Annotated in this window: 50 protein-coding genes, 1 tRNA gene and 1 pseudogene (1 of these 52 running past the window's edge); 36 read left to right on the top strand and 16 right to left on the bottom strand. The window is 65.3% G+C overall.

All coding sequences use genetic code 11. The features are described from left to right. Position 1: a 1-nt sliver of a fatty acid desaturase gene (locus BMZ48_RS09525; RefSeq protein ID WP_091534348.1), read on the top strand. It extends 926 nt beyond the left edge of the window; just 1 of its 927 coding nucleotides falls inside the window; its start codon lies beyond the left edge, outside the window; its stop codon straddles the left edge of the window (only 1 of its three bases is visible, at position 1). A gap of 190 nt (positions 2–191) precedes the next feature. Next, positions 192–1,970, top strand: coding sequence for a patatin-like phospholipase family protein (locus BMZ48_RS09520; protein WP_091534346.1), 1,779 nt, complete (start codon positions 192–194; stop codon positions 1,968–1,970). Between the two features lie 47 nt (positions 1,971–2,017). On the opposite strand, the gene BMZ48_RS09510 is transcribed toward BMZ48_RS09520, so the two are convergent. Continuing rightward, positions 2,018–3,157, bottom strand: coding sequence for an OmpA family protein (locus tag BMZ48_RS09510; RefSeq protein ID WP_159431151.1), 1,140 nt, complete (start codon positions 3,155–3,157; stop codon positions 2,018–2,020). Positions 3,158–3,394: 237 nt separating this feature from the next. Here BMZ48_RS09510 and BMZ48_RS09505 point away from each other — a divergent pair, with 237 nt between their 5' ends. The 4 genes from BMZ48_RS09505 (at position 3,395) to BMZ48_RS09490 (ending at position 10,907) form a co-directional block, all read left to right on the top strand. Beyond that, positions 3,395–5,557 carry a prolyl oligopeptidase family serine peptidase gene (locus BMZ48_RS09505; protein ID WP_091534343.1) on the top strand — a complete coding sequence of 721 codons (2,163 nt, stop codon included), beginning with the start codon at positions 3,395–3,397 and terminating at the stop codon, positions 5,555–5,557. Positions 5,558–5,689: 132 nt separating this feature from the next. Beyond that, a complete protein-coding gene (locus tag BMZ48_RS09500; RefSeq protein ID WP_091534340.1) occupies positions 5,690–7,453 on the top strand; it encodes an alkaline phosphatase D family protein in 1,764 nt (587 codons plus the stop codon). A 283-nt stretch (positions 7,454–7,736) separates the two neighbouring features. Further along, on the top strand, positions 7,737–8,402 hold the full coding sequence (locus tag BMZ48_RS09495) for a TetR/AcrR family transcriptional regulator (protein ID WP_091534337.1): 666 nt from the start codon (positions 7,737–7,739) through the stop codon (positions 8,400–8,402). A 27-nt stretch (positions 8,403–8,429) separates the two neighbouring features. Further along, entirely contained in the window at positions 8,430–10,907 is a 2,478-nt protein-coding gene (locus tag BMZ48_RS09490; RefSeq protein WP_091534334.1) for an acyl-CoA dehydrogenase, read from the top strand. A gap of 99 nt (positions 10,908–11,006) precedes the next feature. Here the strand turns inward: BMZ48_RS09490 and BMZ48_RS09485 are convergent, their stop codons facing one another. Both BMZ48_RS09485 and BMZ48_RS09480 read right to left on the bottom strand, forming a co-directional pair. Further along, positions 11,007–12,185: an acetyl-CoA C-acyltransferase gene (locus BMZ48_RS09485; RefSeq protein ID WP_091534332.1), complete on the bottom strand. Its 1,179-nt coding sequence runs from the start codon at positions 12,183–12,185 to the stop codon at positions 11,007–11,009. Between the two features lie 18 nt (positions 12,186–12,203). After that, entirely contained in the window at positions 12,204–14,297 is a 2,094-nt protein-coding gene (locus tag BMZ48_RS09480; RefSeq protein ID WP_091534329.1) for a 3-hydroxyacyl-CoA dehydrogenase NAD-binding domain-containing protein, read from the bottom strand. A 214-nt stretch (positions 14,298–14,511) separates the two neighbouring features. Here BMZ48_RS09480 and BMZ48_RS09475 point away from each other — a divergent pair, with 214 nt between their 5' ends. The 6 genes from BMZ48_RS09475 (at position 14,512) to BMZ48_RS09450 (ending at position 21,305) form a co-directional block, all read left to right on the top strand. Then, a complete protein-coding gene (locus tag BMZ48_RS09475) occupies positions 14,512–15,711 on the top strand; it encodes an acyl-CoA dehydrogenase family protein (RefSeq protein WP_091534327.1) in 1,200 nt (399 codons plus the stop codon). Between the two features lie 78 nt (positions 15,712–15,789). After that, positions 15,790–16,926: an acyl-CoA dehydrogenase family protein gene (locus BMZ48_RS09470; protein WP_091534325.1), complete on the top strand. Its 1,137-nt coding sequence runs from the start codon at positions 15,790–15,792 to the stop codon at positions 16,924–16,926. A gap of 51 nt (positions 16,927–16,977) precedes the next feature. After that, entirely contained in the window at positions 16,978–17,769 is a 792-nt protein-coding gene (locus tag BMZ48_RS09465) for an MOSC domain-containing protein (RefSeq protein ID WP_091534322.1), read from the top strand. A gap of 56 nt (positions 17,770–17,825) precedes the next feature. Next, positions 17,826–19,196, top strand: a complete 1,371-nt coding sequence (gene ppnN / locus BMZ48_RS09460) for a nucleotide 5'-monophosphate nucleosidase PpnN (protein ID WP_091534319.1) — start codon at positions 17,826–17,828, stop codon at positions 19,194–19,196. A gap of 12 nt (positions 19,197–19,208) precedes the next feature. Beyond that, a complete protein-coding gene (locus BMZ48_RS09455) occupies positions 19,209–19,859 on the top strand; it encodes a DUF305 domain-containing protein (RefSeq protein WP_091534318.1) in 651 nt (216 codons plus the stop codon). Positions 19,860–19,901: 42 nt separating this feature from the next. After that, complete coding sequence (locus BMZ48_RS09450; protein WP_143383671.1) at positions 19,902–21,305, top strand: LVIVD repeat-containing protein; 1,404 nt, start codon at positions 19,902–19,904, stop codon at positions 21,303–21,305. A gap of 4 nt (positions 21,306–21,309) precedes the next feature. On the opposite strand, the pseudogene BMZ48_RS09445 reads toward BMZ48_RS09450, so the two are convergent. The 8 genes and pseudogenes from BMZ48_RS09445 to BMZ48_RS09410 form a co-directional block, all read right to left on the bottom strand. Further along, a pseudogene (locus BMZ48_RS09445) lies at positions 21,310–22,634 on the bottom strand (spinster family MFS transporter). A gap of 98 nt (positions 22,635–22,732) precedes the next feature. Beyond that, on the bottom strand, positions 22,733–23,758 hold the full coding sequence (locus BMZ48_RS09440; protein WP_091534315.1) for a sensor domain-containing diguanylate cyclase: 1,026 nt from the start codon (positions 23,756–23,758) through the stop codon (positions 22,733–22,735). Positions 23,759–23,854: 96 nt separating this feature from the next. Next, complete coding sequence (locus tag BMZ48_RS09435) at positions 23,855–24,853, bottom strand: NADP-dependent oxidoreductase (RefSeq protein WP_091534312.1); 999 nt, start codon at positions 24,851–24,853, stop codon at positions 23,855–23,857. Further along, on the bottom strand, positions 24,850–26,106 hold the full coding sequence (locus BMZ48_RS09430) for an acyl-CoA dehydrogenase family protein (protein ID WP_091534310.1): 1,257 nt from the start codon (positions 26,104–26,106) through the stop codon (positions 24,850–24,852). The genes BMZ48_RS09435 and BMZ48_RS09430 overlap by 4 nt, the downstream gene beginning before the upstream one ends. A gap of 19 nt (positions 26,107–26,125) precedes the next feature. Next, entirely contained in the window at positions 26,126–27,181 is a 1,056-nt protein-coding gene (locus BMZ48_RS09425) for a phosphotransferase (protein ID WP_091534308.1), read from the bottom strand. 3 nt (positions 27,182–27,184) lie between these two features. Continuing rightward, entirely contained in the window at positions 27,185–28,168 is a 984-nt protein-coding gene (locus tag BMZ48_RS09420) for an NADPH:quinone oxidoreductase family protein (protein ID WP_091534306.1), read from the bottom strand. A gap of 12 nt (positions 28,169–28,180) precedes the next feature. Further along, entirely contained in the window at positions 28,181–29,011 is an 831-nt protein-coding gene (locus BMZ48_RS09415) for an SDR family NAD(P)-dependent oxidoreductase (protein WP_091534303.1), read from the bottom strand. A 10-nt stretch (positions 29,012–29,021) separates the two neighbouring features. After that, on the bottom strand, positions 29,022–29,810 hold the full coding sequence (locus BMZ48_RS09410; protein WP_234981588.1) for an SDR family oxidoreductase: 789 nt from the start codon (positions 29,808–29,810) through the stop codon (positions 29,022–29,024). A 91-nt stretch (positions 29,811–29,901) separates the two neighbouring features. Here BMZ48_RS09410 and BMZ48_RS09405 point away from each other — a divergent pair, with 91 nt between their 5' ends. The 18 genes from BMZ48_RS09405 to BMZ48_RS09320 all read left to right on the top strand — a co-directional run bounded on the left by BMZ48_RS09405 (position 29,902) and on the right by BMZ48_RS09320 (position 47,572). Next, positions 29,902–30,819 (top strand): LysR family transcriptional regulator, encoded by a 918-nt coding sequence (locus BMZ48_RS09405; RefSeq protein ID WP_091534300.1) that lies wholly within the window; start codon positions 29,902–29,904, stop codon positions 30,817–30,819. A 56-nt stretch (positions 30,820–30,875) separates the two neighbouring features. Continuing rightward, on the top strand, positions 30,876–32,360 hold the full coding sequence (locus BMZ48_RS09400; RefSeq protein ID WP_091534298.1) for a helicase HerA-like domain-containing protein: 1,485 nt from the start codon (positions 30,876–30,878) through the stop codon (positions 32,358–32,360). A gap of 68 nt (positions 32,361–32,428) precedes the next feature. Next, positions 32,429–33,094, top strand: a complete 666-nt coding sequence (gene rsmG / locus BMZ48_RS09395; protein WP_091534296.1) for a 16S rRNA (guanine(527)-N(7))-methyltransferase RsmG — start codon at positions 32,429–32,431, stop codon at positions 33,092–33,094. Continuing rightward, positions 33,091–33,879, top strand: coding sequence for a ParA family protein (locus BMZ48_RS09390; protein ID WP_091534293.1), 789 nt, complete (start codon positions 33,091–33,093; stop codon positions 33,877–33,879). Before rsmG ends, BMZ48_RS09390 begins: the two co-directional genes overlap by 4 nt. A 100-nt stretch (positions 33,880–33,979) precedes the next feature. Beyond that, positions 33,980–34,825 carry a ParB/RepB/Spo0J family partition protein gene (locus tag BMZ48_RS09385; RefSeq protein ID WP_091534290.1) on the top strand — a complete coding sequence of 282 codons (846 nt, stop codon included), beginning with the start codon at positions 33,980–33,982 and terminating at the stop codon, positions 34,823–34,825. Between the two features lie 105 nt (positions 34,826–34,930). Continuing rightward, positions 34,931–35,287 (top strand): ATP synthase subunit I, encoded by a 357-nt coding sequence (locus BMZ48_RS09380; protein ID WP_091534288.1) that lies wholly within the window; start codon positions 34,931–34,933, stop codon positions 35,285–35,287. Further along, positions 35,280–36,065 carry a F0F1 ATP synthase subunit A gene (gene atpB / locus BMZ48_RS09375; RefSeq protein WP_091534285.1) on the top strand — a complete coding sequence of 262 codons (786 nt, stop codon included), beginning with the start codon at positions 35,280–35,282 and terminating at the stop codon, positions 36,063–36,065. The genes BMZ48_RS09380 and atpB overlap by 8 nt, the downstream gene beginning before the upstream one ends. 53 nt (positions 36,066–36,118) lie before the next feature. Next, entirely contained in the window at positions 36,119–36,394 is a 276-nt protein-coding gene (atpE, locus tag BMZ48_RS09370; protein ID WP_091534282.1) for a F0F1 ATP synthase subunit C, read from the top strand. A gap of 48 nt (positions 36,395–36,442) precedes the next feature. Then, positions 36,443–36,916 carry a F0F1 ATP synthase subunit B gene (locus BMZ48_RS09365; RefSeq protein ID WP_091534280.1) on the top strand — a complete coding sequence of 158 codons (474 nt, stop codon included), beginning with the start codon at positions 36,443–36,445 and terminating at the stop codon, positions 36,914–36,916. A 19-nt stretch (positions 36,917–36,935) separates the two neighbouring features. Continuing rightward, a complete protein-coding gene (locus BMZ48_RS09360) occupies positions 36,936–37,472 on the top strand; it encodes a F0F1 ATP synthase subunit delta (protein WP_091534278.1) in 537 nt (178 codons plus the stop codon). A gap of 33 nt (positions 37,473–37,505) precedes the next feature. After that, entirely contained in the window at positions 37,506–39,044 is a 1,539-nt protein-coding gene (atpA, locus tag BMZ48_RS09355) for a F0F1 ATP synthase subunit alpha (RefSeq protein WP_091534275.1), read from the top strand. A gap of 21 nt (positions 39,045–39,065) precedes the next feature. Beyond that, the gene (gene atpG, locus BMZ48_RS09350) at positions 39,066–39,929 is read left to right on the top strand and encodes a F0F1 ATP synthase subunit gamma (RefSeq protein ID WP_091534271.1); all 864 of its coding nucleotides are present in this window, start codon (positions 39,066–39,068) and stop codon (positions 39,927–39,929) included. A gap of 30 nt (positions 39,930–39,959) precedes the next feature. Further along, on the top strand, positions 39,960–41,336 hold the full coding sequence (gene atpD / locus BMZ48_RS09345; RefSeq protein WP_091534268.1) for a F0F1 ATP synthase subunit beta: 1,377 nt from the start codon (positions 39,960–39,962) through the stop codon (positions 41,334–41,336). A 63-nt stretch (positions 41,337–41,399) separates the two neighbouring features. Beyond that, positions 41,400–41,825: a F0F1 ATP synthase subunit epsilon gene (locus tag BMZ48_RS09340; RefSeq protein ID WP_091534265.1), complete on the top strand. Its 426-nt coding sequence runs from the start codon at positions 41,400–41,402 to the stop codon at positions 41,823–41,825. Positions 41,826–41,921: 96 nt separating this feature from the next. Further along, positions 41,922–43,307, top strand: a complete 1,386-nt coding sequence (gene glmU / locus BMZ48_RS09335) for a bifunctional UDP-N-acetylglucosamine diphosphorylase/glucosamine-1-phosphate N-acetyltransferase GlmU (protein ID WP_200769583.1) — start codon at positions 41,922–41,924, stop codon at positions 43,305–43,307. Positions 43,308–43,378: 71 nt separating this feature from the next. Further along, the gene (glmS, locus tag BMZ48_RS09330; RefSeq protein WP_091534263.1) at positions 43,379–45,214 is read left to right on the top strand and encodes a glutamine--fructose-6-phosphate transaminase (isomerizing); all 1,836 of its coding nucleotides are present in this window, start codon (positions 43,379–43,381) and stop codon (positions 45,212–45,214) included. 10 nt (positions 45,215–45,224) lie between these two features. Then, entirely contained in the window at positions 45,225–46,124 is a 900-nt protein-coding gene (locus tag BMZ48_RS09325) for an AEC family transporter (protein ID WP_200769582.1), read from the top strand. A gap of 59 nt (positions 46,125–46,183) precedes the next feature. Next, positions 46,184–47,572: a nucleotide sugar dehydrogenase gene (locus tag BMZ48_RS09320; RefSeq protein WP_091534260.1), complete on the top strand. Its 1,389-nt coding sequence runs from the start codon at positions 46,184–46,186 to the stop codon at positions 47,570–47,572. A gap of 14 nt (positions 47,573–47,586) precedes the next feature. Here the strand turns inward: BMZ48_RS09320 and rimO are convergent, their stop codons facing one another. After that, positions 47,587–48,948, bottom strand: coding sequence for a 30S ribosomal protein S12 methylthiotransferase RimO (rimO, locus tag BMZ48_RS09315; protein ID WP_091534258.1), 1,362 nt, complete (start codon positions 48,946–48,948; stop codon positions 47,587–47,589). 183 nt (positions 48,949–49,131) lie between these two features. On the opposite strand from rimO, the gene BMZ48_RS09310 reads away from it, so the two are divergent. The 3 genes from BMZ48_RS09310 (at position 49,132) to BMZ48_RS09300 (ending at position 50,744) form a co-directional block, all read left to right on the top strand. Next, on the top strand, positions 49,132–49,467 hold the full coding sequence (locus tag BMZ48_RS09310; protein ID WP_091534256.1) for an arsenosugar biosynthesis-associated peroxidase-like protein: 336 nt from the start codon (positions 49,132–49,134) through the stop codon (positions 49,465–49,467). Between the two features lie 17 nt (positions 49,468–49,484). Then, positions 49,485–50,486 carry an arsenosugar biosynthesis radical SAM (seleno)protein ArsS gene (gene arsS, locus BMZ48_RS09305; protein WP_091534252.1) on the top strand — a complete coding sequence of 334 codons (1,002 nt, stop codon included), beginning with the start codon at positions 49,485–49,487 and terminating at the stop codon, positions 50,484–50,486. A gap of 182 nt (positions 50,487–50,668) precedes the next feature. Then, positions 50,669–50,744: transfer RNA gene (locus BMZ48_RS09300), tRNA-Phe, on the top strand. 526 nt (positions 50,745–51,270) lie between these two features. Here BMZ48_RS09300 and BMZ48_RS09295 read toward each other — a convergent pair. Next, the gene (locus tag BMZ48_RS09295) at positions 51,271–51,573 is read right to left on the bottom strand and encodes a putative quinol monooxygenase (RefSeq protein WP_007182542.1); all 303 of its coding nucleotides are present in this window, start codon (positions 51,571–51,573) and stop codon (positions 51,271–51,273) included. A gap of 63 nt (positions 51,574–51,636) precedes the next feature. Between BMZ48_RS09295 and BMZ48_RS09290 the strand changes: the two genes are divergently transcribed. Further along, the gene (locus BMZ48_RS09290) at positions 51,637–52,650 is read left to right on the top strand and encodes a GlxA family transcriptional regulator (RefSeq protein WP_091534250.1); all 1,014 of its coding nucleotides are present in this window, start codon (positions 51,637–51,639) and stop codon (positions 52,648–52,650) included. A gap of 160 nt (positions 52,651–52,810) precedes the next feature. Here the strand turns inward: BMZ48_RS09290 and BMZ48_RS09285 are convergent, their stop codons facing one another. Together BMZ48_RS09285 and BMZ48_RS09280 are read right to left on the bottom strand one after the other, a co-directional pair. Continuing rightward, complete coding sequence (locus BMZ48_RS09285) at positions 52,811–53,773, bottom strand: hypothetical protein (protein WP_091534247.1); 963 nt, start codon at positions 53,771–53,773, stop codon at positions 52,811–52,813. A 3-nt stretch (positions 53,774–53,776) separates the two neighbouring features. After that, the gene (locus BMZ48_RS09280; RefSeq protein ID WP_091534245.1) at positions 53,777–55,018 is read right to left on the bottom strand and encodes a hypothetical protein; all 1,242 of its coding nucleotides are present in this window, start codon (positions 55,016–55,018) and stop codon (positions 53,777–53,779) included. A gap of 243 nt (positions 55,019–55,261) precedes the next feature. On the opposite strand from BMZ48_RS09280, the gene BMZ48_RS09275 reads away from it, so the two are divergent. Then, on the top strand, positions 55,262–55,609 hold the full coding sequence (locus BMZ48_RS09275) for a helix-turn-helix domain-containing protein (RefSeq protein WP_091534243.1): 348 nt from the start codon (positions 55,262–55,264) through the stop codon (positions 55,607–55,609). Continuing rightward, a complete protein-coding gene (locus tag BMZ48_RS09270; RefSeq protein WP_200769581.1) occupies positions 55,606–56,511 on the top strand; it encodes an ImmA/IrrE family metallo-endopeptidase in 906 nt (301 codons plus the stop codon). Before BMZ48_RS09275 ends, BMZ48_RS09270 begins: the two co-directional genes overlap by 4 nt. A 108-nt stretch (positions 56,512–56,619) precedes the next feature. Here BMZ48_RS09270 and BMZ48_RS09265 read toward each other — a convergent pair. Further along, positions 56,620–56,921: integrase core domain-containing protein (locus BMZ48_RS09265; protein ID WP_143383670.1), on the bottom strand; the 302-nt coding region annotated here is incomplete at its 5' end.

Below are 56,921 nucleotides of genomic sequence, written 5' to 3'. Positions count from 1 at the left end.
AGCCTGAGTGATTGTCTCCGCGGAAGATACAGCCGCGATCACCCGATTGCGGATCGCAAGCCGTGCAGACGGCGATGCGCCAGATGCGGTGGGGTGTCCATGCCGCACAGGAACGGGGTGGACGGCGCAACCGGGACGCTGACGTCATGTGTCATGCCGCGACGCGCTCGGAGTAGACTGCGCCCAGCCTTATGAATCCACGCAGCGTTCTCGCCGAATGCCCATTGTTCGCGCGCCTGACGGCAGCGGCGCTCGATGCACTCGCCGCGCAGGCCGAGCTGGTCGAAATCGCCAGCGGGCGCGTCTTGTTCGAACGCGGATCACCGTCGGATAGCATTTACATCGTCGCGACGGGCCGTTTGTGCGCCGTACTGCCCGAGGGTATCGTCGCGGGCACGATCGGCCGGCTCGAACCGATCGGCGAAATCGGCGCACTGTCCGGCGAACCGCGCGCCGCCACGGTACACGCCGTGCGCGACAGCCTGCTGATCCGCATCCCTGCGGCGCATTTGTACGCCGTCGTTGGCCGCCACCCCGATGCGCTGATCGAGATCACGCGCGTGATCATCCGGCGGATGCGCCAGAACCAGCGCGCACGCACCCTCGAGCGACAGCGCAAGGAAGCGCACAGTTTCGCCATCGTCCCGGCCACGCCGGAGGTCGATGCCCACGCCATCGCGCGGCAACTCGCCGATGCGATGCACCGCTACTGTGCGCCCACGTTGATCGATGCACACGCCGTCGACGAAGCGCTCGGCGCCGGCGCGGCGCAGGCGCGCATCGACAGTGGTGCTGCCAATCAGCGACTGGTCGAGCACCTCAACCGGCTCGAACGCGAGCGTGAATCTCTCATCTACGTCGCCAATGCGACGCCCGATCCATGGGCGCGGCGCTGCATGCGCCAGGCTGACCGCATTCTTTTCGTCGTCGATGCGCGCACGCCATCCACCGCCAGTGCGATGAGCGATGAGCTGCGGCGCTGTGGGACGCGCGCGCCGGTGGATTTGCTCTTGCTGTGGCCGGAGGGCGTGGATGCACCTGCGGTGATGGCCTGGCGCGAGCGTCTGGGTGCGCAATCGCACTATTTCGTACGCCACCAGCATCGCGATGACTTTGCCAGTCTCGCGCGTCAGCTCACCGGCCGTGGTATCGGCCTGGTTCTCGGCGGCGGTGGCGCGCGCGGCTTTGCTCACATCGGCCTGGTGCGGGCGCTGCGCGAACTCCAGATTCCGGTCGATGTCGTCGGCGGATCGAGCATGGGCGCTTTTTTTTCCGCACTTATCGCCTGCGGTTACGACCATACCGAGATGATCCACATCGCGCGCGAGACCTTCGTCGTCAACAACTACCTCAACGATTATCTCTTCCCGACGGTCGCGCTGATCCGCGGCCGCAAATTCGTGCATCGTCTGCACGAGATCTTCGATGACCGGCGCATCGAACATCTGCGCAAGAGTTTTTTCTGCGTATCGACCAATCTCACGCGCGGCTGCGCGGTGGTGCACGACAGCGGGCCGCTGTATCTGTGGGTGGCTGCGAGCATGGCGGTACCCGGGGTCGCGCCGCCCGTGGTTTGGAAAGGCGAGCTGCTCGCCGACGGCGGTGTCATCAACAACCTGCCGACCGATGTCATGCAGTCCTTGGGACGCGGACCGATCGTCGCCTCCGACGTCAGCACCGAGGGCGGTATCGCTGCGCCTGGCATCGAAGGTCCGGACCCGGAAGGCCTGTTCAAGCTCAAGGGTGACGACGAGCAGCGGCCGCGGCTGTTCTCGATCATTTTCCGGACCGCGACGCTGACCAGCGAAAGCGGCACTGCACAGCGCGCCGCACGCGCCGATGTCTATCTGCGTATGCCGGTTGGCGGTGTCGCTTTGTTCGACTGGAAGCGACTCGACGAGCTCGTCGAGCGCGGCTACCGCCATGCGCTGGAGCAGCTACAGCCGCAGCGTGACCGATTGTTCGGCTGAGAGGCCAACCCAACCCCGGCGCCCCGTGCGCCGGGATTGCCCATCCCTCATTGACTGAGGATGTGGAACTCGACGCGTCGGTTGCGCGCGCGACCCTCCTCGGTTTCGTTGTCGGCGATCGGTTGCCGCTCGCCGCGGCCAACGACTTCGAGGCGGTCCCGAGCGACGCCGCGGTAGACCAAGAATTCGCGCACCGAAGCGGCGCGTGCCAGCGACAATTTGTCGTTGTACGCATCGGAGCCGATGGCGTCGGTATGGCCGATGATCTCCACGCGCATGCTGGGCTGGGCATTCAGCCCATCGGCGATCCGGTCCAGACGCATCCGCGCTTCCCGGGTGAGCTTGGCTGAATCGAATTCGAAGTGGACCGATTCGAGTATGACGATCGTTTGCTCGGCGCGGACGCAACCGGTTTCATCGACGGCGAAGCCCGGCGGGGTGCGCGGGCAGGCATCCACGGTGTTGAGTACACCGTCTTCGTCTTCGTCCAGCGGGCAGCCGTCGGTACCGACGGCGGTACCTGCGGGCGTGCCGGGGCATTGGTCCTGGCTGTCGGCGACGCCGTCCGCATCGGAATCGGACGCGATGGGGATTTGTGTCGGAGGATTCGGTGCCGGAATCAGCGGCGGGGGTGATGGTGGCGGTCTGACCGTTTCGGTGGCGCCCAACGCATACATCAGCCCGGCGTTGAAGCGCGCATCAAAAATTGCGCGCTCATCGGGGTAGAGATCGTTGTCGAGGGTGGCGTAATAACGGCCTTCTAGACGGAGTTGCAACGCCTCTCTGCCGAGCAGCAAACCCACTCCCAAGTCGAAATAAGGGGATATTTCCTGCGAGTTTCCGAGATCCTCCCAGGCGCCGCCCACTCCACCGAGGATGAAGGCGCCGAATCGACGGGAGCCATACAGGTAGCTCAGGTCGAGACCGCCACCGACGACATTGTCACGGGCATTGTCCAACGTGTGATCGGCGCGGTGGCCGAAGAGGTTGAGCTCGAGCGACAGCCATTCGTTGATCGGGCTGCCATGCAGTACGTGCCAACCCACTCCTTCGTCGGTGCCGCGCGCATCGTCGGTGACGACATAGCTGCCCATGACGCTGACGTAATTCGGAGGCGCATCTGCTGACGCTTCATGGGCGACCACGCACAGCATCAACCCCAGTACTGCGTTGACTACATGCTTCATAGGATCCCCCGCGGCTTGTACGCGTATTATCAATCCGACGCCCAGAAACCGCATCATTGGAGTTGCATTGGCCATCCGTGCCAAGCGATGCCGGCATGCGTAGTTTTTCGAGGTCCGAAGGGTCGGCTTCAGAGCGGCTTGCTGAGGGGCGTTCCGACTGTTCAAGGGCTTGTGCGATCCGCAATATAGCGCAACGTCCATCCCGGATGCGCTCGCAGGCGCGAACTTTGACCATCCATGATCCGAGCCTTTGTTTGTTTTCTCGTCGCTGTGACCGCCGCACCGACCGCCCATGCGCTCGACTACCCCGACACCCCCCGCGGGCCGGTGGTCGATGACTATTTCGGCACGCCGGTGCCGGACCCCTACCGCTGGCTCGAGGACGTGGATTCGCCGCAGACCCGCGCCTGGGTCGAGGCTCAGAATGCGCTGAGCTTGCCGTTTCTCGCCCGCTTGCCCGAGCGTGAGGCGCTGCGCCGGCGCCTGACCGAGCTGTGGAATTTCGAGCGCTACGAGGTCGTGGAAAAGCGCGCCGGCCGTTATTTCTTTCGGCGCAACGATGGCTTGCAGAACCAGTCCGTGCTGTATGTCCAGGACGGCCGTAAGGCCAGGCCGCGGGCTCTGCTCGACCCCAATTTACTGGCGGCCGACGGCAGCGTGGCGCTGACCGATTACGAAGTTTCGCCGGATGGACGTTGGCTCGCCTATGCGACGGCGACCTCGGGTTCTGACTGGAACGAGATCCGGGTGCGCGACATCGCCACCGGCAAGGATGGTCCTGATCATCTGGTACGCATCAAGTTTTCGAGCATCGCCTGGACCCGGGATGCCAAGGGCTTTTTCTATTCGCGCTATCCCGATCCGCCCGAGGGCGCGGCTGCCGGCACCTTCGACGATCTGGCTCACCAAAAGCTCTACTACCACCGCGTTGGGACGCCGCAGTCCGAAGACTTGCTCATCTTCGAAACGCCGCAGGAGCCGAAATGGGGATTCGTCCCCGAGGTCACCGACGATGGCCGCTGGCTCGTGATCACGATCTGGCGGGGATCGGAGAATGCCTACCGGGTTTATGTCAAGGATCTCGGCGATCCGCAGCGCCCCAGGCTCGATGCCCCGGTGATCAAGCTCGTCGATGACTTCGAGGCCGAGTACGCGCTGATCGGCAATGTCGGCAGCGTGCTGTATTTCCGCACCAGCCAGGGTGTCGAGCGTGGCCGCATCGCGGCCGTCGATCTTGCCGACCCCGACCGCACCTGGCGCTCGATCGTCCCCGAACAGGCCGATACGCTACGGCACGCACTGTTCGCCGGTGATGGCATCGTCGCCCTGTACATGCGTGATGCCACCTCGCGTCTGCGCCGTTTTGCGCTCGATGGCACACCGCGCGGCGAGATTGCCCTGCCGGGGCTGGGCAGCGTGCCGGATCTGAACTTCGGCGGCGTGCAGATCCGGGGCCAGTTCGGGGATCCAGAACTGTTCTACGCCTTTGCATCATTCAACCGTCCGGCGACGAACTATGTATATGACCTCAGCAAGAACCGCGGCGCGGTGTTCCATCCGCTCAAGCTGCGGTTCAATCCGGACGATTACGTGACCGAGCAGGTCTTCTATCCGTCCAAGGACGGCACGAAGATTCCGATGTTCATCTCGTACAAACGCGGACTCAAGCGCGATGGCCAAAATCCCACGCATCTGTATGGCTATGGCGGCTTCGATATTCCGCTGACGCCGACGTTCTCGGTGCCTAATCTCGTGTGGATGGAGCGCGGCGGAATATTCGCGCAGGCCAACCTACGCGGCGGCGGCGAGTATGGCCGTGCCTGGCATGAGGCTGGCACGCGCGAGCGCAAGCAAAACGTCTTTGACGACTTCGCAGCGGCGGCCCAATACCTGATCGCCCAGCAATACACCTCGCCCCGGCATCTGGCGATCAGCGGCCGTTCCAATGGCGGGCTGCTCGTCGGTGCGACCTTGAACCAGCATCCCGAGCTGTTCGCCGCAGCACTACCGGCAGTGGGCGTGATGGACATGCTGCGTTATCACCGCTTCACGATCGGCTGGGCCTGGGCCAGCGACTATGGCACCGCCGAGACCGAAGAAGGCTTCAAGTATCTGTACGCTTATTCGCCGCTGCATACGATCAAGCCCGGCACGCGCTATCCGGCCGTACTCGTCACCACGGCCGATCACGACGACCGCGTCGTGCCCGGCCATTCGTACAAGTACACGGCCGCATTGCAACATGCCCAGGCCGGTGATGCGCCGATCCTGATCCGCATCGATATCAAAGCAGGACACGGCGCAGGCAAGCCGATTGGCAAACTGATCGAGGAAGAGGCGGACAAGCTCGCATTCATGCGCTACTACACGGGGGGACACTCCGCTCCGGCCCGGCACTGAGGGTGTGAACTGGGTGGCGGTCGCCGAGGCAGAGTGTGCAGATCGAATTGATTTCCGAAGGCCGCCGGCTTTCGCTGAACTGTCATGGCTGGGAGGTAAGCTCCGAGCGTCGTCGAACTGAAATGTCGAGCCATGGGTGCCCGTCATCGCCGTCGATTCCTGGCAATGCCTCGCCCGCCGCTCAGCCGGCGGCGGTTTCTCAAACAGCTCGCCGCGCTGGGGGCGGTTTCCGCCGCAGCGCCGCTGTCCGGTTGCGGGAATAGCGATCCGCTCGCGCAAAGGGTGGGGAATCCGGGGGTGCCGGCACCGCCGCCGGTGGGGCTTTCTTTCCTTCATGGTGTGGCCAGCGGCGACCCGCGGGAGGACCGGGTGATTCTCTGGACCCGCGTGACGCCCGCTGAGCCGGTGGCCGCGATCGCGGTGGACTGGGTGCTGAGTCTCACGCCCGATCTCGCCAACCCCGTGCGCAGCGGCCGCTTCGTCACCGGGCCGGAGCGGGACTACACCGTGAAGGTGGACCCCACGGGTTTGCGCAGCTATACCACGTACTACTATCAATTCAGCGTGACACGGGCCGACGGCAGCGTGGTGCGTTCGCCGATCGGGCGCACCAAGACCGCGCCTGCCATCACCGATGCGGTGGATCGGATCCGGGTCGCCGTCGCTTCGTGCAGCAACTATGGGTTCGGCTTCTTCAGCGCCTACCGGCACATTGGCGTGCGCGCCGATCTGGATCTGGTGATTCACCTCGGGGACTACCTTTACGAAACTGGCGGCGGCGAGATCCGTCAGCACCAGCCGGATCGGGAGATTCTCACGCTGGCCGACTACCGCGAGCGGCACGCGCAGTACAAGTCCGACCCCGATCTACAGGAAGCGCATCGCCAGCATCCCTGGATCACCACCTGGGACGATCACGAAACCACCGACAACAGCTACCGCACCGGCGCCAACAACCACACCGAGGGCGCCGAGGGCTGCTGGGAAGAACGCATGGGCTGGGCGCTTCGCGCCTACTTCGAGTGGATGCCTATCCGCGACAACGGCTTGGGCTTCGATGCCCCCAAGGAAGGCCCTGGGGCCACCTGCCCGTCCACCGGCGAGCGGGGGCTGTTGCCCGAGGGGTTGGGGCGGATCTACCGCACGATCCCTTACGGCAGCCTGATCGATTTCATCCTGCTGGATACCCGACTGGCGGGTCGGGCGCCGCAGAATGGCGTGGACATCGTCTCTGAAGAACAGACCATCCTCGGCGCCGAGCAGCGCGAATGGTTTCTGCAAGAACTGCCCCGTCGCACTGCGCTTTGGAAAGTGGTCGCCAACGGTGTGGGCTTTGCCCCGTTGCGCTTGCCGGCGAATCCAGTGGAGGGCTGCACCAGCCCGCTCTCGCCGGTGGGGATGAACGAGAGCTGCTTTCTCAACGAGGATTCCTGGGACGGCTACCGCTTCGACCGCAACGCGGTGTTCGACTGCATCGAGCAGAACAACATCCAGAACGTGGTGATGATCTTCGGTGACATCCACGCGGTGATCGCCTGCGATCTGCCGCGCAACGGCAACGATCCACAACATTACAATCCGGCGACCGGGGAAGGGTCACTGGGTGTCGAGCTGTGCTGCGGTGCCATCGCCAACGTTCCGCTGCCGATCTGGAACGCCATCCGGCCCTTCAACCCGCATATGAAGCACGCCAACGAGGGGCCGAACGGGTATCTGCTCATGGATATCTCCGCAGAACGCGTGCAGGCCGAGTGGTACTACGCCAATCCTCAGATCCAAAACGCGCCCGAGACCCCGGATCCGGTGATGCTGCAAACGCTGGTGAACAGCCAGCGGCTCACGCCCGCTGCGGTGCGCACCACGGCCAAGCCCAACCCGCCGCCGCTGGTGCCGTGATCGGCTGAACGGGTCGGTAGCTACATAGGTTTTACCCGCTCGAACCCGCGGTGGGGGTCGGCTTGGCCGATGTGCGGAAAGATATCCCCCGTACCCCTCGTGCTGGCAGAGAGTCCGACATCCCGTTTCCGTGACTTTCGCAAGCCGGAAATCCGCTGAAAAAGCTGTGTGTTCATGGCAAGCAGTTGGCCGTAGCGCCAGAGAGGGGCGACGGCTCTGCCTTGTGCCATACGCATGCGTATGGATAGACTGCCGATACCGATCCGGTGTCCGGGTACTGCGCATGAAAACCACGACTGCAGCCGATGCCAAGCCCAGTCTGACCGCCGAGGATTGGGCGCGCGCTGCGCTCGACGCCATGGCCGCCGGCGGGCTGGATGCGGTGGCGGTGGAGCCGCTGGCGCGCCGGCTCGGTGTCACCAAGGGGAGCTTCTACTGGCATTTCCCCAACCGCGAGGCGCTGCTGCGCGCCGCTCTGGAGCTGTGGGAGCGCCGCGAGACCGAGGAGGTGCTCGCGCGTGTCGGTGACGAGCCCGATCCGTATGCGCGCATCGTCAAGGTCTTCAAGGAGGCCAATGCCGGCTATCGTTCGGGCCGTCTGTATCTGGCGATTGCCGCGGCCGAGGATCATCCGCTGGTCCGCGAGTTCGTGCAGCGCGTGTCGGAGAAGCGCATGAACTATCTGGTGCAGTGCTACACGGCGCTCGGGTTCGATCCGGTCCGGGCCCAGCACTGGGCGCGGTTCGCCTACGCGACCTTCATGGGCAATCTGCAGATCCGCCGGGACACGCCCGAGCTGATGCCGACCGGGGCGCAGTTCAACGAATACCTAAAGCTGATGATCAAGACGCTGATTCCGCGCGATGGCGCGGACAAGGGCGAACACAAGGGTGCGCAGGAGGACCACCCGCACGTGGTGCCGCTGCAGCGGCCCGGCGGGGGGGCTTGAACTGGGGTCTTTTCACCGGAGAGTCGCATGTCTATCCAGATCTTCGCGCTGATCGCACTCCTCGCCGTCTGGGGCTTGGCCTACGTCGGCGCGCCGCTGATCGTCTGGACTCTCGCTGCGGGCTTGCTGTTGATCGCGCTCAAGCTGCTGGGTGTGCTGGGTGCGGGTGGGCTGGCCATTGCCGGTGGGGTGTATGCCGCGCTTGCGCTGCTGCTGAACCTGCGCCCGCTGCGCCGCATGCTCGTGACCCGGCCGATCTTCGCTGCGTTCAAGAAGGTTTTGCCGGAGATGTCCGCAACCGAGCGCGAGGCGCTGGAGGCCGGCGATACCTGGTGGGAGGCCGAGATGTTCCGCGGTCGCCCCGACTGGAGCAAGCTGCTCGATTTTAAGTACACGCCGCTGACACCCGAGGAGCAGTCCTTCCTCGACAATGAGTGCGAGGCGCTGTGCAAGCTCTGCGACGACTGGAAGGTCGAATTCGAGCAGAAAGATCTGCCGGAGGCGGTGTGGAACTTCATCCGCGAGAGGAAATTTCTCGCGATGCTGATCAAAAAGGAATATGGCGGCCTCGGGTTTTCCGCGAACGCGCAGTCGGCGGTCGTGACCAAGCTTGCGACCAAGTCGATCACGCTGGCGGTGACGGTCATGGTGCCCAATTCGCTGGGGCCGGGCGAGCTGTTGATGCACTACGGGACGCCGGCGCAAAGACAGCGCTGGTTGCCGGGTCTGGTCTCGGGCAAGGAGATACCCTGCTTCGGCCTCACCGGTCCGGAGGTCGGTTCCGATGCCACGGCGATGCCCGATCTCGGCATCGTTTGCTACGGCGAGCACGAGGGGCAGCGGGTACTCGGCATCCGGCTCAATTTCTCCAAGCGCTACATCACACTGGCCCCGGTGGCGACGGTCATCGGCCTGGCGTTCAAGCTGCGCGATCCCGACGGCTTGCTCGGCGATCCGTCGAAGACCGACTACGGTATCACCTGCGCGCTGATTCCGGCCAAGCACCCGGGCGTGCAGATCGGCCGCCGCCACTATCCGGGCGCGGCGTTCATGAACGGCACGATCCACGGGCGCGACGTGTTCATCCCGGTGGATTGGATCATCGGCGGGCCGGCAATGGCCGGCAAGGGCTGGCGCATGCTGGTGGAATGCCTGTCGGCTGGCCGCGGCATCTCGTTGCCGGCGCTCGCCGCCGCGGCAGGCCAGACCGCCTACCGCATGACCGGTGTCTATGGCCGCTTCCGCCGGCAGTTCAAGGTGCCGATCGGCAAGTTCGAAGGCGTCCAGGAAGCCACCGGTCGCATCGCCGGCTTCGCATATATCCTGGAAGCGATGCGGGTGATGACGGCTTCCGCCGTCGATCATTGCGCGCCGTCGGTGGTGACGGCGATCGCCAAATACCACATGACCGAGATGATGCGCAAAACCATCAACGACGGCATGGACGTGATGGCGGGCAGGGCGATCCAGCAGGGGCCGCGCAATTTCATGGCGACGGCCTACAAGGCGACGCCGGTGGCGATCACGGTCGAGGGCGCGAACATTCTCACGCGCAATCTGATGATCTTCGGCCAGGGGGCGATTCGCTGCCACGCCTACGTGTTTCCGGAGATGGAAGCCGCACGCGAGAACGATCTTGCCGCCTTCGACAGGCTACTGTTCGGGCACATCGGCTTTTCGATCAACCGCGCGGTGCGCGCCTTCACCCTGGGCTTGACCGGTGCGCGGCTGGCCCGCGCGCCGGTGGATGGCGAGCTTGCACCCTATTTCCGGCGGATGGAGCGCTTCTCTGCGGCGCTTGCGTTCTGCGCCGATCTGACGATGGGTGTACTCGGCGGCAAGCTCAAGTTCATGGAGCGCCTGTCCGCCCGTCTGGGCGATGTGCTGAGCCAGCTCTACATCGCTTCCTGTGTCGCCAAGTTTTACCTCGAAGGGCCGAAAACGCAGGCGGAGCTCGCCCATGCACGCTGGGCGCTGGACCATTGCCAATATGAAATCGCCCACGCCTTCGACGGTTTTCTCCGCAACTTCCCGGTGGCCTGGGCACGCTGGGTCATGCGCACCGTCGTGTTCCCGCTCGGCAATCACGTCAAACCCGTCTCGGACGCACGCAATGCGCAGGTTGCCGATCTGATTCTCGAAGACACCGACGTGCGCGAGCGCCTGTCCTGGCTGGTGTTCAAGAACGGCGGGGTGAACGATCCGATCGGCCGCATGGAGCACGCCTGGGCGGTGGGACGCAAAACCGAGGCGGCGTACCAGAAGTTCTACCGACTCGCGGCCAAAGGTGAGCTCGAGGGCGATACCGTCGCCGAACGCCTGCGCAACGCCGTCGCGCGCGGCCTGATGACGCCGGCGGAGGCTGAGCAAGCCCAGGCATACGACACCGTGCGCTACGACGTCATCCTCACCGACGACTTCAGTCCGGCCTACATTGCCGGCGACTATGCCGCCGAACGAGGTGAGGACATCAATCAGGCCGCGCTTCGCGCGCGCGTGGCGTGAGCGTCGCGTCGGTCTTCGGCCGACTGGCGGACCCACGACCATGAGCCGGACGGCAGCGCCGTCCGGCTTTCTTGTGTCCGGTATGTATGGCGGGCGCGCTTACACCACCTCGAACAGCCCGGCGGCGCCCATGCCGCCCCCGATGCACATGGTGACGACGACGTATTTCACGCCCCGGCGCTTGCCTTCGATCAAGGCGTGAGCGACCAGGCGTGTGCCGGAAACACCATACGGGTGTCCTAAGGCGATTGCGCCGCCGTCAACATTGAGCCGGTCGTCCGGGATGCCAAGCCGGTCCTGGCAGTAAATCACCTGTACGGCGAAGGCCTCGTTCAATTCCCACAGGCCGATGTCGTCCATCTTCACGCCGGTGCGTGCGAGCAGGCGCGGTACCGCGTACACCGGGCCGATGCCCATCTCGTCCGGCTCGCAGCCGGCGACGGCAAAGCCGCGAAAGATCCCGAGCGGCGTGAGTCCACGTTTCTCCGCAAGCCGCGCATCCATGACCACGCAGGCGGCTGCGCCATCCGAGAACTGGCTGGCATTGCCGGCGGCGATGACGCCGCCGGGCAGCGCCGGTTTGATCTTCGCAATGGCCTCGTAGGTCGTGCCGGGGCGGATGCCCTCGTCCTCGCTGACCGTCACCTCGCGGGTGAGCAGCATGCCGGTTTGCGGATCGACGATTCCGGACCTGACCGTGATCGGCACGATTTCTTCCTTGAACCGGCCGGCGGCGCGTGCGGCCTCGGCGCGCTGCTGGCTGCGGGCGCCATAGGCATCCTGCCGTTCGCGCGCAATGGCGTAGCGCCGCGCCACGATTTCCGCGGTCTGCAGCATCGGCAGATACAGATCGGGTTTGTGTTCGGCGAGCCAGCCCTCGCGCGTCATGTGCGTGTTGCGTTCGTTCTGCACGCAGGAAATCGATTCCACGCCGCCGGCGACGTAGATGCTACCTTCGCCAGCGAGCACGCGTTGCGCAGCGATCGCGATGGTCTGCAATCCGGACGAGCAGAAACGGTTGACCGTCATGCCCGGCACCGTCACCGGGCAGCCGGCGCGGATCGCGGCCTGGCGCGCGATGTTGTTGCCGGTGGCACCTTCCGGATAAGCGCACCCGAGGATCACGTCTTCGACTTCGCCGGGTTCGAGTCCGGCACGGGCGATCGCGTGGCGCACCACATGGCCGCCGAGCGTGGCGCCATGGGTCATGTTGAAGGCCCCGCGCCAGGATTTGGCAAACGGCGTGCGGGCCACGGAGACGATGACGGCGTCGGTCATGTTCGATTCCCGGCGTGATCAGTTGAACGTCTTGCCTTCGGCAGCGAGTCTTTCCAGCAGTGGTGCCGGCGTCCAGAAGGCCGCATCCGCGCCAGGCTGGCGCGCAAACGCACGCATGCGCCGGGCGACGGTGTACAACCCGACGGTGTCGGCGTAGAACATCGGGCCGCCGCGGTGCAGCGGAAAGCCGTAGCCGTTGAGATAGACCATGTCGATGTCGGATGCGCGCAGTGCGATGCCTTCCTCGAGAATGCGCGCGCCCTCGTTGACCAGCGCGTAGATCAGGCGTTCGACGATCTCGCCATCGTCGATCCGGCGCGGCGCGATGCCGGCTTCCCGGCGGGCATCGACGATGAGTTGCTCGACTTCCGGATCCGGGTACGCGGTGCGGTCGCCGGTCCGGTAGGCATACCAGCCCTTGCCGGTTTTTTGGCCAAAGCGACCGCGCTCACACAGACGGTCGGCGATCACGGCGCGCGGCATCTGCGGGCGTTCGGCGTAATGGCGCTTGCGGATCAGCCAGCCGACATCGTTGCCAGCGAGATCCGACATGCGAAACGGCCCCATCGCCATCCCCCAGCGTTCGATTGCCTGGTCGATCTGCTGGGGCAGCGCACCCTCAAGGAGCATGCGCATCGCCTCGGCGCTGTAGCGGTGGATCATGCGGTTGCCGATGAAGCCATCGCACACGCCCGCGACCACCGGCAGCTTCTTGAGCGTCTTCGCCAGCTTCATCACCGTGGCGAGCACGTCTTTCGCGGTTTTTTCGCCGCGCACGATCTCGAGCAGACGCATCACGTTCGCCGGCGAAAAGAAATGCGTGCCGACGACGTCCTCAGGGCGTGTCGTGAACGCCGCGATGCGGTTGACGTCCAGCGTCGAAGTGTTGGTTGCGAGAATCGCGCCGGGTTTCATCACCGCGTCGAGTTTCTCGAACACGGCTTTTTTCACGTCCATGTCTTCGAAGACCGCCTCGATGACGATGTCCGCGTCGCGGATGTGGGCGTAATCCAGCGTCGGCTGGATCAGCGCCATGCGGGCGGCGAGCGCGTCTGCGCCGAGCTTGCCTTTCTTGACCTGGGATTCGTAGTTCTTGCGGATGGTGGCCAGGCCGCGCTCCAGCGCCTCGGCTTTGATTTCCAGCACGCTGACCGGGATGCCGGCATTGGCGAAGGTCATCGCGATGCCGCCGCCCATCGTGCCGGCGCCGATCACGGCGGCGGTCTTGATCGGTCGGGTCGGTGTGTCCTCCGGTACGTCCGGAATCTTGGTGACGGCGCGTTCGGCAAAAAAGACATGGCGCAGGGCCTTGGACTCCGGCGTCTGCACGAGATACGCAAACGCCTCGCGCTCGGCGGCGAGGCCGGCGTCGAAGGTCGGGCTGGTTACTGCCGCGGCCACGGCGTCGATGCATTTGAGCGGCGCCGGAAACGCCCCGGCGCTGCTGCGCACATGGTGGCGCGCGAACTGGAAGTACGCCTCGGCGTCCGGATGCGTGCACGGCAGATCGCGGATGCGCTTGAGCGCTATGCCTTCGGCCAGGATTTTCTCTGCAAAGGCAAGAGCACCGCTTGCCAGATCGTCGGCAACCAGGGCGTCGAACAGCGCTGTCTGCGAAAGCTGCTGCGCCGGCACCGTGGCGCCGGAGACGATCAGATTGAGCGCGGTTTCGACGCCGACGGCACGCGGCAGGCGTTGCGTGCCGCCGGCGCCGGGCAGAAGGCCGAGCTTGACCTCCGGCAGCGCGATCTGTGCATCGGCGCGCGCGATGCGGAAATGACAGCCCAGCGCCAGCTCCAGCCCGCCGCCCATGCAGGCCCCGGCAATCGCCGCGATCACCGGCTTTGTGCCGCGTTCGATCGCATCGATGAGCGTGTGCAGGGTGGGTTCTGCCCGCATCAGCGGCGAGTTGAATTCGTGGATGTCGGCACCGGCGCTGAAGACCTTGTCGGTTCCGATCAGGACGATGGCACGGACCGCAGGGTCGGCCTCGGCGCGGTCGAGACCGTCGAGGAGCGCGCGCCGCAGCGCAAGTCCAAGACCATTGACCGGCGGATGGTTCATCGCGATCACGGCGATCTGGCCGTGCACCCGATAGTGGCTGACGCTCATCGCATGACCTCGTCGCAACGGGGGAGGCCACGAGCGTAGGCGTGGCATGGCATCCGCACAAATGAAAAGTCCGCATTGCTTTCCATAAGGCATAGGAATGCGCAGGGGGCTGGGGGCATGCGCAAGACTTATCGGCTTCGATGCGCGCGTTTCATTTGCCGGTGATGCGCATCCTCCCTAAGCTGCCGGCAAAGCGATTCGATCGGAGTGCGGCATGGATCTGAATTTCACGCCCGAGGAGCAAAGCTTCCGCGCCGAGGTGCGCGCCTTCATCGATGCGCACTTGCCGGCCGATCTGCGCGCCAAGGTGCTCGAAGGCCGGCGGATGACCAAGGAGGATTATCTGCGCTGGCATCGCATCCTCTACCGGCAGGGTTGGGTGGCGCCGCACTGGCCCAAGGCCTTCGGCGGCGCGGGCTGGAATGCCGTGCAGCAGCACATCTTCCACGAAGAATGCGCCGATGCCGGGGCGCCGGCGCTGATGCCCTTCGGCCTGGTCATGGTCGGCCCGGTGATCATGGCCTTTGGCACGCCGGCGCAGCAGGCGTATTTTCTGCCGCGCATCCTCTCCGGCGAGCATTGGTGGTGCCAGGGCTATTCCGAGCCGGGTTCGGGTTCGGATCTGGCATCGCTGAAAACGCGCGCCGAACGCCGCGGCGATGTGTACATCGTCAACGGCCAGAAAACCTGGACCACGCTGGCCCAGTATGCGGACTGGATGTTCTGCCTCGTGCGCACCGATCCGCAGGCGCGCAAGCAGGAGGGAATCTCGTTCCTGCTGATCGATATGAAATCGCCTGGCATCAGCGTGCGCCCGATCATCATGCTCGACGGTGAGCACGAAGTGAACGAGGTGTTCTTCGACAACGTCGAAGTACCGGTGGCCAACCGCATCGGCGAGGAAAACAAGGGTTGGACCTATGCCAAGTTCCTGCTCGCGCACGAGCGTACCGGGATCGCCGAGGTCGGTCGCTCCAAGCGCTGGCTCAAGCGCCTGAAAGCGATTGCGGCCCGCGAGCGGGCCTGCGGCGGCGGCCGGCTGATCGACGATCCGCGCTTTCGTGACCGCATCGCCCAGGTCGAGATCGAATTGATGGCGCTGGAGGTCACGACGCTGCGCGTGATCGCCGCGGAAATGGAGAAAAAGGCACCGGGGCCGGAGGCCTCGCTGCTGAAGATCCGCGGCTCGGAAATCCAGCAGACGCTCTCCGAGCTGCTGATGCTGGCGCTCGGGCCCTATGCGGCGCCGTACCAGCCCGCTGCGCTCGACGCGGGCTACGACGGGCCCATCGTCGGACCCGAGTACGGTGTGGCGCATACCGGGCTTTACTTCAACATGCGCAAGACCACGATCTACGGCGGCTCCAACGAGATCCAGCGCAACATCATCGCCAAGATGATGCTCGGCTTCTGAACGGTTGCGCCTGCATGCGCCGGCGCATGCGGGCATGACCCGGCGCGCCGGGGGACGACCTCAACGGAAACATCGGCCATGGACTTCAATTTCAGCGACGAGCAGCAACAATTCCGCGACAGTCTCATGCGCTACCTGCGCGAGGCGTACGACTTCGACGCGCGTTGCGCGATCGTGCGCACCGAATCCGGCTGGAGCCGCGCGGTGTGGCAGCAGTTGGCCGAGCTCGGTGCGCTCGGCATCGCATTGCCGGATGCGTATGACGGATTCGGCGGCGATGCCTTCGACACGCTGCTGGTGATGGAGGCGTTCGGGCACGCCCTGGTCGTCGAACCCTATCTCGCCACCGTCGTACTCGGCGCCGGTGTGATCGCCGATGCCGGATCTGATGCGCAGCGTGCCCAGGTGCTGCCGGCGGTGGCGCGCGGCGAGCGGCTGCTCGCACTCGCCTACGGCGAGCCGGCTGCCCGCTATGCGCCGAACCACGTCTCGACGACGGCGAAAAAGCAAGGCGATGGCTGGGTGCTCGACGGGCACAAGGCCGTGGTCTGGCATGGCGACGCTGCCGATCAACTGATCGTCTCGGCACGCACCGCCGGTGCCGTGGCCGATGCGCACGGCATCTCGCTGTTTCTCGTCGATGCGCGCGCGCCCGGGGTTGTCCGGCACGGCTATCCGACGCAGGATGGTTTGCGCGCCGCCGAGATCACGCTCAGCGGCGTGCGCGTCGATGCCGAGGCCTTGATCGGGGTGCAGGACGAGGGCCTGGCGCCGCTGGAAAAAGCGATCGATCGCGGGATTGCCGCGGTCTGCGCGGAAGCCGTCGGTGCGATGCAGGCGGCCATCGAGCAGACCACCGCCTATCTGAAGACGCGCAAGCAGTTCGGCGTGCCGATCGGCAGCTTTCAGGTTTTGCAGCACCGCGCCGTGGACATGTATGTGCATGCCGAGCAGGCGCGGTCGATGGCGTATCTGGCCGCCGCCAAGCTCGATGCGCCGCGCAATGAGCGCCGGCGCGTCCTATCCGCCGCCAAGGTGCTGGTCGGCCAGGCTGCCCGCTATGTCGGACAACAGGCGGTGCAACTGCACGGCGGCATCGGCGTCACCAACGAACTCGCCATCAGCCATTACTTCAAGCGCCTGACGATGCTGGCGCTCGCCTTCGGCGATGTCGATCATCACCTCGGGCGTTTTGGTGAATACCTGGAAGCATGATGCGGTGCGCACGGCATCAGATCTGATGCGGGCCGATGCGGTGCAGATCCGATGTGGCTGTCGGCGATTTACGTTTTTCCGCTGAAGTCCGGCGCGCCGCTCGCCGTCGAGCGTGTGCAGGTGACTGCGCGTGGGCTTGCCGGCGATCGCCGCTGGATGGTCGTCGATGAATCGGGCGCGTTCATCACCGGGCGCACGGAGCCTTATCTGGTGCGGGTGCGTGCCGAACCGCAGGGTGAAGCGCTGCGGCTCGATGCGCCGGGAATGCCGCCGGTGCTCGCCTATCCGGTGTCGCGGCGCGAGACGGTCACGATCTGGCGCGACCTTGTCGAGGCGCGCGCGGCCTGTGCCGAGGCCAATGCGTGGATCCGCGAAGTGCTCGGTCGTCCGTGCCGCCTCGTGTACATGGACGAGGCCGCGCGCAGGCCGGTCGATCCGGCTCATGGCAGGCCCGGCGACGAGGTGAGCTTTGCCGATGCATTCCCGTTACTGCTGATCAGCACGGCTTCACTCGATGCGCTCAACGCGCGGCTTGACGTGCCGGTACCGATGCTGCGATTCCGGCCCAATCTCGTCGTTTCCGGAACCGAGGCGCATGCCGAGGACCACTGGACCCGTATCCGCATCGGTGCCCTCGAGTTCGAGGTCGTCAAGCCGTGCGTGCGCTGTGGATTCACGACGGTGATGCCCGAGACCGGGACGCTCGATCCGCGCGGCGAGCCTTTGCGCACACTGGCGACGTACCGGCGCGGGCCTACGGGTGGGGTCACGTTCGGGCAGAACCTGATCGCGCGCGGCGGCGGATGGCTGCAGACCGGCGATGCCGTAACCGTACTGGCGTGATTCCGGCTGCGCGGCACGCGCATAGAATCACGCCTTCTTGCGAATCCGGAAAGCCCATGCGTCCTGCCGTCGTCGATGCCGTCATTTCTCCCAAGGGCAGCCTGTCCGTGTTGTCGCGCGCCGAGGTCGGCAAGCTGCTCGACGCCAGCCAGGGCGAGCTGTACCGGCTGTTCCGCAGTTGCACGCTCGCCGTGCTCAACAGCGGCACCGACCTCGACGATGGCAAAGAGCTGCTCGAGCGCTATCCCGATTTCGACATCCGCGTGGTGCCGGTACAGCGCGGGGTACAGCTTGCGCTGCGCAATGCTCCGGCAGAGGCTTTCGTCGATGGCGAGATGATCCAGGGCATCCGCGAACATGTGTTTGCAGTGCTGCGCGACATTCTCTACGTCAGCGAGAGAATCATCGGCAATCCGGCCTTCGATCTGGACACGTCCGAAGGTACGACCGATGCGGTGTTCCACATCCTGCGCAACGCCGGCGTGCTGCGGCCGACGACGCAGCCGCGCCTGGTGGTCTGCTGGGGTGGGCACTCGATTCCGCGCGAAGAATACGACTACAGCAAGGAAGTCGGCTATCAGCTCGGCCTGCGCGGCATGGACATCGGCACCGGCTGCGGACCCGGTGCGATGAAAGGACCGATGAAAGGTGCAACCATCGGTCACGCCAAGCAGCGCATCGTCGGCGGGCAGTATCTGGGGATCACCGAGCCGGGCATCATCGCCGCCGAGGCGCCCAACCCGATCGTCAACGCCCTGGTGATCATGCCGGACATCGAAAAGCGGCTCGAAGCCTTCGTGCGCCTGGCGCATGGCATCGTCGTGTTCCCGGGCGGAGTGGGCACGATGGAGGAAATCCTGTATCTGCTCGGCATCCTGCTGCACCCCGACAACGCCGAGATTCCTTTTCCGTTGATCCTGACCGGACCTACGTCGGCGCGCGATTATTTTGCGCGCATCGACGCGTTCATCGCCGACACGCTGGGCGCATCGGCACAGCGCCGCTACCGCATCATCATCGATGACCCGCCGCAGGTCGCGCGCGAGATGCGCGCCGGCATCGAGCGTGTGCGGGCGTTTCGCGCACGGCGCAACGATGCCTATCACTTCAACTGGATGCTCAAGATCGATCGCGATTTCCAGCAGCCGTTCGTGCCGACCCACGAGAGCATGGCGACGCTCGACCTGCACAAAGACCAGCCGCCTGATCGCCTGGCGGCGCATTTGCGCCGCGCTTTCTCCGGCGTGGTCGCTGGCAACGTCAAGGAAGACGGCATCCGCGCGGTCGAGACGCACGGCCCCTTCGAGATCCGCGGCGACGGTGAGATTCTCGCGGCGATGGATATGCTGCTTGCGGATTTCGTCGCGCAGCAGCGCATGAAGCTGCCGGGCAAGCGCTACGAACCCTGCTACCGTCTCGTGCGCTGAAGGCCGCGTGCGATGAAGCCTGCGCACATCGTCGTTGGTGCGATCGTCGGCGGTGCGCTGCTCGCCGCTGCCGCGCTGGTTCTGCGGTCATGGCTTCCCCCATCGGCAGGCATGCCTCAGCCCAGTGCCATCGACATCGGGTTTGCACAGTCGATGGCGCTGCACCACCAGCAGGCCATCGGCATGGCGCAGATGCTGCTCGATGGGCGGCCGACCTCGCTTGCGAGACTCGCACAGAGCATCGCCTATACGCAGTTGCTCGAGCTGGGTCAGATGCGCGGCTGGCTCGAGTTGTGGCAGCAGCCGTTGCTGCCGGACAAGCCGGGCATGGACTGGATGCTGCTCGCCGATGCCCCCCTGGATCCGGCGCTCACCCAGTACCTGCTCGATTGTCGCAATGCACCAGCGGGGATGGTCGGGCTGGCCACCGAGGCCGAGCTCGCCGAGCTGCGCCGCCTGGAGGGGCAGGCCCGCGATGCGCTGTTCCTGCGCCTGATGCGCGCGCATCACGAAGGCGGTCTGCCAATGGCGATGTTCGCCGCGCAGCACGCACGCGTTCCCGCCGTGCGTGCGCTGGCAAACCGCGTCGTCATCGAGCAGTCGCACGAGCTGCGGCTGATCGCCTCGATGCTCGCCGCGCTCGAGGCCCCTCGGGCCGACTGATTGGGGCCGGTATACTGCGGTCATCCCCGGAGGAGAGACACCATGAGGTTTGCGCTGTCATTCCTGGCACTCGTCGCCGGCGTGCTCGCCGGTTGTGGCGATGGCACCACACCGGGTGCGCCGCCGCTGGCAGGGCCCACGCCCAAGGCGCAGTGCGGTCCGGGTTCACGCCCGGAAACCGACTTGCAGGGGCGGGTCAGTGCCGAGGATCACGCCAGCGGCCGCGCTGCGCAGGGCTATACCTGCAACACCGAACTCGTCGGCCAGTACGTCGTGCCCAATGCGATCGGGACCGTCGGCGGGTTCAAGGTGGAGCGCTATATCGACCGGGCCGGGCGCGAATGCGCGTATTACGACACCACGTTGCTGTTCCCGACCAACGTGCTCGATGCCAACGCGGGAATCAATGTGCTGGACATGAGCAACCCGGCGCAGCCGGTGCTGACGGCGCGGCTGACGACGCCGGCGATGCTGTCTCCGCACGAGTCGCTGGTGCTATCGCAGGAGGCGGGGGTGCTCGCCGCGGTCATGGGCAATCCGGCGTTCTATCCGGGCATCGTCGATGTTTACGACATCTCTGAGGACTGCCGCTATCCGCAATTGCGGGCCTCGGCGCCGGTGGGCTTTCTGGGTCACGAGAGTGGCATGGCGCCGGACGGCAAGACGTTTTATTCCGCATCGCCGGGTACGCCTACGCTCACCGCCGTGGACATCTCCAATCCGCTCGCCATCCGGCCGCTGTGGACCGGCAATTACACCTCGCACGGTCTGTCGATCAGCAACGACGGCAACCGTGCCTACGTGGCCGCCGGCAACGGCAATGGCGTGCTGATCCTCGATGTCTCCGAGATCCAGGCGCGCAAGCCCAATCCGCAGGTACGTGAAATCAGCCGGCTGTCCTGGGACAACCAGACCATTCCGCAGAACGCGATTCCGTTCACACGCGACGGCAGGCCGTATCTGCTGGAGATCGACGAGTATTCGTCCAACGCTCCGGGCGGCAGCGTCGCCGCGCATGGCGCGATCGTCGGCGCCGGGCGCATCATCGACATCAGCGACGAGACGCGCCCGGTGATCGTCTCGAACCTGCGGCTGGAGGTGCACGAGCCGGAGAACCGCGCGCGGATCGCCGATGACCCCGGCGCGCAGTTGCCGGTGCAGGGATATGCCGGGCATTACTGCAACGTCCCGACCCGGGTGAACCCCGACATCGCGGCGTGCAGCATGATCATCTCGGGGTTGCGCATCTTTGACATCCGCGATCCGCGCCGTCCGCGCGAGATCGCGTATTTCAACGCGCCGGTGAATCCGCGCATCACGCCGGGGTTCGAAGCCAGCAACTGGGCGATGTCGAGCCCGGCGTTCGCGCCGGAGCGCAAGGAAATCTGGTATTCCGACGGCTACAGCGGTTTTTATGTCGTGCGCGTGACCAACGGCGTCTGGTGAGCGCTCACGTCGGCTGCGGACGCAGCCCCGCGATGGCGGCGCGAAACGGCGCCATGCCTGCGCGCAGGAAGACGATCGACGCCAGGCACGATGCGCCACCGACGATCAACATCGACCAGCGCAGCGCGTGGTCATTGGCAAACACATAGTCGGTGATCAGCGCGATCGCGGTCGGGCGATGCCGAGCCCGATCATGTTGGTCATGAACAGATACACCGCCGTGGTCTGGCCGCGCATGCGATTGGGCACGATTTCCTGCAACGCCGCCGGGGCGGCGCCAAACGGCATCGCCAGTCCGAACACCGGCACCACCAGCGCGACCGCGGCAATCGTGCCGCTCGGCGCGAGCAGATAGCCAGCCCCGCCGATCAGGGTGATGAGGCCGGCGAGCACGCCGACACGCAGCGCCGCGTCGCTGTGGCCCTGCCTGATCCAGCGGTCGGCGATGCGGCCGCCGATGATGATGCCGGCGCTCGCGAAAACCAGGACCTCAAGGCCAAAGACGATGCCGATCTCGGCCGCCGTCCAGCCGTGTGAGCGGACGAAGTAGGTCGGGATCCACGCCGTGGTGCCATAGGAGCACAGCGCCAACATCGCAAAGCCGACGTTGTGGCTCAGCACGGCCCGCCGGTGGGCCCACAGATACGACACCACCTCGGAAAACGGCAGGCTGTCCTGCCCGGCGACGACGCCCTGGCGCGGCGGCTCGCGCACCAACAGGAAGGCGAAGCTGAACAGCACGCCGGCGACACCGAGGATCAGGAATACGGTCTGCCACGGCCGGATCTCGCCGAGCAGCGGCAGTACGACGATCCCCTGCGCGACGCTGTACTGCACGACCAGGCCGCCGACGAGAAACGCAAGGCCGGAACCGAGGAAGATGCCCATCGAGTACACACTCATCGCCGTCGAGCGACGCTCGGGCGGAAAGTAGTCGGCGATCATCGAGTACGCCGCCGGCGACAGCGCTGCCTCGCCGACACCGACGCCGATACGGAACAGCAGCAACTGCCAGTAGTGCCTGGCCAGGCCGCAGAACGCGGTCATCGCACTCCAGACGACGAGGCCGGCGACGATCAAGCCGCGGCGGCTTCTCGAATCGGCGATGCGCGCGAGCGGAATGCCAAGAATGGTGTAGAAGATCGCAAACGAAAAACCCATCAGCAGACTCATCTGTGTGTCGCTGATGCCCAGGTCCGCCCGGATCGGCCCGACCAGCAGGTTGAGGATCTGCCGGTCCACGAACGAGAACACGTAGGCGATCATCAAGATCGCGACGACGAACCACGGGTACGCCAGTGATGCCGGATGGCCGCTCGGATGCGACATTGGTTCTCCCCCAGTGACGGCGCAGCGCCGATCGGCGCGTGTCTTCATGGATTGTACGCGCCGTGGCGCAGTCGGCGGCGAGGGGGCGCGGCCCGCCGTTATGCGGGCCGCATGACCGCCGGCGGCGGCCCGGCGGCCCGTTCGCGCCGCCTTTGCTGCTTGATGGCATACATCGCCGCGTCGGCCCGCGCGAGCAGTGCGTGCGGATCGCGCTCGCCGGGCGTGGCGCGCACGCCGCCGACGCTGGCACCGGCATATTCGAAACGCACGTCGTGGCAGCTGTAGGTGCCGGCAATCAGGCTTTCGATGCGCTGGCGCAGTTCCTCGGGTTCTCCTGTCGCCATCGCGACCACGACGAACTCGTCACCCCCATAGCGGGCGATGAAATCGCCCGCGCGCAGCCCGCGTTGCAGCCGCTGCGCGACTTCGGCGAGGAAGCAATCGCCGATCTCGTGGCCGTGACGATCGTTGATCGCCTTGAAGCCGTCGAGGTCGATGAAGATCACGTCGAGGCCGCGGGCCTCGCGTTCGGCGCTGGCGAGCGCACGTGTCAGCGCCTGGATGAGCGCGCGCCGGTTGGCCAGGCCGGTGAGCGGGTCGGTCAGCGACAGCGAGGCCAGTTCGGCATTGGTGCGGCGGAGTTTTTCGAGCAGCCGTTCACGGTCGACCTGCAAGCCGATCAGATGGGCGAACAGCGCGAGCCAGCGGGTCGTCTCGGGCTTGAGCGGGATGGGGGTTTCGCTGGCGGCGCACAGGGTACCGAACACCTGCTGGTCGCCGGTCCGCACCGGCTGGCTCAAGTAGGTGCGGATGCCCAGTACGCGCGCGGCCTGCGAGTCGCCCCAGCAGGCGCCGACGTCGTCGGTGTACGGACGGCCTTCCTCGAGCGCGCGCTTGCACAGCGTATCGTGCCAGGGGACCGACAAGCCCTCGGGGATCTGCATCCGGCGTGTGTTGCGCGCATACAGGATGTGCTGGACACCGGCCTGGGTGTCGATCGTCGTCAGATAGGTGGACTCCATGCCGGTGATCGTCTCCAGCAGCTCGAGCAGCGGGCGCGTGAGCGCCTCCAGATTGCTGGCGGTGGACACGGACTCGGCAAACTGGCGCAGAACATTGTCCATCGCCGCAGATCGTAGGTGGGAGTCGGAGTCGCGTCCACGTCTGCGGATCAGCGGTCGGTGCGGCGTCGCCGAGCGGCAGTTCGTGCCGCGGCAGGTTCAGGGTTTGAGCACCAGCTTGCCGATGTTTTCGCCCTTGAACAGCTTGAGCAGCACTTCGGGGAACTGCTCGAGGCCCTCGGCGATGTCCTCGCGGGTTTTGAGCCGCCCGCTGGTGAGCCAGCCGGCCAGTTCGCGTGTGGCCTCGGCGTAGCGGTCGGCCCAGTCGAACACGACCATGCCGGTCATGCTCGCGCGGTTTACCAGCAGCGACAGGTAGTTGCTCGGCCCCTTCACCGCAGTGGTGGCGTTGTACTGCGAAATCGCGCCACAGATGACGATGCGTGCGTGCATCGCGAGCTGGGTGAGCACGATGTCGAGGATTTCACCCCCGACGTTGTCGAAGTAGACATTAATGCCCTGCGGGCAATGCTGTTTGAGCGCTTTTTTCACATCCGCGTGCTTGTAGTCGATGCAGGCGTCGAAGCCGAGCGTGTCCGTGACGTAGCGGCACTTCTCCGGTCCGCCGGCGATGCCGATCGCGCGGCAGCCCTTGATTCTGGCGATCTGGCCGACGACCTGGCCGACCGCGCCGGCGGCGGCGGAGACGACGACGGTGTCGCCGGCCCTGGGCTTGCCCACTTCGAGCAGGCCGAAGTAGGCGGTCATGCCGGGCATCCCCAGCGTGCCGAGATACACCGGCAGCGGCGCGAGCGTGGGATCGACGCGGGTCACGCCCTTGCCCGTGGAGACGGCGTAGTCCTGCACGCCGAACAGGCCGACGACGTGCTCGCCGACGGCGAATTTCGGATGCTTCGACTTTACGATTTCACCCACCGCGCCGGCGCGCATCACCTCGCCCAGGCCCACCGGCGGCACATAGGATTTGCCCTCGTTCATCCAGCCGCGCATCGCCGGATCCAGCGAGATGTAGGCGATGCGGACCAGAAACTCGCCGTCGCCCGGTTCCGGGACCGGTCCGCGTACGAACGCGAAGTCCTCGCGTTTGACCATGCCCTGCGGCCGCCGGGCGAGCCGGAACTGGCGGTTGACGTTCATGTGCGCGTCCCCCGGCTGCCGGACAGATAGGCCTGCACGGCCTCCTTGGAGACATAGCGGGCCAGCTCCAGCTTGCCGATGGCGTTGCGGTGCACCTCGTCCGGACCGTCGGCGAGGCGCAGCGTGCGCGCCTGCGCATAGGCATAGGCGAGGCCGAAGTCGTCGGTGACGCCGCCGCCGCCGTGGGCCTGGATGGCCCAGTCGATGACCTGACAGGCCATGTTCGGCGCCGCGACCTTGATCATCGCGATCTCCTTGGCCGCCGCCTTGTTACCGACGGTGTCCATCATGTGCGCGGCCTTGAGCGTGAGCAGGCGCGCGGAATCGATCAGGATGCGGCTTTCCGCGATGCGCTCCAGCGTGACCGTCTGGGCCGCGACCGGCTTGCCGAAGGCCACGCGCGCGAGCGCGCGCTTGCACATTTTTTCGAGCGTGCGCTCGGCCAGCCCGATCAGCCGCATGCAATGGTGGATGCGGCCGGGGCCGAGCCGCCCCTGGGCGATCTCGAAGCCACGGCCTTCGCCGAGCAGGATGTTCGAGGCCGGCACGCGCACGTGATCGAACACGATCTCGGCATGGCCGTGCGGCGCATCGTCGTAGCCGAACACCGGCAGATGCCGCAGGATGTTCACGCCGGGCGTGTCGCGCGGCACCAGAATCATCGACTGCTGCTTGTGCCGGTCCGGATGGTTCGGGTCGGTCTTGCCCATGACGATGAACAGCTGGCAGCGCGGATCGTTGGCGCCCGAGATCCACCACTTGCGGCCGTTGATCACGTATTCGTCGCCCTCGCGGCGGATCGAGCAGGCGATGTTGGTCGCATCGGACGAGGCGACGTCGGGTTCGGTCATCGCAAAGGCCGAGCGGATGCGGCCCTCGAGCAGGGGCTTGAGCCAGCGTTCTTTTTGTTCGGGGGTGCCGTAGCGCACCAGCACTTCCATGTTGCCGGTGTCCGGAGCCGAGCAGTTGAACACCTCCGGCGCCCAGATCACGCGGCCCATGATCTCGCACAGCGGCGCGTATTCGAGATTGGTCAGGCCGGCGCCGTACTCCGAATCGGGCAGGAACAGATTCCACAGACCGGCGGCGCGGGCCTTGTCCTTGAGCTCTTCGATCAGGCGTGTCGGCTGCCAGCGGTCGCCTGCGGCCACCTCTTCGAAGAAGCGCCGTTCGTTGGGGTAGATGTGCGCATCCATGAAGGCGTTGAGACGCTGCATCAGGTCGAGCGTCTTCTGCGAGTATTCGAAAATCATCGGCGTCTCCAGCGGATGTTCAGCGGCGGCCCAGGATTTTCTCGACCTGGGCCCAGGCCAGTTCGGCCAGCGGTCGCGCCGCGGCCCCCATTTGTGCGGCCTGCGCGCTCGCCGCCGTGCCTTCCTTCACGCGCCCGGCGATGCCCTGCAGGATCGCCGCGAGGCGGAACAGGTTGTAGGCCATGTAGAAGTCCCAGTGGTTGGGGTCGATGCCGTCGCGCCCGGTGCGCTTGCAGTACAGTTGCACGTACTCGGATTCCGCAGGGATACCCAGCTCGGCGAGCTTGGCGCCCCCCAGGCCGCGGAACACGCCGGCGGGGATGTGCCAGATCATGCAGTGATAGGCAAAGTCGGCGAGCGGATGGCCCAGCGTCGACAGCTCCCAGTCCAGCACCGCGAGCACGCGCGGCTCGCTCGGATGGAAGATCATGTTGTCGAGCCGGTAGTCGCCGTGGACGATCGTGGTTTCATCGCCGGGCGGGATGTGTTCCGGCAGCCAGGCGATCAGCCGGTCCATCGCATCGATGCGCTCGGTCTCGGAGGCGCGGTACTGCTTGGTCCAGCGGCTGATCTGGCGCGCGAAGTAATTGCCGGGCTTGCCGAAGTCGGCAAGGCCGATGGCTGCGTAGTCGACCTGGTGCAACGCGGCGATCACGCGGTTCATTTCGTCGAACATCGCGCGGCGCATCGCCGGCGCAAGACCGGGCAGGGCCGGATCCCAGAAGATGCGGCCCTCGACGTGCTCCATGATGTAGAACGGCGTGCCGATGACGCTGTCGTCCTCGCACAGGCAATACGCCTTCGCCACCGGCACGTCGGTGTTCGCCAGTGCGCGGATCACGCGGTATTCGCGATCGACTGCATGCGCGGAAGCGAGCAGCTTGCCCGGCGGCTTGCGCCGCAGCACGTAGCAGCGCGTGGGGGTGATCAGCTTGTAGGTCGGGTTGGACTGGCCGCCCTTGAATTGTTCGACCCGTAGGTCGCCGGAAAAGTCCTCGACGTGCGTGCGCATATAGCGCGCGAGCGCTTCGACGTCGAAACGGTGGCGTTCTTGTACCGGGATCGTCGCGCTCATGGTTCAGGCTCCCTGCGGGGTGATGACGAGCTTGCCGGAGACCTTGCGGTCCATCAGTTGGCGGATCGCCTCGCCGCCGCGCGCGAGCGGGTAAGTGCCGGCGATGTGCGGCTTGAGCTTGCCGTCCTTGAGCCAGCCGAGCAGCGTGCGCAGGTCCATCAGGTTGTTCATCGGCTCGCGCCGCGCGTAGTCGCCCCAGAACACGCCGACGATGGCGGCGCCCTTGAGCAGCGGCAGGTTCAGCGGAATCCTGGGAATCTCGCCGTTGGCGAAGCCGATCACGAGCAAGCGGCCGCGCCAGGCGATCGCGCGCAGGGCGGCTTCGCTGTAGGGTCCGCCGACCGGATCGTAAATGACGTCCGCACCCTTGCCGCCGGTGATGTCCTTGACCTGGGCTTTCCAGTCTTCGTTCGCATAGTTGAGCGTGTGGTCCGCACCGTGCGCTTTGCACACGGCCAGCTTTTCATCGCTCGAGGCGGCGGCGATCACGGTTGCGCCCAGCGCCTTGCCGATCTCGATCGCGGCGAGTCCCACGCCACCGGAAGCGCCGAGCACGAGCAGCATCTCGCCGGGTTTGAGCGCGGCCCGGTCTTTGAGCGCGTGATAAGACGTCGCATACGTCATCACGAAGGCGGCGGCGGTGACGAAGTCGAGCGCATCGGGCATCGGGATGAGCGCGCGGGCATCGGCGAGCACGGCCTCGGCAAACGCGCCCCAGCCGGTGAAGCAGATCACCCGATCGCCGGGCTTGACGGTTTTGACCTGGGCGCCGACCGCCTCGACGACGCCGGCGCATTCGCCGCCCGGGGCAAAGGGCAGTTCCGGCTTGAACTGGTACTTGTTCTGGATGATCAGCGTGTCCGGGAAATTGACGCCGGCGGCGTGCACACGCACCCGCACCTGGGTGTCGCCGGGAATGGGCTCGGGAATCTCCTCGACGACCAGCGATTCCGGCGGTCCGTAGGACTTGCAGAGCAGGGCTTTCATTGTTCGATCCGTTCAGGGCATCGGGTTGGCGGGCGTGCGTTCGTCGAGGATGTCGCGCATCCGCGTTTCGATCGCCGCCTTGATGGTGGGATGGGTCAAGATGTAGAAGCGGTCGGCCTTGACCGCCTGCATCGTGGCGCGCGCGATGTCGGCCGCGGAGAGTTTTCCGGACTGCACCGCCTTGCGCACCCGTGCCTCATAGGGCGCGGCCCGAGGGTTCTTGGCCGCGAACCGCGCCGGCCGGTTGCGCTCGGCGTCGGCGATGCCGGTGGGCACGAAGGCCGGGCACAGCACCGAGACGCCGATCTTCGCGTGGGCCGCGCGCAGCTCATGGTGCAGGCACTCGCTGAGCGTGACCACGCCGTGCTTGGACACGCAGTAGACGCTGGACCCGGGCACCGACAGCAGACCAGCGACGGAGGCGGTGTTGACCACGTGGCATTCGTCGCCCTGCTCGAGCATGCGCGGTACGAAGCTCTGCACACCGTGCACCACGCCCATCAGATTCACGCCGAGCACCCAGCGCCAGTCGTCGAGCGTGGTCGTCCAGCTCGGTCCGGCGACGGCGACCCCGGCGTTGTTGAACAGCAGGTGACAGGCGCCGAACCGCGCATACGTGCGCTCGGCGAGCGTCTGTACCGCATCGGCGTCGGCGACGTCGCAGCGCAGGGTCAGGGTCTCGGTTCCATCGGGGAGCAGGGCGCAGGTGTGCGCAAGACCCGCTTCGTCGATATCGGCGAGCACCAGGCGCATGCCTTCGGCTGCGCACAGTTGCGCGAATGCGCGGCCGAAGCCGCTGCCGGCGCCGGTGATGACGGCGACTTTGTCTTGCAGATCCTGCATGGGGTCGTCTTCAGGCGGTGAGATAGCCGCCGTCCACGGTCAGGCAGGCGCCGGTGGTATAGCTCGCCGCCGGCGAGACCAGGTAGAGCACCGCGCCGGCCATCTCGTCGGGATGGGCGATGCGCGCCATCGGCACCTTGCTGCCCATGATGCGCATCATCTCCGGGTTGTGCACCAGGGCCGAGGCGAACTTGGTATCCGTGATTCCGGGCAGCAGCGCGTTTACGCGCACGCCGTCGGCGGCCCATTCTTTGGCGCAGGCTTTGGTGAGCGAAATCACCGCCGCCTTGGTGATCGAATAAATGCCCTGGTAAGGCCCCGGAATCACGCCATTGACCGAGGCGGTATTGACGATGCTGCCACCGCCGTTGCGCTTCATCAGCTTGTAGCCGGTCGTGGACATGAAGAAATAACCGCGGAGGTTGACGTCCACGGTCTTCTGGAATGCACCCAGGTCGGTGTCGGCGATCGGGCCGAAGTAAGGATTCGCAGCGGCGTTGTTGACGAGGATGTCGAGGCGGCCGTGGGTTTTCTCGATGTGCGCGAACACCGCCTCGATCTGCGCCATGTCGCCGATGTGGCAGGCATAGGCCTCGGCGCGGCCGCCGTGGTCGCGGATCGCGCTGGCGACGCGTTCACAGCTATCCAGCTTGCGGCTGGCGACGATCACGTGCGCGCCATAGGCCGCGAGCGTGCGGGCAATCGATTCGCCGATGCCGCGGCTGGCGCCGGTGACCAGGGCGATCTTGCCGCCGAGATCGAACATCGCGGCGGGCGGTGGTGTGGGGTTGTGCGTCATCGCGGATGTCCTGTGCGGTTGACTTGCCGCAGCCTAGGCGCGGTCATACGATCAGTCCAATGAATAATGTGAATTGCCGTAAATAAAGGCCGTGCATTTACACCGGATCGACCTCAACCTCCTGGTCGTGCTCGACGCGATCTTCAGCGAGGGCGGCATCACCAAGGCCGGCGAGAAGCTGCATCTGACGCAGCCGGCGATCAGCCACGCCCTGGCGCGGATGCGCGAGCTGTTCGGTGATCCGCTGTTCGTCCGCGAGGGGCGTCGAATGGTGCCGACGCCGCTCGCGCGCAGCCTGATGCAGCCGGTGCGGCGTGCGCTGCACGGCCTCGAAGTCGCACTCAACGAGGCGCAGCGGTTCGATCCGGCGACGACGCAGCGGCACTTCACCATCGGCGTGCGTGACGTGCTCGAAGCCACGGTGTTGCCGCCGCTGCTTGCGCGCATCGCCACGGCAGCGCCATCGGTCGATATCAGCGCCATCCGTGTCGACCGGCGCACGCTCGAATCGGAGCTTGCCGCTGGGCGTCTCGATGCCGCGCTCGACGTGCTGCTGCCGGTGTCGGACGATATCCGCCACCAACGCATCTCGGCCGACCGGCTCGTCGTCGTCGCGCGCCAGGGTCATCCCGCGACGGCGGGCCAATTCGATCTTGCCGCCTATCTGCGCGCCCATCACGTGCTGGTTAGCTCACGCCGCAGCGGCCCGGGTTTGGAAGACCTTGAGCTCAGCCGGCAAGGCTTCAAGCGCCGCATCCGGCTGCGCTGCCAGCATTACTTCGCCGCCTGTCGGGTCGTCAGTCAGACCGATCTGTTGCTGACCATGCCGGAGCGATATGCCGCAATCGCCAACCGCCAGTATGCCAACCAGATCCTGCCGTTCCCGGTGCCGATGCCGCCGATGGATGTCTATCTGTACTGGCATGCGAGCGTGGACAATGAACCGGCCAGTCGCTGGCTGCGTGCGCAGTTGATCGCGACGGTCGAACAGCCGCAACAAGCGGCGTAACGGCTGCTGCGCCGCCTTTAAGCATCATTCACAACTTCAACCAGAGCGCCATTTCCATGCATCCGCGCATCCTCGTCGGCAAAGGTGAAACGCCACAACTGATTCTGGGTGCCTATGCCAACCGGCACGGCCTCATCGCCGGTGCGACCGGCACCGGCAAGACGGTGACCCTGCAAGTTCTCGCCGAAGGGTTTTCGGACATCGGCGTACCGGTGTTCGCCACCGACATCAAGGGCGACCTCGCCGGCATTGCGATGCCCGGCGAGCCCCATCCCAAGCTCATCGAGCGTGCGCGCCAGGTCGGAGTCGAGGCCTACGGGCCCGCCGCTTGCCCGGCGGCGTTCTGGGACGTGTTCGGACAAGCCGGACATCCGCTGCGTGCGACCGTGTCGGACTTGGGGCCGCTGCTGCTGTCACGGCTCCTCGATTTGTCCGACGCCCAGGCCGCGGTCTTGCACCTGGTCTTCAAGTACGCCGACGATCAGGGCTTGCTGCTGCTCGACCTCAAAGATCTGCGGGCGGTGCTGAGCCACGTCGCTGTCCACGCCAAGACCCTGGGTGCCGACTATGGTTTGGTCAGCGGCGCATCGGTGGGCGCCATCCAGCGTGCCCTGCTGCAGCTCGAACAAGACGGTGCTGCGGCTTTTTTCGGCGAGCCGGCGCTTGATCTTCATGATCTGCTGCGCACCGACGCTGCCGGGCGCGGCATCGTCCATGTGCTCGCCGCCGACCGGCTGTTCCATGCCCCCCGTCTGTATGCGACCGTGCTGCTGTGGCTGCTGTCGGAGCTGTTCGAGAACCTGCCCGAGCGCGGCGATGCCGACAAACCCCGCCTCGTGCTGTTCTTCGATGAAGCCCATTTGCTGTTCAAAGACACGCCCAAGGTGCTGGTGGACAAAATCGAGCAGGTCGTGCGCCTGATCCGGTCCAAGGGCGTGGGGGTTTACTTCGTCACCCAGCACCCGCTGGATCTGCCGGATGCCGTGCTCGGCCAGCTCGGCAACCGCATCCAGCATGCGTTGCGCGCATTCACGCCGCGCGACCAGAAAGCGGTGCGCACCGCCGCCGAAACCTTCCGAGCCAATCCCGCGCTCGACGTCGCATCCGTCATCACCGAGCTGGGCGTCGGGGAGGCCTTGGTCTCCACGCTGCAGGAAGGCGGCGTCCCCGGGGTCGTCGAGCGCACGCGCATCCGGCCGCCGCGTTCACGCATCGGTGCGCTCACCGCCGAGGAGCGGTCGGCGATCCTGGCGCGCAGCCCGCTGGCCGGCCGCTACGAGACGGCGATCGACCGCGTCTCGGCCTACGAGCGGCTGCAGGCGTCGCCGGCCGGTGAGGTGTCCGGTGCGGATCGCAACGGATGGGGTGGGCAGGCCCAAGGGGCGCGACCGGCCCCGGCGCCGGCGCGCCGCGACCGCCGCGGCGACACCCTGCTCGAGACGGCGGTCAAGAGCGCTGCGCGCAGTGTGGCGACATCGCTGGGCCGGGAACTGGGGCGCCAGATTCTGCGCGGTCTGCTCGGCGGGCGCAGCCGCCGTTGACCGGCCGGGGTGGTGGCGCGGGTATACTCAACGGTCCGTCCGCTCTCGCGTCCCATCCGCGCTCACTGATGCCCCTGCCCCGCCCCGCCGGATCGTCTGTTCTTGCGCCAGCGGCGCTACGGGCGCCGCTCGAGGCCGGTCTGCGCGCACTCGGGCAGATACTTCCCGAAGACGCGATCGAGCGGCTGCTCGCGTATCTCGCCGAACTGCACAAATGGAACGCGGCCTACAACCTGACCGCGATCCGCGATCCGCGCCAGATGGTGACGCGGCACATACTCGATTCGCTGGCGGTGCTGCCGCTGATGCGTGGGCGCGTGCTCGACGTCGGCGCCGGCGCCGGATTGCCCGGCATCGTACTGGCGATCGGCGATCCTGCGCTCCATGTCACCGTGCTCGACAGCAACGGCAAGAAGGCGCGCTTCATGCGCCATGCCGTGCGCAGCCTTACGCTGGCCAACGTCGAGGTCGCCGAGGCGCGGGTCGAAACCTATGCTGCCGCCGCGCCGTTCGACCGCATCGTCAGCCGTGCGTTTGCGTCACTTTCCGAGTTCGTCACACTGACGGCTTCGCAACTGGCGCCCGATGGGCATTGGATCGCGATGAAAGGCAGACTCGATAGCGCAGAGCTGGCTGCCGTTCCGGCAAACGTGACCATCCGGGAGATACGCCGGTTGCGCGTGCCCGGGCTTAACGAGGAGCGACACGCCATCATTGCGGCCAGAACACCATGAGCCACGTCATCGCCATTGCCAATCAGAAAGGCGGGGTCGGAAAGACGACCACCGCGATCAATCTCGCGGCCTCGCTCGCGGCGACCAAGCGCCGGGTCTTGCTGGTCGATCTCGATGCGCAGGGCAACGCAACGATGGGGGTTGGCGTCGACAAAAATGCGGTGAAGCTGACTGCGCGCGACGTGCTGCTCGAACAAGCCCCGATCCGCGACGCGATCCAGGAACTGCCCGATCTGGGCCTGGCCCTGCTACCGGCCAATGGCGACATGACCGAGGCGGAGATCAAGCTGCGCGACGTCGCCGTCGGCGATTTCGCGCTCAAGACCGCGCTCGCGGACGTCGCTGACGACTACGACTATGTCATCCTCGACTGTCCGCCGGCGCTGTCCAAGCTCACCGTCAACGCCCTGGTCGCCGCCGACGGCGTGCTGATCCCGATGCAATGCGAGTACTACGCGCTCGAGGGGTTGTCGGCGCTGATGGATACGATCCACAAGATCCGGCGCGTGATCAATCCGCGCCTGGAAATCGAAGGGCTGTTGCGCACGATGTACGATCCCCGCAACAACCTCGCCAACGACGTCTCCAATCAGCTCGTACAGCACTTTGGCGACAAGGTTTACCGCACGCTGGTGCCGCGCAACGTGCGTCTGGCCGAAGCACCCAGCCACGGCCTGCCGGCGATGCTCTACGATCCGACATCCGCCGGCGCCAAGGCCTATCTCGCGCTGGCGGGCGAGGTGCTGCGCCGTCACGACGGCGGGCAGATGCGGCTGACGGCATAAGGCAGGGTTCTTCGACGGGCGTTTCCGGGCTCGGACCGAAGCGGCGCGAACGGGTCGGCAGCGCTTTTCTTGCAACAGGATTCACACCGGATTTTCCGCGATGAGCATCAAGAAGCGAGGACTCGGGCGCGGTCTGGACGCCCTGCTGAGCAGCGTTGCCCAGCCCGCCACCGAGGATGGCAGCGAGGCACTGCGCGAACTGAACATCGAGCAGATCCAGCCGGGCCGACACCAGCCGCGCCGGCAGTTCGACGCCGATGCCCTCGACGCGCTGGCCGAATCGATCCGTGCCCAGGGCATCGTCCAGCCGATCGTGGTCCGTCCATCCGGTGCCGATCGCTATGAAATCGTCGCCGGCGAGCGGCGCTGGCGTGCGGCCAAGCAAGCCGGCTTGAAGTCCGTGCCGGTGATCGTGCGCACGCTCGACGAACGCGGTGCGATGGCCGTCGCCCTGGTCGAAAACATCCAGCGCGCCGATCTCAATCCGCTGGAAGAAGCCGAGGCCTTGCACAAGCTGATCGAGGAATGCGGACTCACGCACGAGAAGGCGGCCGAGGCCGTCGGCCGCTCGCGCGCACACATCACCAACCTGCTGCGCCTGCGTGAACTCGATGCCGAGGTACAGGCGCTCGTCCGCGATGGCCGCCTGAGCCTGGGCCATGCCAAAGTACTTCTGGGTGTGCAAGGGGTGCGCCAGGTGCAACTGGCCCGCCTGGTCGTCGAAAAACAACTGTCGGTCCGCGACACCGAAGCGCTCGTACACGCCGAACCGCGAGCGAAGACGGCGCGGACGCCCAAGGCTCGCGTACCGGCGCTGGAAAAGCAAATCAGCGCCTCGATCGGAATGCCGGTGCGCCTGCATCAGGCCGAATCGGGCCGCGGCAAGCTCACTGTGAGTTTCCGCAACGCCGAGGAGCTCGCACGCCTGCTCGAGCGGCTGCGGTAGTGGCTGCGCGAGATCGCGCGCCGTCGCGGCGGCGATAGTTGAACTGACCGTCCGTCGCCCGCTATACTTTTCCAGATTGGTGCGGCGCACCATCGCCAGACTGCCATGAAGACGGCGAAGCGCATAGCACTGCTCCAGATGTCGATCGCGCTGGTCGCTGCTGTCTTCTGGGCGGTATTCGCAGACGCCCGATCGGGTCTGGCGGCGCTCGTCGGCGGGAGCATCGCAGTGACACTGACGATCTACGCCGCGGTGAAGACTTTTGCGGCGCCGGCAGCGGACGCGGGTCGGGCAGTGACGAATTTTTATCGGGCCGAGGTGAGGAAGCTGATCCTTGCCGCGGTCTTGTTCGCCGCAGCAGTCCGTTTTTTCGGTGACGTGTTTGCGCCGGTGATCGTGACGTTTGCGTTGACGCTGCCGGTGTACTGGTTTGCGCTTCTTTGGGATACGAACGATGGCTGACGCAGGTCATTCCCCTGCCGAGTATGTAACGCATCACTTGAAGCACTGGGCGAGCAGCCATGACGACGCTTTCATCAGCGTCGAGGCTTGGCATTTCGACACGCTGCTGGTGTCCACCGTTCTGGGGTTGTTGTTCTTGACGCTGTTTCGGATGGCCGCGGTGCGCGCGACGTCCGGCGTGCCCGGCAAGCTGCAGAACTTCGTCGAGATCCTGGTCGATTTCGTCGATAACGCGGTCAAGGATGCCTTCCATGGCTCGCGCGATTTCCTCGCGCCGCTGGCATTGACGATTTTTGTCTGGACCTTTTTGTGGAACTGCATGGACCTGATCCCGGTGGATCTGCCGCCGATGATCGCCAAGCATGTCTTTGGGCTGGAGTATTTCCGTGCCGTGCCGTCCGCCGACATGAGTGCGACGTTCGCGCTGTCGCTGTCGGTGTTTGCGCTGATCATCATCTACAGCGTGAAGGGCAAGGGCGTCGGCGGTTTTGCCAAGGAATTCCTGACACATCCATTCGGCGCCAAGCTCTTGCCGGCAAACATCGTGCTCAACACCGTCGAGCTGCTGGCCAAGCCGATTTCGCTGGCATTGCGACTGTTCGGCAATCTTTATGCCGGCGAGCTGATCTTCATTCTGATCGCACTGCTGCCCTGGTGGGCACAGCTTATTCCCGGTCTCGGCTGGGCGATCTTCCACATTCTGGTTGTCACCTTGCAGGCGTTCATTTTCATGACGCTGACCATCGTGTACATCAGCATGGCCTACGAGCATCACTGACCCCGTAGCCTTTCCACCGATTTTTCCACCACCGCAACACACGGAGTAATTCCATGGAGCTCATCGCTCAGATCCAGGCCAACACGGCGCTGACCATCGGTCTCATCTTCGGTCTCGCCGCTCTCGGCACCGCCATCGGCTTCGGCCTGCTTGGCGGCAAGTTCCTCGAGGGTGCCGCGCGTCAGCCCGAGATGGCCAACATGCTGCAGACCAAGATGTTCATCATCGCCGGCCTGCTCGACGCCGTGTCGATCATCGGCGTGGCCATGGGCCTGCTGATGATGTTCGCAAACCCGCTGATCGCGGCCGTTTCCGGCGCTGCCGGCTAAGGCGCGCCCGACCCGGTTTTTTGTTGACTCTAGCTGGAGCCTAGGCCCATGCAGGCAAGCATCCCGTCCATCGTTGGCCAGATGATCGTGTTCGGCATCTTCGTCTGGTTCACGATGAAGTTCGTGTGGCCGCCGATCACCCGGGCGATGGAAGAGCGCCGGCAGAAGATCGCCGACGGTCTCGCGGCCGCAGAAAAAGGTGCCCGTGCGCTGCAGGATGCCTCGGCCAAGAGCGAAGAGGCGCTCAAGGCCGCGCGTGCCCAGGCGCAGGACATCCTCGCGGCCGCGAGCAAGCAAGCAGCGCAGCTTATCGAGCAGGCCAAAGTCCAGGCACAGCAGGAGGCCGAGCGCATCGTCGCCAAGGCGCACGAGGATGTGCAGCGCGAGATTGCCCACGCCCGCGAAGACTTGCGCAAGCGGGTCGGCGAGCTGGCGGTGATCGGTGCGGCCAAGATCCTCAAGCGCGAGATCGATGCCAAGGCGCATGCCGACGTGCTCAACGAGCTCGCGGCGCGCGTCTGACGGCAAGGGACGAAACGACATGGCGGACTACAGCACGCTCGCGCGCCCCTACGCCAAGGCCGTTTTCGAGCTGGCCCGGGATGCGCAAGCGTTCCCGGTCTGGAGCGAGGCGCTCGCGGCGTTGGCGCATCTGGTCAAGGCGCCCGAGGTGGCGCGGCTGATCGGCCATCCGGCGCTGAGCAAGGCGCAGCTCGTCGATGCGCTGACGCAGGCGTTGGCCGGCAAATTGCCGGCCCCGGCGCTGGCACTGGTGCGTCTGCTGGTCGAGAACGGCCGGTTTGCGCTGGCCCCGGCGATCGCTGCGCAATTCGAGCGGCTGCGAGCCGAGGCCGAAGCGCGCGTGGACGTCGAGATCACGTCGGCGGTGCCGGTAGCCCCGGAACAGCAGCGCCAGCTTGCGGCTGCGGTGAAAAAGCGCCTGCAGCGCGAGGTCGTCATCGAGTGGAAGACGGATCCCGAGCTGATCGGCGGTGCGCTGATCCGCGCTGGCGATTTCGTCATCGACGGCTCCATCCGCGGCGAGCTCGACCGGCTGCACACCATTCTTGCGCGCTAAGCGCATCGGCGAAACATCCAGGACACGCTTCGTATGCAACTCAATCCTTCGGAAATCAGCGACCTGATCAAGGCGCGCATCCAGAACTTCGACGCCGTCACTGAGGCGCGGAATACCGGCACGATCGTGTCGTTGCAGGACGGTATCGTGCGTGTGCACGGCCTGTCGGACGCCCTGCAGGGTGAAATGCTCGAATTCCCGGGCAATGTGTACGGCCTGGCGCTGAACCTCGAGCGCGATTCGGTCGGCGCGGTGATTCTGGGCGACTACAAGCATTTGAAGGAAGGCGATACCGTCAAGACGACGGGGCGCATCCTCGAAGTGCCGGTCGGGGAGGCGCTGCTGGGCCGCGTGGTGGACGCGCTCGGCAATCCCATCGACGGCAAGGGGCCGATCAAGGCTGCCGGCTATTCGCCGATCGAGAAGGTCGCGCCGGGTGTAATCACGCGCAAGTCGGTGAGCCAGCCGGTGCAGACCGGCTACAAAGCGATCGACGCAATGGTGCCGATTGGCCGTGGTCAACGCGAGCTGATCATCGGCGACCGCCAGACCGGCAAGACCGCGCTGGCGATCGACACGATCATCAACCAGAAGCATTCGGGCATCAAATGCATTTATGTCGCGATCGGGCAGAAAGCGAGCTCGATTGCCAATGTCGTGCGCAAGCTCGAGGAACACGGCGCGATGGCGCACACCATCGTCGTCGCGGCCTCTGCGTCCGAATCCGCCGCGCTGCAGTTCATTGCGCCCTATTCGGGCTGTTCGATGGGCGAGTATTTCCGCGACAAGGGTGAGGATGCGCTGATTGTTTACGACGACCTGTCCAAGCAGGCCGTGGCCTATCGCCAGGTGTCGCTGCTGCTGCGCCGTCCGCCAGGGCGCGAAGCCTTCCCGGGCGATGTGTTCTATCTGCACTCGCGCCTGCTCGAGCGCGCTGCGCGCATCAACGAGGAATACGTCGAGAAGCTCACCGGCGGCAAGGTCAAGGGCAAGACCGGCTCGCTGACGGCACTGCCGATCATCGAAACCCAGGCCGGCGACGTGTCCGCCTTCGTGCCGACCAACGTGATTTCGATCACCGACGGCCAGATCTTCCTCGAGACCGACCTGTTCAACGCCGGTATCCGCCCGGCGATGAACGCGGGTATCTCGGTGTCGCGCGTCGGTGGTGCGGCACAGACCAAGGTCATCAAGAAGCTCGGCGGTGGTGTGCGCCTCGCGCTGGCGCAGTACCGCGAGCTTGCGGCGTTCGCGCAGTTCGCATCCGATCTCGACGAGGCGACCCGCAAACAGCTCGAACGCGGCCAGCGTGTCACCGAGCTGATGAAGCAGAAGCAGTACCAGCCGTTGTCGGTGGGGCAGATGGCTGCATCGCTGTATGCGGTTGAGAAGGGCTACATCGACAAGGTTCCCGTGGCCAAGGTGCTGCAGTGGGAGGAAGGTCTGCACCAGTTCCTGGCCAGCCAGCACAAGGAACTGCTGTCCAAGCTCGATACCGGCGACTGGAACGATGCGCTCGAAGCCGACCTCAAGGCGGCGATGGATGCATACGTCAAGCAGTCGGCCATCTAACGACCCCGAAGAGGTAGATCCGTGGCCGGCGCCAAGGAAATCCGCAGCAAGATCAAAAGCGTCAAGAATACGCAGAAGATCACGCGGGCGATGGAAAAGGTCGCCATGTCGAAAATGCGCAAAGCGCAGGATCGCATGGCCGCGGCCCGCCCGTATGCCGAGAAGATCCGCCGCACGCTGGGGCACCTGGCGCAGGCGAATCTCGAGTACAAGCATCCGTTCACGGTCGAGCGTGAGGTCAAGCGCGTCGCGTATCTGGTCGTGTCGTCGGACCGCGGCCTGTGTGGCGGTCTGAACATGAACGTGTTCCGCACCGTGTTGCGCGAGGTCCGCGAGTGGCGTGCCAAGAACGTCGATGTCGAATTCGCCCTGATCGGCAACAAGGCGGTGTCGTTCTTCAAGCGTATGGGGGGCAAGGTCAGCGCAATGGCCACGCATCTGGGCGACCGTCCGCATCTGGACCAGCTGCTCGGCGTGATCAAGGTGCTCACCGACGCCTACCGTGACGGCAGTATCGATCGCGTCTTCATCGTTTCGAACCAGTTCATCAACACGATGACCCAAAAGCCGACCGTGCAGCAGCTGCTACCGGTCGAGCCGGTCAAGAGCGAGGGCCTGCTCGAGCACTGGGACTATCTGTACGAACCGGCATCGACGGAGCTGCTCGATGCGGTGCTGATGCGCTACGTCGAGTCGCAGGTGTATCAGGCTGTGATCGAGAACGTCGCCAGCGAACAGTCGGCGCGCATGGTGGCGATGAAGTCGGCTTCCGACAACGCCGGCAAGATCATCAATGGCCTGCAGCTCGCCTATAACAAGGCACGCCAGGCCGGCATTACCAAGGAACTCGCGGAAATCGTCGGCGGCGCAGCCGCAGTCGGTTGAGCAATCAGAATCGAGACCAGAGAGTAAACGATGAGCACGGGTAAGATCGTTCAGGTTATCGGCGCCGTCATCGACGTGGAGTTTCCGCGCGATGCGATTCCGAAGATTTACGACGCGCTGACCGTCGATGGCACCGAGCTGACGCTCGAAGTGCAGCAGCAGCTCGGTGACGGTATCGTGCGCACGATCGCACTCGGCGCCTCCGAAGGCCTCAAGCGCGGGCTGACTGTCCAAAACACCGGCAAGCCGATCTCGGTGCCGGTCGGCAAGGCCACGCTCGGCCGCATCATGGACGTGCTGGGTCGCCCGATCGACGAAGCCGGCGAGGTCAAGGCCGAGGAGTGGTGGCCGATTCACCGCCCGGCGCCGTCTTACGAGGATCAGGCAGGTTCGACCGAGCTGCTCGAGACTGGGATCAAGGTCATCGACCTTCTGATTCCCTTCGCCAAGGGCGGCAAGGTCGGCCTGTTCGGCGGTGCCGGCGTCGGCAAGACCGTCAACATGATGGAGCTGATCAACAACATCGCCAAGGCACACTCGGGTTTGTCGGTGTTCGCCGGCGTTGGCGAGCGTACCCGCGAGGGCAACGACTTCTATCACGAGATGAAGGAGTCGAACGTGCTCGACAAGGTGGCGATGGTGTACGGCCAGATGAACGAGCCGCCCGGTAACCGTCTGCGCGTCGCCCTGACCGGCTTGACCATGGCCGAGTATTTCCGCGACGAGGGTCGCGACGTGCTCTTGTTCATCGACAACATTTACCGCTATACGCTTGCCGGTACCGAAGTGTCGGCCTTGCTCGGCCGTATGCCATCGGCCGTGGGTTACCAGCCGACGCTGGCCGAGGAAATGGGCGTGCTGCAGGAGCGTATCACCTCGACCAAGAAAGGCTCGATCACCTCGATCCAGGCGGTGTACGTGCCGGCCGACGACCTGACCGATCCGTCGCCGGCGACGACCTTCGCCCACCTCGATGCCACCGTCGTGTTGTCACGCGACATTGCGGCGCTTGGCATCTATCCGGCGGTCGATCCGCTGGACTCGACCTCGCGCCAGCTCGATCCGAACGTCATCGGCCAGGAGCACTACCAGACTGCCCGCGACGTGCAGGGTGTGCTGCAGCGCTACAAGGAGCTCAAGGACATCATCGCGATCCTGGGCATGGACGAGCTGTCGGAGGAAGACAAGCTGATCGTCGCCCGCGCGCGCAAGATCCAGCGCTTCCTGTCGCAGCCCTTCCACGTCGCCGAGGTGTTCACCGGCTCGCCCGGCAAGTACGTGCCGCTCAAGGAAACCATCCGCGGGTTCCGCGGCATCGTGGATGGCCAGTACGATCATCTGCCCGAGCAGGCGTTCTACATGGTGGGTACGATCGACGAGGCCGTCGAGAAAGCGAAGAAGCTGTGACGACCGGCGCGCAGCCGGTGGTGAAGCCGGTTGTGCGGATCCGTCACGAATCACGAGAACGCCATGGCAAACATCCACATCGACATCGTTTCCGCGGAAGGTCACATTCATTCGGGTGAGGCCCGGATGGTGTTCGCGCCTGCGGAGATGGGCGAGGTCGGCATCGCGCCGCGGCACGCGCCGTTGCTGACGCGCTTGAAGCCGGGGACCGTGCGCGTGCAGCCGCCGGAGGGCGAGGAACTGCAATTCTTCGTCGGCGGCGGCATCCTCGAGGTCCAGCCGTTTCTGGTCACGGTGCTGGCCGACACCGCGCTGCGCGCCAAAGATGCCGACGAGGCGGCCGCACTCGCGGCCAAGCAGGCAGCCGAGGAAAAGCTCGCAGGGGCCAAGTCCGACATCGACCTGGCCCGTGCCCAGGCGGAGTTGATCGAAGCGGCTGCGCGACTGCAGTTTGTGCAGAAGATCAAGAATTCCAGCCGCGGTACCTGATGCCGCCGGTGTGCGCCGCATGGTGCACGGTATATTCTCCATCCCGCTCGTGTTCAGCCAGCATGAGCGGGATTTTTCATTGGGGGCGATCGATCCATGAAGAACGCGCCAGTGCACTGCATCGTGCTTGCCGCCGGCCAGGGCACGCGCATGAAAAGCGCATTGCCCAAGGTGTTGCATCCGCTGGGCGGGCGGCCGATGCTCGCGCGTGTGCTCGATACCGCCCATGCGCTCGGTGCCGTGGCCATACATGTCGTGCATGGTCACGGCGGCGAGCAGGTGCGGCAGTGGTTTGCGCAGGCGTATCCGCAGGATCGCTCCGTGCGCTGGGTCGTGCAGGCGCAGCAGCGGGGAACCGCGCACGCCGTGCTGCAAGCGATGCCGGATATCCCCGACGATGCCACCGTGGTGGTGCTCTACGGCGACGTGCCGCTGGTGCGGCCGCAAACGCTCCGTCCGCTGCTGGACGCCGGGCGCCGTACGTTGGCGGTGCTCACCGCCGAGCTCGACGATCCCAGCGGTTACGGACGCATCCTGCGCAACAAAGCCGGGGCCGTGATGGGTATCGTCGAGGACAAAGACGCCAACGCACGCCAGAAACGCATCCGTGAAGTGAACACGGGCTTCATCGCCGCACCCGCGCAGCGGTTGCGCGGTTGGCTTGGCCAGGTGCGCAACGACAACGCCAAGGGCGAGTATTACTTGACGGACGTCGTCGCGCTTGCGGTCAAGGATCGGTTACGGGTTGTAACGGTGACCGCCGAGGATGCGGTCGAAGTCGAAGGCGTGAACGATCGTGCGCAACTCGCGCGTCTGGAGCGCATTTTCCAGTTACGCCAGGCCGAGGCCCTGCTGCGCGAGGGCATCGCCCTTGCCGATCCGGCGCGCTTTGATTTGCGCGGGACACTCATCGCCGGACGCGACGTGTTCATCGATGTCGGTTGTGTGTTCGAGGGGCGTGTCGAGCTCGGCGACGGCGTGCACATCGGCCCTTACTGCGTGTTGCGCGACGTCAAGCTCGGGGCGGGTACGCGCGTCGAGGCGCACAGCGTGCTGGATGACGCAACGGCCGGCAACGATTGCCGGATCGGGCCGTTTGCCCGGCTGCGACCACAGACGGTGCTTGCCGATGCGGTGCACATCGGCAACTTCGTCGAAGTCAAGAAGGTGCGCATGGGCCGCGGCAGCAAGGCCAACCACCTCGCATATCTCGGCGATGGCGACGTTGGCGCGGACGTGAACATCGGGGCGGGTACGATCTTCTGCAACTACGACGGCGCCAACAAGCATCTGACCGTGATCGAGGACGAGGTCTTCATCGGCTCGGACACGCAGCTCGTCGCACCGGTGCGCATCGGCAAGGGGGCGACGGTCGGCGCCGGATCGACAATCACCCAAGACGTACCCCCGGGCGGCCTGACCTTGTGCCGGGCGCGCGAGCAGAAGACGTATCCCCACTGGCGGCGGCCGCGCAAGCGCTGACCGCAACGGTCTGCGCAGGTGGCAGGCTGATCGTCGATTAGAATGCGAATTTCACCGCTTTGTGAGTTCTTATGTGCGGAATTGTCGGCGCCATCGCCGCCCATGACGTGACCCCGGTCCTGATCGACGGGCTGCGCCGCCTCGAGTATCGCGGCTATGACTCCACCGGTCTTGCCGTGGTCCAGACAAAGGGTGCGCTCGCGTTGCGCCGTGCCGTCGGCAAGGTCGCGCGTTTGCAGGAAAAGCTACACGCCGAGCCTTGTGCCGGTTTTCTGGGGATCGCCCATTCACGCTGGGCCACACACGGTGGTGTTACCGAGGCCAATGCCCATCCGCATGTCTCGGAGGGACGCATCGCGCTGATTCACAACGGCATCATCGAGAACTACGTCGAGCTCAAGGCCGAGCTGTGCGACAAGGGTTACCGGTTCGCGTCGGAAACGGATACCGAAGTCATCGCCCATCTGATTCACGATTTCGTCAAACAGGGGCTTGATCTCACCGCGGCCGTGCAGACGGCGGTTCGCCGGCTCAGCGGCGCATATGCGATCGTCGTTTTCGATGCACAGATCCCGGATCGCATCGTCGTCGCCCGTATCGCAAGCCCGCTTGTGGTCGGTCTGGGTAGCGACGGCCACTACGTCGCCTCCGATGTCCAGGCGCTGTTGCCGGTGACACGGCGCTTCAAGTTTCTCGAGGAGGGGGATGTCGCCGACATCCGTATCGATCGCGTCACGATTTTCGATGCCGCGGGCCGCATTGTCGATCGGCCCGAGCACGAATCTTCGCTGTCGGCCGATGCCGTCGAGCGCGGCGAGTATGCGCATTACATGCTCAAGGAAATTTATGAGCAGCCACGCGCGATCGCCGACACGTTATCCGAGCGCATCGCCGGCGATCATGTACTCGAGGCCGCGTTCGGGCCTCGCGCCGGCGACATCCTGCCGCAGGTTCAGCAGGTGCATATCGTCGCCTGCGGGACCAGCTACCACGCCGGTCTCGTCGCGCGGTACTACTTGGAACAAGGCGCGCGTATCCCCTGCAGCGTCGAGGTCGCGAGCGAGTACCGCTACCGCAATCCGGTGGTGATGCCAGGCACGCTGTTTCTAGCCATCTCCCAATCCGGGGAGACCGCCGATACGCTCGCCGCGCTGCGCGAGGCCAAGAAGCTGGGTTATGTTGCCACCGCAGCCATTTGCAATGTGCCGGAATCCTCACTGGTGCGCGAGGCGGATCTGGTGCTGATGACGCGGGCCGGACCGGAAATCGGGGTGGCCAGCACCAAGGCATTCACGACGCAGCTCGCGGCGCTGGGCCTGCTGGGGCTGGCGATCGCCCAGCGGCGCGGCATCGACCGCCGGCTCATCGCCCTGTATGTGCGCCAGCTGCGGCGGGTACCGGAGATGGTCGAGCACACGCTCAGGCTCGATGGGCAGATCCGCGCCTGGGCCGAGCATTTCGCATCCAAGCGCCATGCGCTGTTCCTCGGGCGTGGGCCGACGTATCCGATCGCGATGGAGGGTGCGCTCAAGCTCAAGGAGATTTCCTACATCCATGCAGAAGCTTACGCCGCCGGTGAGCTCAAGCACGGACCGCTCGCGCTCGTCGATGACGACATGCCAGTGGTCGCGGTCGCCCCGAACAATCCCCTGCTCGAAAAGCTCAAGTCCAATCTCCAGGAGGTGCGCGCGCGGGGCGGCCGGTTGTTCGTGTTTGCCGATCCCAACACCGGGATCGAGTCGAGCGAGGGTGTCGAGGTCATCGCCATGCCCGACCACATCGAGCCGCTGCAGGCGCCGCTGGTCTATACGCTGCCGCTGCAGTTGCTCGCCTATCACGTCGCCGTGCACCGCGGCACCGATGTCGACCAGCCCCGGAATCTGGCCAAGTCCGTGACGGTCGAGTGACGCTGCCGCCGTGACCGCACTGGCGCTGCTGATCATTTGTCTTGGGCTGGGCGCAGTGGTTGCGCGTTACGCGCGTCCACCGCTGGGGCTCGCCCAGGGGCTGAACTGGTGGGTCATCCACATCGCGCTGCCTGCACTGGTGCTGGAGCTGGTTCCGCGTCTGCGGTTTGAGTGGCAGTTCTGGTTTCTGGTCGTCACCCAGTGGTTGCTGTTGCTGGGGGCGTTCGTGCTGTTCCGCATCGTGGGGGCGCGCTGGAACTGGAGCCGCGGCCGGATCGGTGCGCTGACCCTCGTCTGCGGGCTGGGCAACACCTCGTTCATGGGATACCCGCTGCTGGAGGCCCTGCGTGGCCGGGAAGGTCTGGCGCTGGGGGTGATCGCCGATCAGATGGGTTGCTTCGTCGCATTGGCCATTGGCGGTACCCTCGTCGCCGCCGTGTATGCGGGCGGCCAGGCGCAGCCGCGCCAGATCCTGCGCCGCGTCCTGCTGTTCCCGGCCTTCGTCGCGCTCGGCGTGGGCTTGATCGCCGGCGCCCTCGGGGGCTGGCCGGCGCCGGTCGACGACATCCTCGCGCGTCTCGGTGGCACGCTGACGCCGCTTGCTCTGTTCTCGGTCGGCTTGCGTTTGCGCCTGCATCCTGGGGCAGGGCAGACGCGGGCGCTGGTGACGGGGCTGGCCTGGAAACTCGCCGTCGCGCCGGCATTCATGCTGCTGCTGGGCGTCATGGCCGGCGTGCAGGCCCCGATACTGTCGATCGGCGTGCTGCAGACAGCGATGGCGCCGATGGTTTCCGCGGCGATTCTGGCCGACCAGCACAACCTCGAGCCGCCGCTCGCCAACACCGTGCTCGGAGCCGGGATTTTGCTGTCGCTGGTCACCGTGCCGCTGTGGCACCTTGCGCTGCCGTGACGGTCGGCGATACTGGCGCGTCTGCCGACATTGTCCACCCCGCACGAGGACTCGCCGTGATGCGCGCAACCGAAACGACCCACCAGGATGCGCCGAGCGTTGCTTTGGCATCGTCGCTGATCCCCGGCAGCGCAGCGGCTGCGCTACGCGAAAAAATCGAGCGGCGGGAGGCCTGTGTCGCCGTCATCGGCCTGGGTTACGTCGGTCTGCCGTTATGCGCGACCTTGCACGCGGCGGGATACCGGATGCTTGGGATCGATATCGATCCCGTCAAGATCGAAATGCTCGCTGCCGGACGGCCGTATCTCGAACACGTCGGCGCCGACGTGTTCACGACATTGCGGGACAGCGAGCGCTTCGAGGCGACCACTGACGAGGCCGCGCTGGAGCGTGCCGATGTCGTCATCCTGTGTGTGCCGACACCGCTCGGCCGCCACCGTGAGCCGGACATGACGTTTGTTCGCGGTTCGACCGAGATGACGGCCCGGCATCTGCATGCCGGACAGCTCGTGATCCTCGAGTCGACAACCTATCCTGGTACGACTCGCGAGCTGTGCTTGCCGCTGCTCGAGGCCAGCGGTCTTCGTTGCGGGCGTGATTTCTTTCTTGCGTTCAGCCCCGAGCGGGAAGACCCAGGGCGCAAGGATTACACCACGCGAACGACTCCGAAGTTGGTTGGAGGTGTGGACGACACCAGCGCCGATCTCGCCGTACAGTTGTTCTCCAGCGCGATCGACCAAGTCGTGCGCGTGGACAGTGCCGAGATCGCCGAGGCCGCCAAGCTGCTGGAGAACATTTATCGCGCCGTCAACATCGCGCTGGTCAACGAACTCAAGCCGGTGTTGTACGACATGGGCATCGACATCTGGAAAGTGATCGAGGCGGCGGCGACCAAACCGTTTGGCTTCCAGCCGTTCTACCCGGGGCCGGGGCTCGGCGGGCACTGTATCCCGATCGATCCGTTTTATCTGACCTGGCGTGCCAAGGAATTCGGCCACAACACGCGGTTCATCGAGCTTGCCGGCGAAATCAACCGGGCCATGCCGTACTACGTCATCCGCCGGCTGGGTGAGGGGCTCAATCAGTGCGGCAAGGCGATCAAGGGCGCGCGCGTGCTGATCTGCGGCGTTGCCTACAAGGCAAACATCGACGATACGCGTGAAACTCCGGCGGCAGAAATCATCGCGCGCCTGCAGGAGGCGGGCGCCGTGATCGCCTACCACGACCCGCATGTGCCGACGTTTCCGCGCAAGCGGGATTACGACATCCGCATGGACAGCACGCCGCTGACGGCGCAAACCCTGCAAGCCCAGGATGCCGTCGTCATCCTCGTACGCCACCGTCGGGTCGATTACGGCTTGATCGCGCGCGAGGCAGCGCTCGTCGTCGATGCCTGCAACGCGATGGCACCGTTTGTGCCGATCAAGGGAGTACGCATCGAAGCTTAGGCTGTGCCAGGTTCTCAGCCGTCCAGCACCTGCGCGTGCAGGTCATGCGCGCTGGCCTCGAGCACCTCGGCCTTGACGATCTGCCCGGCACGCAGCGGCCGTTCGCTGGACAGATAGACTTTGCCGTCGATCTCCGGGGCATCGGCCCAGGAACGGCCGACGACGACGCCTTCCTCGCCGGGGCCATCGACGAGCACTTCGATCGTCCGGCCGATCTTCTCGCGCAGCTTGTCTTGGCTGATGCGGGCCTGCACGGCCATGAGGCGCGCGTAGCGTTCCTGTTTCACCTCATCCGGCACTGCGCCGGGCAATGCATTCGCCGCCGCGCCTGCAACCGGGGAATACTGGAAACAGCCCACGCGGTCGAGGCGTGCGGCCTTGAGCCAATCGAGCAGAAACGCAAAATCCGCCTCGGTTTCGCCGGGGAAACCGACGATGAAACTCGAGCGCACGGTCAGCTCTGGACAGATCCGGCGCCAGGTCTCCAGACGCTTGAGCGTGTCTTCGGCAGCAGCCGGACGGCGCATGGCCTTGAGTACCGACGGTGCAGCGTGCTGGAAAGGCACGTCCAGATACGGTAGCACCTTGCCTGCGGCCATCAGCGGCAGGATGTGATCGACGTGCGGGTAGGGATAGACGTAATGCAGCCGCACCCAGACGCCGAGCTCGCCGAGGCCTTCGCACAGATCGAGCAGGCGTGTCGCATACGCGCGGTTACGCCAATGCCTCGGGGCGTATTTGAGATCCGCGCCGTAGGCCGAGGTGTCCTGCGCAATCACCAGCAGTTCCTTGACGCCAGCCTTGGCCAGTTTTTCCGCCTCGGTGAGCACCTCGTCGATGGGACGCGAGCGCAGCCGGCCACGCATCGACGGGATGATGCAGAAGCTGCAGCGGTGATTGCAGCCCTCGGCGATCTTGATATAGGCGTAGTGCCGAGGCGTCAGCTTGATACCCTGCGGTGGCAAAAGATCGAAGAAGGGGTCGTGCGCCGGCGGCACGGCCGCATGCACCGCCTGCATCACGCTGGCGAAGTCCTGCGGTCCGCTGATCGACAGCAGGTTGGGGAATTTCTCGCGCACGAGCTGGCTTTTGGGGCCTGTGCCCATGCAGCCGGTGACGATGACCTTGCCGTTCTCGGCCATGGCCTCGCCGATCGCATCCAGCGATTCCTCGACCGCCGAGTCGATGAAGCCGCAGGTGTTTACGATCACGACATCGGCGGCTTCGTAGCTTGACACCGTCTCGTAGCCCTCGGCGCGTAGCTGGGTCAGGATGCGCTCAGAATCCACCAGCGCTTTCGGGCAGCCGAGCGAGACGAACCCCACTTTGGGTGCGGTGCTTCTTGAGGATCGGGTGCGGGAGCGTGGGGCGGACATGGCGAGGCAACCAGAAACGGGCGCGCATTCTAGCGGCTTGTGGCAGTCATCTTGACATTGGCGCGACGGACGGTCGGATCTGTCCACGCGCACAAGGCCAAGGCGGTGCATCCGGCTGGCGCGTATCTGCGTATTGGGCTAGCGTGAGCGGACCGAGGAGCCACGGTGGGATGGGGAGTGCCCATGAGCAGCTATTACGAATCGGATGACCTCAAGAAATTTGCGGAAATCGGCCGCCATGCCAAACCGCTCGCCGACGAGTTCTTCAAGTATTACGGCATGGTCACCGGCCAGGACGGCGCCTTGAGCAAACGCGAGAAGGCCTTGATTGCGCTGGCAATCGCCCATGCCGAGAAATGCCCGTACTGCATCGACGCCTACACCACCGCTTGCCTGGAGGCCGGCGCCAGTTCCGAGCAGATGATGGAAGCCGTGCACGTTGCCGCCGCGATGAAGGCAGGAATCACCCTGGCGCACGCGATCCAGATGAACAACCACCTCGACAAGCTGATCCTCTGATCCCATGAGCGCGCGCAATGGCTAGCCGTCCTGAATCGCCATATGACTTCGAGCGCGTGCTCCGGCGGCACGCGCTCGAGCTGCCTCCCCTGGACATCGGTACGCTGCAACTCAACATCACCAAGCGCTGCAACCAGGCCTGCCGCCATTGCCATGTCGATGCCTCGCCGGCGCGCACGGAGATGCTGTCCGACCGGGCCATCGAAGCCTGTCTTGAGGTGCTCGCGCGCCATGCGCACATCCATACGGTGGACATCACCGGCGGCGCGCCGGAACTGCACCCGCAATTCCGTATGCTGGTCGAGCGTGCGACCGCGCTGGGCAAGCATGTGATCGTGCGCCACAACCTGACCGTGCAAATCGACGGCGATCCGGCCACGCATACGGCGATGGACGATTTCCCCGCCTTCTTTGCCGCGCAGCGCGTGGAAGTCGTGTCGTCCCTGCCGTATTACCAGGCGTTTTTTACCGACACCCAGCGGGGGTCCGGGGTTTTTGCGAAGAGCATCGAAGCCCTGCGCCGACTCAATGCCGTGGGATATGGTCAGGACGGCAGCGGGCTCATCCTCAATCTCGTCTATAACCCGGTCGGTCCCTATTTGCCGGCCGCGCAGGCGAGCCTGGAAGCCGATTACAAGCGATCATTGTTCGAAAACTTCGGCATCCGCTTCAATCGCCTCTATACCATCACCAACATGCCGATCAACCGCTTCCGGTTGCATCTGGAGAAAAGCGGCCAGTACGCCACGTACATGGACAAGCTGCTGGCCGCCTTCAACCCGGCCGCTGCTGCGGCCGTGATGTGCCGCAACCTCATCAGCGTCGATCACGATGGCCATCTCTACGACTGCGACTTCAACCAGCAGCTCGGCATGAAAATCCTCACTCCTTCCGGACAGGCAGCATCGATTTTCGATTTCGACTACCCGCAGCTTCTGGCGCGCCGGATCCGCTTTGCCGAGCACTGCCTGGGTTGCACCGCCGGCGCCGGATCCTCCTGTGGAGGTGCAACGGTGTAAATCGACCCGGTTTGCGCGGACATTGGTATGCGCGGCAGCGCCCGCAGACCCGCAAGACAGGTTGTGGTTGCACCCGCGCAGCCGGGGATTTCCCGGAAAAATTCCTTGACTTGCCCATAAGGCGCCGGTTTAATACCGCGCCTTTCGTCCGCGCCTCCCGGCGCGGGCTACTCACGCCCCAAGGCCAGGTAGCTCAGTTGGTAGAGCAGGGGACTGAAAATCCCCGTGTCGGCGGTTCGATTCCGTCCCTGGCCACCACCATTCAACGCCCAACCGGCTCCGGTTGGGCGTTTTCGTTTGCGAGCCCCCGCCGCGGCGCGGGGTTCAGGCCGGTTCTGCGTGTGCTGCGTCCCATTGCCGCGGGCGCCTGAATGGGGCAGGTTCGACTCTGATCCGCCCTCTCTTCTCTCAAAACCTGCGCCAACTTCCTCGCCGGAGCGCACGCAGAAGGCCTTGCGCGTCAATGACCTGTGTATGCGTCGTTGCGGGAGGTTGCCCGGCACGCTTGGTGATGCAAAGCCTCATGTGAACCGAGAGTCGCCAGAGTCGCACTAACGCCGCCGTCCCGCCTTGGCAGGGGCAACGAAGAGGTTGAAGCAGAAAACGTGGACTGTGATCTCCCGTCCGGCATCTTCGCGGGATCGAAACACGAAGCGCCACTCGCCGGCAGGCTGTCGCTGTGGAAGGTAGCTCCCTGGGCAAGTGCAATCGAGGGGGGGACGCTGCGTAGGGCCGCGTGCCCCCCCATCCTGCAGCGTGACCTGATTGGGTCAAGGCCGGGTTGTCATGCAGGCAGTTTGGCTGCAAGCAGTTCGACCTTCTCGATATTGGGCGGAGAACTGAGCAAGGTCGCTGCGTTGGCCATCAAGGCCGCGGCGATCTGGCCGTTCAGATGTGCTTGGCGACCTGCCTCATCGGCAAAGGCATCGAACACACCGAACGTCGAAGGGCCAAACTTCAATGCGAACCAGGCAGTGGTGCCGGACTCGGCGTTGGCGAGCGGCAGTGCGCTGGCCAGGAAGTCGGCAAGCGCAGCCTCCTGGCCGGGTTTGGCTTCGAGGCGAACAAACAGGGCGAGCTTGGTCATGCTGTATTCCTTTGGGTAACTGGGTTAGATGAATGGATCGACGAGCCTGCAGTCTAAGTCTTCATGACAGACATCTCTATAGGCAAGAATGACAACATTGATATCATTGTTGCCATGAAACTCCACATCCTTGTTTGTGATGGCGTGTTTGATCTCGGGCTTGCGGCGCTCACCGACACAGTGGGCTTGGCCAATGCGATGTCGGGCTCGCTGCCGCAGGCTCCCGCGCACATAGAGCTCACGCTGGTGGGCGTGCGGCGTCGCATCCGAACTGCGCAAGGCTTGACGGTCCCCGTGGTCACTGCGCGTGGTGTGCCGGAACCAGACGTCGTGCTCGTGCCCGCGTTTGGTGAGAAGATGCCTGATACGCTCTCGGCTCGGCTCACACGCCCCGACGTGCCCGATGCGGTCGCCGTGCTGCAGCAGTGGTCCGCCGCTGGCGCGCACCTTGGTGCCGCCTGCTCCGGTAGTTTCTTGCTTGCAGAGAGCGGCCTGCTTGATGGGCATCGTGCGACGACGTCATGGTGGCTGGGGCCGATGTTTCGGCAGCGCTATCCGAACGTCACGCTGGACGAGTCACGCATGATCGTGAACTCGACACGCTTCACCACCGCGGGTGCCGCTTTGGCCCACGTCGACTTGGCCTTGCGCATCATCCGCGGGCGCAGTCCGGCGCTGGCGGCCCTGGTGGCACGCTATCTGCTGGTCGAGGCACGCAGTTCGCAAGCCGAGTTCGTGATTCCCGACCACCTTGCGCATGCCGACCCGATAGTGGAGCGCTTCGAGTGCTGGGCCAGAAGTCGGCTCGCGAAGGGGTTCTCGCTGGCCGAGGCGGCGAGCGCCGCGGGCACAAGCGAGCGCACCTTGGCGCGGCGGCTGCAAAGCGTTTTGGGTAAGACACCGCTGTCGTATTTCCAGGACCTGCGCGTGGAGCATGCCGTCCATCTCTTGCGCACCGGGAACGCCAGCGTCGACCAAGTCGCCGCACAGGTCGGGTACTCGGATGGGGTGACCCTGCGGGCCCTGTTGCGCCGCAAGCTGGGCCGGGGTGTCAGGGAGTTGCGACGCGGTGGATGACCAGAGGCGTTTGGTGTATGTACAGCTGGAGACCGCCGGGAAACTGACGCAGGCCAAACGGCGCATTTGGACCTGACAAAACTACTGCCCGCAACGGCACGCAAGCTCCAGTTTGACCCCGGACACCGTTTTGCTGGCAACGCCGTGGTTGAGCAAGGCATCAAGCCTGCACGGGGCCCAATGCTGCAGCACAGGGCATCGAGTACAGCCCCTGGCGTCCCTGCACCACCACGAGCGCACGATAGGCGAAGAGCGGCCCTTCGGCCTCGGGCTTGCCCTTGTCGCGCGCCTTGACCTTGAACACGTCGATGGGCTTGTCACTGTCCAGCCCGGCGCGCCGCATGATCTGTTCGGCGGTGCGGGGCTCCCCCTTGAACGACCACAGTGCGTCGAAGACTGCGGCCTGAGCCTCGGTCAGCCGGATCGGGCCGTGCGGCCAGTCGGGCAGCGTGACCCAGCGGAAATCCGCCGAGAAAGGCCCCTTCACCGGCGTCGTTGGATCGCTGGCCTGCGGTGCTGGCGGCTCTCCCGTCGGGGCGATGAACGAGATGCCGCCTCCGTAGAAGGCGAAGCGATCCTCCAGAGCCAACCACTCCACGGCCGGGCCGAAGGGCGCCCCGCGCGTCTCGCGCGGCTTCGGCGTGATGACGCGGATCGGCCCGCCTGCGACCCGCACCCGCTCCAGCAGGGCCGGCTCGCGCCATAGCCGGATCAGATCGCGCGCCAACAGGACTGGCAAGCACCGGGAATCGCCAAGGCGCCACACGCCATCGCCGAGGGCGTCGATGCCGTCGCGGCTCTCGATCGAAAGCGCCAGCCGCAGCTTTCGGCGCAGCCAGTCCTCGTCCAGCGCCAACGCGGCCATGTCGTCGGCCGCGACGTCCACCGGCCCGCACTCGGGGCAATGGCAGGTACGCCCCTGGTGCCCGTTGCCCCAGACCTGCGCCCGGTGCTGGTGGCAGTAGGGGCACAGCACGAATCGCTGATCCAGGGCCGCAGGCTTCACCGCCCGCCCGAGGGCAGACAAGGCATCGATCTCGCGCGGTGACAGCGCGGTGCGCAGGACCGGCGTGCCGCCCGCGAACAGCCGGCATACCAGTGCCCAGGCGTCGTGCGCCGCCATCGATCAGTTCTCGTAGACCGGTTGCGGATTGACCATGTCCGGCTCCGGGGACGCCTCCTGCGCGTTCAGCGTCTGGCCGGGCTGCAAGATGCCCAGCGAGACCAGGTAGCCCTCCAACTGCGCCTGCAACGCGGCATCGAACTTGTGCAGGTTCAGCCGTCCGCGACGCGTCACCTCGACCGTGATGACCTTGGAACGAGCCTTTCCGGGTTCGGGCGGGTAGTACAGGTTGATGCGTGCCGCCGTGATCAACCAGCCGCGGGCCAGCGGGTCCTCACCAGGGAACTCCTCGCGCAGCAGTTCGGTGACGCAGCGCTGCTCGCTCGACGCCATCGCCGTGCAATCGAGCTTCAGTGCCGTGCTCGGGCTCAACACCGTGAGGGACTTGACCTGCAGCGCCACGAAACCGTCCGCCACGGCCTGCGGCACGTCGAAGCCCAGGCGCAAGACCGACAGGTCCAGCGTCGGCGGCTTGATGCGGTGCGCGTCCACCTTGACGCCCAGCAGGTGCTCGGCGAAGGCGTCCACGAGCATCTGGTGGTACTTGGCGCCACCGCGCACGAGGGTGCGAACGACCCCAGTGGCCACGGCGTACTCCAGCACCATGTGGATGTTCGGGTTGCCGACGCGACGGGTGAGATGGGCGCCCTCGAACTCCAGGCGCAGCATGGCCAGGTCCTTGACGTGGACCGTCAGCAGGAACATGCCGGGGCGGCGTTCCACCAAGTAAGCCACGCTGCCGTCGCCGCACTGCAGTTCGCGCTGATAGAAGGCCGAGATGGCCTGGCGCAGCGCGGCCAGCGCGGCATCCGAGGTGTTCGGCCGACGCTTCACGCCGAGGTCGTGCTGCTGGGCCTGCGATCCGTGGCGCTCCAGGTAGTCGAACTCACAGGCCCGCTCGAACAGCGCCGGGTGGCTGGCATACAGCCAGAAGGAGCGGTGGGTGTCGCTCCGGCAGGCCACGAGACCCACCAACGCGGTGCCGTCACCGGCGGCGGCCTGGAACATCGCCTGCTTGCCGGCCGGGTCGGCCAGCTGGACGCTGGCCATGAGATTGCCGATCAGACGGTCGCGGGCGGCGACGTCGGGCCAGGCGCGAACGGCCTCCACCAGCGCCTGTGAGGTGCGCGGCGTGTCCTCCCAGTCGAAATCGGCGGCCACGGGCAGGCCGTGCGAGGCCAGGAAAGTGCTGAGGGTCGCGTCCACCGGCAGTTCGAGCAGCACGTCGACGAAGGTCTTCTTCATCTTCTCGGTCCTTTCCGCAAGAGGTGTCGAGGGCTGCGGACCGAGGGGGCTGGTTCGCGGGCCGGCGACCGGGTTACCGAACGGCGATCTCGCCAGAGTAAAGCAGCGAGATACAGCGCGATTGTGTCCCGCCCCATTCCGCCTGTCAATCATCGCGGCACGTCTGGCGCTTTTTGGTATCTCGTGGCTATACTTGCGGTCTGGTTTTCTACACTGACAGTCGATTCGAGACGGGGCATCGCCATGGCTTCCGCGTTTGGATCTCGCCTGCGGCGATTCCGCGAGGCGAAGAAATTGACCTTGCAGCAAGTCGCCGACGCGGTCGGCTGCACCAAGGCCTACATCTGGGAACTGGAGATGAAGGAGGGTCAACGCCCCTCGGCTGAGCGCGTGCAGGCGCTGGCCAAGGTGCTGGGCGTCACGATGGAAGACATCATGGGCGAGCCCATGCCCCAGGTCCCCGAGGCCAGCCCCGAGGATGTGGCCTTCTTCCGTGCCTATGCCGGCATGACCGAAGCTGAGAAGGACCGGGTGCGCCAAGCGCTGAAGATCATCTTCCCGGACAAGGATCTGCCGGAAAGCAAAAGGTGAACACGCCCCCGGCCCTCAACGGCGCGATCGCCGCCAACAAAGTCCACCACTGGTTGCGGGCTTGGTATGGCGCGGACGTGCCCGAGGCCATCGATCTCGATGTCGTGCGGCAGATGCTGCCGACCACGCCCTACGGCAAAGGGGTTCGGGAGATTCGTCCGCCGGTGCAGTTCAACGACGATGCCTTCGAGGGCCTGCTGGCGCGGGACCCCGGTGACCCTCAGGTCTGGGGCATCGCCTACAACGGCAGCGTCAGCCCCGAGCGCCAGCGCTTCACCATCGCGCACGAGCTCGGGCATTTCGTGCTGCACCGCGACCGGCAGCCGCGCTTCCACTGCGACAAGGAAAGCGTCCACTCCGGCCACGAGACCATGCGCCTGATCGAGCGCGAGGCCGACGACTTCGCCAGCAATTTGCTGATGCCCGGCGATCGGCTGCGCGAGTGGATCTCGAACCGACGCATCGATCTGCACGTCCTCAGCGCCATTGCCAAGCGCTTCCAGGTCTCGTTCGAGGCGCTGTGCATCCGCTTCATCAAGTTCACCCCGCAGCGCGCCATCTTGGTCTACTGGGACAACGGCTACGCGAAGTACGAATGGCGCAGCAGCAGCGCCGTGAGAACCCGGGCACGCATCCGGCGCAGCGGCGATCCGCAAGAGCCGTTGCCCGGCACGCTCGCCGCCGACGCGAGCGTCGAGCAGGCATGGGATGGCGTCGAGATGTCCGCCGCGATCTGGTGCCCGGAGGAAGCCCCCCACATGAAGCTGCGCGAGTTCAAGCACAGCTACACCTCGAGAGATCGCGTCCTGACCCTGCTGCTGTTGGAAAGTGCCGAGCCGCGCGCTTGGGATCGATCCTGGCAGGATGGCGAAACTCTCGATGCCGTAAATTGGCGACAGTAGGCTGTGTAGAGATCGTTCTGGAGGCATCCATGCTTTCGTTTGCCACCGAGTTTCCAGTTGAAGCGGATCGAACCACCGACGTCCCCCCGCTTTCAGTAGCGGTTCGATCTAGAGTCCGGGTTGGATGGTAGCCGATGCCAGTTGCCTGGCGTAGGCGCTCGGTGTCAGTCCGCCCAATGCCTTCTTTGGTCGCTCCTCGTTGTACTCCCGGCGCCAGGTCTCGATGACGGTCCGGGCGTGCAGCAGGTGGGTGAACCAGTGTTCGTTGAGGCACTCGTCGCGCAGGCGGCCGTTGAAGGATTCGACGTAGGCGTTCTGGTTCGGCTTGCCGGGTTGGATCAGGCGCAGTTGCACGCTGCGCTCGTATGCCCAGGTGGCCATGGCCTTGCCGCAGAACTCCTTGCCGTTAT

It is taken from the genome of Fontimonas thermophila (genome assembly GCF_900113085.1).
Taxonomy (GTDB): domain Bacteria; phylum Pseudomonadota; class Gammaproteobacteria; order Nevskiales; family Nevskiaceae; genus Solimonas; species Solimonas thermophila.
This window is presented reverse-complemented; position numbering and strand designations above follow the sequence as displayed.

Excerpts from the sequence above, each read along its gene's own strand:
- BMZ48_RS09520 (WP_091534346.1), top strand. The coding sequence starts at position 192 with ATGAATCCACGCAGCGTTCTCGCCGAATGCCCATTGTTCGCGCGCCTG.
- BMZ48_RS09510 (WP_159431151.1), bottom strand. The coding sequence starts at position 3,157 with ATGAAGCATGTAGTCAACGCAGTACTGGGGTTGATGCTGTGCGTGGTC.
- BMZ48_RS09505 (WP_091534343.1), top strand. The coding sequence starts at position 3,395 with ATGATCCGAGCCTTTGTTTGTTTTCTCGTCGCTGTGACCGCCGCACCG.
- BMZ48_RS09500 (WP_091534340.1), top strand. The coding sequence starts at position 5,690 with ATGGGTGCCCGTCATCGCCGTCGATTCCTGGCAATGCCTCGCCCGCCG.
- BMZ48_RS09495 (WP_091534337.1), top strand. The coding sequence starts at position 7,737 with ATGAAAACCACGACTGCAGCCGATGCCAAGCCCAGTCTGACCGCCGAG.
- BMZ48_RS09490 (WP_091534334.1), top strand. The coding sequence starts at position 8,430 with ATGTCTATCCAGATCTTCGCGCTGATCGCACTCCTCGCCGTCTGGGGC.
- BMZ48_RS09485 (WP_091534332.1), bottom strand. The coding sequence starts at position 12,185 with ATGACCGACGCCGTCATCGTCTCCGTGGCCCGCACGCCGTTTGCCAAA.
- BMZ48_RS09480 (WP_091534329.1), bottom strand. The coding sequence starts at position 14,297 with ATGAGCGTCAGCCACTATCGGGTGCACGGCCAGATCGCCGTGATCGCG.
- BMZ48_RS09475 (WP_091534327.1), top strand. The coding sequence starts at position 14,512 with ATGGATCTGAATTTCACGCCCGAGGAGCAAAGCTTCCGCGCCGAGGTG.
- BMZ48_RS09470 (WP_091534325.1), top strand. The coding sequence starts at position 15,790 with ATGGACTTCAATTTCAGCGACGAGCAGCAACAATTCCGCGACAGTCTC.
- BMZ48_RS09465 (WP_091534322.1), top strand. The coding sequence starts at position 16,978 with ATGTGGCTGTCGGCGATTTACGTTTTTCCGCTGAAGTCCGGCGCGCCG.
- ppnN (WP_091534319.1), top strand. The coding sequence starts at position 17,826 with ATGCGTCCTGCCGTCGTCGATGCCGTCATTTCTCCCAAGGGCAGCCTG.
- BMZ48_RS09455 (WP_091534318.1), top strand. The coding sequence starts at position 19,209 with ATGAAGCCTGCGCACATCGTCGTTGGTGCGATCGTCGGCGGTGCGCTG.
- BMZ48_RS09450 (WP_143383671.1), top strand. The coding sequence starts at position 19,902 with ATGAGGTTTGCGCTGTCATTCCTGGCACTCGTCGCCGGCGTGCTCGCC.
- BMZ48_RS09440 (WP_091534315.1), bottom strand. The coding sequence starts at position 23,758 with ATGGACAATGTTCTGCGCCAGTTTGCCGAGTCCGTGTCCACCGCCAGC.
- BMZ48_RS09435 (WP_091534312.1), bottom strand. The coding sequence starts at position 24,853 with ATGAACGTCAACCGCCAGTTCCGGCTCGCCCGGCGGCCGCAGGGCATG.
- BMZ48_RS09430 (WP_091534310.1), bottom strand. The coding sequence starts at position 26,106 with ATGATTTTCGAATACTCGCAGAAGACGCTCGACCTGATGCAGCGTCTC.
- BMZ48_RS09425 (WP_091534308.1), bottom strand. The coding sequence starts at position 27,181 with ATGAGCGCGACGATCCCGGTACAAGAACGCCACCGTTTCGACGTCGAA.
- BMZ48_RS09420 (WP_091534306.1), bottom strand. The coding sequence starts at position 28,168 with ATGAAAGCCCTGCTCTGCAAGTCCTACGGACCGCCGGAATCGCTGGTC.
- BMZ48_RS09415 (WP_091534303.1), bottom strand. The coding sequence starts at position 29,011 with ATGCAGGATCTGCAAGACAAAGTCGCCGTCATCACCGGCGCCGGCAGC.
- BMZ48_RS09410 (WP_234981588.1), bottom strand. The coding sequence starts at position 29,810 with ATGACGCACAACCCCACACCACCGCCCGCCGCGATGTTCGATCTCGGC.
- BMZ48_RS09400 (WP_091534298.1), top strand. The coding sequence starts at position 30,876 with ATGCATCCGCGCATCCTCGTCGGCAAAGGTGAAACGCCACAACTGATT.
- rsmG (WP_091534296.1), top strand. The coding sequence starts at position 32,429 with ATGCCCCTGCCCCGCCCCGCCGGATCGTCTGTTCTTGCGCCAGCGGCG.
- BMZ48_RS09390 (WP_091534293.1), top strand. The coding sequence starts at position 33,091 with ATGAGCCACGTCATCGCCATTGCCAATCAGAAAGGCGGGGTCGGAAAG.
- BMZ48_RS09385 (WP_091534290.1), top strand. The coding sequence starts at position 33,980 with ATGAGCATCAAGAAGCGAGGACTCGGGCGCGGTCTGGACGCCCTGCTG.
- BMZ48_RS09380 (WP_091534288.1), top strand. The coding sequence starts at position 34,931 with ATGAAGACGGCGAAGCGCATAGCACTGCTCCAGATGTCGATCGCGCTG.
- atpB (WP_091534285.1), top strand. The coding sequence starts at position 35,280 with ATGGCTGACGCAGGTCATTCCCCTGCCGAGTATGTAACGCATCACTTG.
- atpE (WP_091534282.1), top strand. The coding sequence starts at position 36,119 with ATGGAGCTCATCGCTCAGATCCAGGCCAACACGGCGCTGACCATCGGT.
- BMZ48_RS09365 (WP_091534280.1), top strand. The coding sequence starts at position 36,443 with ATGCAGGCAAGCATCCCGTCCATCGTTGGCCAGATGATCGTGTTCGGC.
- BMZ48_RS09360 (WP_091534278.1), top strand. The coding sequence starts at position 36,936 with ATGGCGGACTACAGCACGCTCGCGCGCCCCTACGCCAAGGCCGTTTTC.
- atpA (WP_091534275.1), top strand. The coding sequence starts at position 37,506 with ATGCAACTCAATCCTTCGGAAATCAGCGACCTGATCAAGGCGCGCATC.
- atpD (WP_091534268.1), top strand. The coding sequence starts at position 39,960 with ATGAGCACGGGTAAGATCGTTCAGGTTATCGGCGCCGTCATCGACGTG.
- BMZ48_RS09340 (WP_091534265.1), top strand. The coding sequence starts at position 41,400 with ATGGCAAACATCCACATCGACATCGTTTCCGCGGAAGGTCACATTCAT.
- glmU (WP_200769583.1), top strand. The coding sequence starts at position 41,922 with ATGAAGAACGCGCCAGTGCACTGCATCGTGCTTGCCGCCGGCCAGGGC.
- glmS (WP_091534263.1), top strand. The coding sequence starts at position 43,379 with ATGTGCGGAATTGTCGGCGCCATCGCCGCCCATGACGTGACCCCGGTC.
- BMZ48_RS09320 (WP_091534260.1), top strand. The coding sequence starts at position 46,184 with ATGCGCGCAACCGAAACGACCCACCAGGATGCGCCGAGCGTTGCTTTG.
- rimO (WP_091534258.1), bottom strand. The coding sequence starts at position 48,948 with ATGTCCGCCCCACGCTCCCGCACCCGATCCTCAAGAAGCACCGCACCC.
- BMZ48_RS09310 (WP_091534256.1), top strand. The coding sequence starts at position 49,132 with ATGAGCAGCTATTACGAATCGGATGACCTCAAGAAATTTGCGGAAATC.
- arsS (WP_091534252.1), top strand. The coding sequence starts at position 49,485 with ATGGCTAGCCGTCCTGAATCGCCATATGACTTCGAGCGCGTGCTCCGG.
- BMZ48_RS09295 (WP_007182542.1), bottom strand. The coding sequence starts at position 51,573 with ATGACCAAGCTCGCCCTGTTTGTTCGCCTCGAAGCCAAACCCGGCCAG.
- BMZ48_RS09290 (WP_091534250.1), top strand. The coding sequence starts at position 51,637 with ATGACAGACATCTCTATAGGCAAGAATGACAACATTGATATCATTGTT.
- BMZ48_RS09285 (WP_091534247.1), bottom strand. The coding sequence starts at position 53,773 with ATGGCGGCGCACGACGCCTGGGCACTGGTATGCCGGCTGTTCGCGGGC.
- BMZ48_RS09280 (WP_091534245.1), bottom strand. The coding sequence starts at position 55,018 with ATGAAGAAGACCTTCGTCGACGTGCTGCTCGAACTGCCGGTGGACGCG.
- BMZ48_RS09275 (WP_091534243.1), top strand. The coding sequence starts at position 55,262 with ATGGCTTCCGCGTTTGGATCTCGCCTGCGGCGATTCCGCGAGGCGAAG.